Source organism: Leisingera sp. ANG49, assembly GCF_059694505.1.
This window is the reverse complement of sequence record NZ_JCATZN010000005.1, coordinates 1-53,915: the sequence shown is the minus strand read 5'-3', so window position 1 is coordinate 53,915 and position 53,915 is coordinate 1. Positions and strand designations below refer to the sequence as shown.

Sequence of the window (53,915 nt, the reverse complement as noted above, 5' to 3'; positions counted from 1 at the left end):
GCTTCCGGCCTTGGAATGGCGGGCAATTAGCCCGCCGCCCGAAGCCCTTGATCCGCCTCAGGCTTTATGCGCTTCCTGCCAGGCGCGCGGGTCTTTCAGGAATTTTTCCACCTCGGCCAGCGTCTCGTCGCTGAAGCTCTTCTGCGCCTTGGCTTCGGCCAGAACATCCCACCAGGTGCACAGATAGTGCAGCTCAACGCCGTGGTCGCCCAGGCGTTTGGTGGTTTCGGGGAAGATGTCGTAATAAAAGATCACCGCGGTGTGGCCGCAGGAGGCGCCGGTTTCGCGGATCGCATCCACAAAGGACAGTTTGGAGCCGCCGTCGGTGGTCATGTCCTCCACCAGCAGCACCCGCTGATCCTCGGTCATCACCCCTTCGATGCGGGCATTGCGGCCATAGCCCTTGGGTTTTTTCCGCACATAAGTCATCGGCAGCGCCATCCGTTCGGCCACCAGTGCGCCAAAGGGGATGCCGGCCGTCTCCCCGCCCGCAACATTGTCAAACCCCTCGAAACCCGCGTTGCGCATCACGGTCACGGTGAGGAAATCCATCAGCGTGGTGCGGATTCGCGGAAAGGAGATCAGCTTGCGGCAGTCGATGTAGCTGGGCGAGGGCAGGCCGGACGCCAGCGTGTAGGGCTCATCCGTATTGAAGTTCACCGCGCCGATTTCCAGCAGCATCCGAGCCGACAGGCGGGCGATTTCTTCGCGGGAAGGGTAGGAGGAGGGGATCATGTGGCAGCTCCGGAAATTGAATGTCTTTCCCCGTGCGCAGCTGAAAGACTGCGCAGGTGCGCGCCCGCCCCGGGGGCGGGGGCATCTTCGCGACCGCCCTGGGGGGCGGGACGGGCGCGAACCGGACCGCAGGCGGCCCGGGGGATTTCGGCAAGGGTCACGCCTGGACCGACCAGTAAACCGGGAATCCCGGATCAAACACGGTGACAGGCCCGTCGCCGCTTTCGATCTTCTCCGGGAACTGCACGGGTGCTTCGCCCTTGACCAGCGTCAGCGTCTGATCGCTCACCGGCAGGCCGTAGAACGCCGGGCCGTTTTCCGAGGCAAAGCCCGCCAGCTTGTCCAGCGCGCCTTCCTCCTCGAACACATGCGCCAGCAGGGACATGGTGTTGGTGGCGGTGAAACAGCCCGCGCAGCCGCAAGCGCTTTCCTTGTTCGGATCGGTGTGCGGCGCCGAGTCGGTGCCCAGGAAATAACGCGCATCGCCGGAGGTGGCAGCGGCGCGCAGCGCCAGGCGGTGCTCTTCGCGCTTGGCCACCGGCAGGCAGTAGTAATGCGGCTTGATGCCGCCGACCAGGATGTGGTTGCGGTTGATGATCAGGTGGTGCGTGGTGATCGTCGCGCCCAGGTCCTTGTCCTGGCTCGCCACGTACTCGGCGGCGTTTTTGGTGGTGATATGCTCCATCACCACCCGCAGCCCCGGCGTGGCCTTGCGGATCGGGTCCAGAACCCGGTCGATGAACACCGCCTCGCGGTCGAAGATGTCGATGTCGTGGTCGGTCACCTCGCCATGGGTGCACAGCGGCAGGCCGATTTCGGCCATCTTCTCCAGCACCGGGCGCACCTTGTCGAAATCGCGCACGCCGGAGGCGGAATTGGTGGTGGCGCCCGCTGGGTAGAGCTTCACCGCCTTGACCAGGCCGCTGGCATGGGCCGCGGCGACATCTTCCGGATCGGTGTCCTCGGTCAGGTAGAGCGTCATCAGCGGCTCAAACGCCATGCCTTCCGGCAGCGCCGCCAGGATGCGGTCGCGGTAGGCGGCGGCCTGGTCCCCGGTCACCACCGGCGGCACCAGATTCGGCATGATGATGGCACGGCCGAAATGGCGGGCGGTTTCGGGCAGCACGGCCTGCAGCATGGCGCCGTCGCGCAGGTGCAGGTGCCAGTCATCGGGGCGGGGGATGGTCAGCGTCTGGGTCATGCGCGTGCGTTAGCACATGGCGGCGGGGAAACAAAGCGGCTGAATGCGCCCGGCCGCAGCCTGTTCAGCGTTTCTCCGGGATCGTGAATTCGCCGTTTTCGGCGCGTGCTTTCATCTCTTCCAGCCGGCGGCGGAACCGCGGCGCCCGCATCCGCTCCGTCACGTTGCGGCACAGAAGCGCCATCAGCACCCCGCGGTCCTCCCGCTCCAGCCGCCCCAGCAGGTTGCGCAGAAAGAAGGAGTTGTTGCGCCGCGCCCGGAACAGCTTGTAGAAGGCCGCGGCCGACAGCTTGCCGCTGCCCGCCAGCGACAGGATGTGATAGAGCATCTCCATCTCGATCAGCCGGGTCTGCACCGCGCCGCCCATGTTGGCGGACCGCAGCCGGGTGACGTTCTTGCGCGCGAACAGCGCCGCATGCATCGCGTCCAGCCGCTCATAGGGGTCAAAGATCACAAAGGCCTGCCCCGCCGCATCCAGCATGTCCGGGGCATAGCCGTAGCGGTCGGTGAACGACAGCCGGCGCATCTCGGTGAAACGGTCGTCCCATTCGGTCATCCGCGGATCCAGTGTCGCCTGCGGCTGCACCGCCACCACGGTGGCGCCGGGGGAGGCCACCGAATAGGCCGCCGCCGCATAGCCGCAGGGGCCGGCGCCGTAGAACAGCACATTGTCGAATTCGTCAAAGAACCCGTCGTCGATCAGCTGGTCGAAGAAGCCATAGATGCGCTCCTCGCGGAACCAGGTGTCGCCGTCGGAGACCACGCACATATGCGACCAGCCCAGGTTCTTCACCAGATCGAACCCCAAGGGCTGCGCCTGGTCCGACAGGTTGTGGATGCCCTGCATGGTCTCAAAGGTCACCAGCAGCGTGTTGCCCTGGTCGATGAAGGTGGCGAAATGCTTGTCGCCCAGCGGCTGGTACATGCCGTGCTCTTCCGCCAGCGCCGCCATCCGGGCCTTCCACTGGGGCGGTTTCAGACCGGAGAGGTCCTCATCCAGATTTTCGAGTCCATCGTGCATTACAGCCACCTTTGATGCCCCAGGTACGCCTAACGGCGGTTTTGTTAATTTACGGTTAGGTGACAAATAAGGCTAAAATTGGAAAAACTGAGGCCGGTTTACTGTCTGGCCCCGGGCCATCGGCGGGCCTTTGCCCGCCTGAACAGCCGCAGTTCCCCCTCAGCCCTGCGTCCTGCCGCCTTCTGCCGCCAGCCCCAGCATAGCATACCGGCGCATCTCTGCGCCGTCTTCCGCGCTCAGGGCGCGGGCAGGCGGCGTCATCCTGAGCCGGGCGAACAGCGCCCGGTTCTCCTCCGCCAGCATCAGCTCCTTGAACCGCGCCTTTCGCCACTGCACCGAAGCCGTATGCAGCCGGGCCAGCTCCGCATCCGCCATCAGCTCCGCCTGCAGCGCGCCGCGCGGGGCGGCATAGCGGCCGATTGCATGGTCCTCACAGGCGGCATAGTTGCGCTCCACCCAGTAATCCATGCCCAGCCCCGCCTGCCGGTTCACGCGGCCGCGGTCGGCCTTCAGCACATAGCTCTCCATCGCGCCCAAGGGGTAGTGGTTCAGCTGCGCCAGCCGCGTGTTCGCCTGGCCGTAATCGGAAAACAGCCGCTTGGTCTTGAAGTCCCCGCCCAGCTCGCGCCCTTCGCAATCGAACCAGCGGAACGCCTCCAGCCGCGCCTTGTCGCGGATGCTGCGGGGCCGGTGCACGCCGCATTTCCCATAGGTGCCGTCGTTGCGGTAGAGCGTCTTGAACATCACCGCCCGCCAGGGCCAGTGGATCACTTCCGGCGCGCAGCGGGTGAATTGCTCCGTCACCGGGCGGTCCTCGAACGCAACCACGCCGCCATTGCCGAACAGCCGCCAGGTCAGGGTGACGGCATCCGCCTGCGGCAGCGCCGCCAGCAGATCCGCCACGGTGCCATCGCCGGTCTTGATGCAGGGGAACTCGTCGATATCCGCGACCAGCACCCAGTCCGCAGATTTCATCAGCGGATGCTTGCCCGCCATCTTCAGCGCGGTGAACTGAATGCCTTCGCCGCCATACGGCCCGTCGTTGCGCACATGCGCCAGCTGATCCATCATCTCCAGACGGTCCAGCATCGCATCGGTGCCGTCCTGGCAATCATTTGAAAACACCAGGAAATCTGTAAAGCCTGCGGTCCGGTAATGGGCCAGCCATTCCAGCAGGAACGCGCCCTCATTGCGCACGCAGAGGATGGCCAGCACCCGCATCGTCACACCCGCCCGCAGCGCAACGCTGCCGGTTGAAACCGCATCTGGGGTGTGTCGCTCATGCCTCGGCCTTTTACTGCTTTGCCGCCAGTCTTACCCGAAGGCCGCGGCGATACAAACCCTCCAGATCAGGGCGCGCGCGCCGCAGCCGGGCCGCAGCGTCGCGCCCCCCGCGGCTTGACCGCCGCGCCTGCGCATGGCCTGTTGGGCTGGGCAACGGGAGGTCGGGCATGCAGGCACAATCCATCGAACAGGTGCAGGAGCTGCTGTCGCAGCAGGGCTACGTCTGCGGCCGGGCGCTGGCCACGGTGGTGTTCCTGTCGCTGAAACTGGGCCGCCCGCTGTTCCTGGAAGGCGAGGCCGGCACCGGCAAGACCGAGATCGCCAAGGCGCTGGCCGCAGGGCTGGGGCGCCGCCTGATCCGGCTGCAATGCTACGAGGGCCTGGATGCCGCCAGCGCCGTCTATGAATGGAACTTCGCGGCCCAGATGGTGGCAATCCGCACCGCCGAGGCCGCCGGCAGCGCTGATCGTGCCGCGCTGCAGAACGAGCTTTTCTCTGCCGACTACCTGATCGAACGCCCGCTGCTGCAGGCGATGCGCCCTGACGAGCACGGCGCCCCCGTCCTGCTGATCGACGAGCTGGACCGCACCGACGAACCGTTTGAGGCCTTCCTGCTGGAGGCGCTCAGCGATTTCCAGGTGACGATCCCCGAACTCGGCACCATCCACGCGCCGGAGCCGCCGATCGTGATCCTCACCTCCAACCGCACGCGGGAGGTGCACGACGCGCTGAAGCGCCGCTGCCTCTACCACTGGGTCGACTACCCCGACTTCGACCGCGAGGTGGACATTCTCAACGCCCGCGCGCCGGAGGCCAGCCAGCAGCTCAGCCGCGAGATCGTCGCCTTCGTGCAGGCCCTGCGCACCGAGGATCTGTTCAAGAAACCCGGTGTGGCGGAAACCATCGACTGGGCCAACTGCCTGCTGGCGCTCGACGTCATCGCCCTCAGCCCCGAGGTGATCGCCGACACCCTGGGCGCAGTTCTGAAATACCAGGACGACATCGCCCGCCTGCACGGCTCCGAGGCCAAGCGCATTCTCGACCAGGCCAGGGAAAGCCTGGACGCGGCCTGATGCTTCTTCTTTGCGGAAATACTCCGGGGGTATGGGGGCAGCGCCCCCATGATCGGTAATGCCTGACTACCCGCCGCTCCCCCTGCCGGACAACCCCAAGCTGGTCCGCAACATCACCCATTTCGCGCGCGCCCTGCGCAAGGCCGGGCTGCCGATCGGCCCCGGCAGGGTGCTTGACGCGGTGCAGGCAGTGGCCGCTGCGGGCTTCACCAGCCGTCAGGATTTCTATTGGGCGCTGCACGCCTGTTTCGTCACCAAGCCGGAACAGCGCACCGTCTTTGCCCAGGTCTTCCGCCTGTTCTGGCGCGATCCCCGCTACCTGGAGCACATGATGGCCGCGATGCTGCCGGCGATCCGCGGCGTGCAGCAGGAACACCCCGCCAAACCTGCCGAGAAACGCGCGGCAGAGGCTTTGCTGGACGGCATGCTGGAACAGCCTGATGCCCCCGCGGAGGAGCCGGAGGGCACCGGAATCGACATCGACGCCTCCCGCACGACCTCGGCAGAGGAACGCCTGAAGACCCTCGATTTCGAACAGATGAGCACGGCGGAGATTGCTGCCGCCAAGCGCATCCTGGCGCAACTCACCCTGCCGGTGACGCCGATCCAGTCGCGCCGCCTGATGGCGGCGCCGCGCGGGCACCGGGCAGACTGGCGCCGCACCCTGCGCAAGGCCGCCCGGCAGGGCGGCGACCTGCAAACCATCGCCCGCGCCAAGCGCCGCATCCGCTGGCCCAATTTGGTGGTGCTCTGCGACATCTCCGGCTCGATGAGCCAGTACAGCCGCATCATTCTGCATTTCCTGCATGCCGCCGCCAACGCCAAGGGGCAGGGCTGGGTCAGGGTGCATGGCTTCACCTTCGGCACCCGGCTCACCAACATCACCCGCCACCTGGCGCAGCGCGATGTGGACGCGGCGCTGGCCGCGGCGGGGGCCGAGGCGCAGGACTGGGAGGGCGGCACCCGCATCGGCGACTGCCTGCATGCCTTCAACCGCGACTGGTCGCGCCGGGTGATGGGGCAGGGCGCGGTGGTGCTCTTGATCACCGACGGGCTGGACCGCGGCGATCCGGAATGGCTCGCGCGCGAAATGCAGCGCCTGCAACTGTCGTCGCGCCGCCTGATCTGGCTGAACCCGCTGCTGCGCTGGGACGGCTTCGCCCCCAAGGCGCAGGGCATCCGCGCCATGCTGCCCTATGCAGACAGCTTCCGCGCCGGCCATTCCATCGCCTCGCTGCAGGACCTGGCGCAGGTGATCTCCAGCCCCTCCGATGCGGGCGAAAAGGCCCGGCTGATGGCGCTGCTGTGACCCGGCGTAATTGAATTCAAAAAACAGAATGTGACTTGATCTGAATCAATCCGCCCTTTATTGCCCTGTTATATTCTAAAAATAGAATGTAATGTGCGAAAGGAGATCCCATGCCACTCAACTGGAAAGCCGGGGGGCTGCTGCTGGGGCTGGTGTTTTTCCTGGCGGTGCTGCTGGTCAAACCCATCGGGGTGTCCACCCAGTTCGTGATCCTCGACGGCATCATCGCGGACGCCGTGAACCCGCAGCTGGTGACGGAGACCTCCGAGGGCACCACCTCCACCAACGCCTATCTGGCGAAATCGGATGGCAAATACGCGAAATCCATCGCCAATCCGCTGAACTACAGCTTTGTCTTCGTGCTGGCGATGGCGCTGGGCGGGCTGATCTCCGCCAGGCTGCGCGGCGGCATCAGGGGCGCGGAGCGCAGCCTTCCCGCCCTGTGGCGCGCCAATTTCGGGGACAGCCCGGCGAAACGCTATGCCGCGGCCTTCCTCGGCGGCTTCGTCGTGCTGTATGGCGCGCGGCTGGCGGGCGGCTGCACCTCCGGCCACATGATGTCCGGCATGATGCAGACCGCACTGTCGGGCTACATCTTCGCCGCCGCCGCTTTTGCCGCTGCGATCCCCGTCTCGCTGCTGCTGTTCAAGAAGGAGGCCTGAGCCATGACAACCATCATCCTGGCAATCGCGGTCGGCGCCGCCTTCGGTGCGGTGCTGGACCGGATCGGGGCCTCCAACCCGACCTATATCGGCAAGATGCTGAACCTCACCAATGTGAACCTGGCCAAGGCCATCCTGCTGGCAATCGGCACCGGCTCGGTGCTGATGTTCGGCGGTCAGATGGCGGGGCTGGTCGATGCCGGGCACATGTCGGTCAAGGCGGCCTATGCCGGCGTCTTCATCGGCGGGCTGATGCTGGGCGCGGGCTGGGCGCTGGCGGGCTATTGCCCCGGCACCGGTGTGGTCGCTGCCGCCTCGGGCCGCAAGGACGCGCTGTTCTTCATCGCGGGCGGGCTCTTGGGCGCCGCTGCCTATATGGTCACTTACCCGGCGTGGAAGGCCAGCGGCGTGCTGGACAGCATTGCAGGCGGCAAGGTGACGCTGGGCGCGGTGCCGGGCGCCAAATACGAGGGGCTGACCGCGCTGCCCGGCGACCTGCTGGGCATCATACTGGGCCTCGGATTCATCGCTTTGGCCTTTGCCCTGCCAGATCGGCTGGTGCCGCGGAAAGCGGCCGCGCAACCCGCGGAATAAGCCGCGCGCGAGAGGCAACAGGGGAGCGCCCGCCAGGGGGATGGCGGGCGCTTTCCTGTGCCTGGCGGCGGCTTCCGGCTTGAAACTTCCCGTGCCAGCGCCGAGGTTTAAGGGCAAACGCCGCCCAGGCGGCCCGGGGAGAGACACAAGATGCAGCACACCGCCCAATTTGAGCACGCGCCGGAAACTGCGCTGGACTGGCACAAGGCCGGCGCAGGCGCCGCGTTGGCCACCGTGGTGCAGACCTGGGGCTCGGCCCCGCGCCGCACCGGTTCGCAGCTGGTTGTTTCCGGGGACGGCAGGATCGAGGGCTCGGTCTCCGGAGGCTGCGTCGAAGGCGCAGTTGTGGTCGAAGCGCTGGAGGCGCTGGAGGACGGCCAGCACCGGCTGCTGGAGTTCGGCGTCAGCGACGAGGACGCCTTTGCCGTCGGCCTGGCCTGCGGCGGCACCATCAAGGTGCTGGTGGAGCCGGTCGGCGCTGCGCTGCCCGAGGATATGCTGGAGGATCTGGTGCAAGCCCGCGCCAGTCGCACCCCCGTGGCCTATGAGGTGAACCTCACCACCGGCGCCCGGCGTCTGGTGCGGGGTGAATACAAGGACCGTATGCGCATGGACCGCTCTGGGCTGGAGGAGGACGGCGAGACCTTCGTGGCCGTTCACAATCCGCCGCTGCGGCTGGTCTGTGTCGGCGCTGTCCACATCACCCAGGCGCTGGTGCCGATGGCGCGGATTGCCGGCTATGACCCGGTGATCATCGACCCGCGCGCAGCCTTCGCCTCGCCTGAGCGATTTCCGGGGGAGACCCTGAAGGATGACTGGCCGGACGAGGCGGTGGAAAAACTCGGCCTCGACACCCGCACCGCGCTGGTGCTCTTGACCCACGACCCGAAACTGGACGACCCGGCGCTGCAGGCGGGGCTGGCGGCAGACGTGTTTTACATCGGCGCGCTGGGATCCAAGAAAACCCACGCCGCCCGCGTTGCCCGGATGCAGGAGGTCGGCTTCACAGAAGACCAGATCAACCGCATCCACGGCCCCATAGGCCTTGATATCGGCGCCGCCAGCCCGGCCGAAATCGCGGTGTCGATCCTGTCCGAGATGACCGCCGTCCTGCGCGGCAAGCAGTCATGAGGTTCGGTGCAGTTCCCCTGAACGACGCCGAGGGCGCCATCCTCGCGCATTCCCTGCAAGGCGCCAGCCGCAAGGTCGCCAAGGGCACGGTGCTGACCGGTGAGGACCTCGCAGACCTCTCTGCCGCGGGCCATGAAACGCTGACCGTTGCCCGGCTCGATCCCGCCGACATGCATGAAGACGCCGCCGCCGAAGCGCTCGCCCAGGCGCTGGTGCCGGACCCTTCCGCACAGGGCATCCGTATCTCGGGGGCAGGGACCGGCCGGGTGAACCTCTATGCCGCCGGCGCCGGTCTGGTGCGGCTGGACCGGGACAAGCTGGAGGCGGTCAACGCGGTGGATCCGATGATCACCGTCGCCACCGTGCCGGACTACTACCGGGCGGATGCGGACGGCATGCTGGCAACGATCAAGATCATCTCCTACGGGGTTCCCGCCGACGCCGTCCGCCGTGCCAGCGCGGGCGCCGGGGATGCGATCCGGATGCTGCCGCCGGTGGTCTCCTCCGCCACACTGATCGAAACCCGGGTGAGCAAGGAGACGCCCCCGGACAAGGGCCGCGCCGCGATGGCGGGGCGGCTGCACCGGATGGGCATCAGCCTGTCGCCGCGCGTGGTGGTGCCGCACCGCGAGGACGCGCTGGCCGAGGCTATCACCGCCGCCCCGGGGCAGCTGGTGCTGGTGCTGACCGGCTCCGCCACCTCCGACCCGCGCGACGTGGCCCCGCAGGGCCTGCGCAATGCAGGCGGCACGGTGACCCGCTTCGGCATGCCGGTGGACCCCGGCAACCTGCTGTTCCTGGGCGCTTTCCACGACAAGCCGGTGATCGGCCTGCCGGGTTGCGCCCGCTCTCCGGCCCTCAACGGTGCCGACTGGGTTCTGGAGCGGGTGATCTGCGGCATTCCCGTCACCTCCGCCGATATCGCGGCCATGGGTGTCGGCGGGCTGCTGAAGGAGATTCCCACCCGGCCGATGCCGCGCCGCGATGCAGAAGGTTGAATGCGGCGCTGCAGCGCGGGATTTGTGACGCAAGGTCACAACCATGGGTAAGCCCTGCTGACGCGAATTTTACCCTCTGCCCCCCCGTTAAAACGCTTCGCGGATCACGCGGCCCGTGCTTAACTCCCCTCAGCCAGACAAAAACAAGCTAAAGGGAGGGTACTATGGCCAAGGTCTCCATGACCGTGAATGGCAAGGCTGCCAGCGGCGAGGTTGAAGGGCGCACGCTGCTGTCATCGTTTCTTCGCGAAGAACTGGGGCTGACCGGCACCCATGTGGGCTGCGACACCAGCCAGTGCGGCGCCTGCGTCGTGCATGTGGACGGCAAGGCGGTGAAGGCCTGCACCATGCTGGCGCTCGAAGCCGAAGGCGCCGAGGTTGCCACCATCGAAGGGCAGGCCAATGCCGACGGCTCTTTGAACACGATCCAGCAGGCATTCCAGGACCACCACGGGCTGCAATGCGGCTTCTGCACGCCGGGCATGGTGATGTCGGCGGCGGCGCTCCTGAAGGACAACCCCAAGCCCAGCGAGGCGGAGATCCGCGACTACCTGGAGGGCAACCTGTGCCGCTGCACCGGCTACCACAATATCGTCAAGGCGATCATGGCGGCCTCGGGCCAGGATGTCTCCTCCATCGCGGCGGAGTGAAATGACGACCCCAGGCCGGACTGCGGCCTGAGCTGAACAAGGAGAAGTTGACCAAGAGGTGCGCCGGACAGGCAGCACCCTCCAGGGAGGAAGACCAGACATGCCCAAGGATAATCCAAACGGCGGTGGCATCGGCGCCAGCCCCAAGCGGCGCGAGGACGTGCGGTTCCTGACAGGAGCCGGAAACTATACCGACGACATCAACGTGAACGGCCAGGCCTATGTGCATTTCCTGCGCGCGGATGTGGCCCATGCAACCATCGGCTCCATCGACACCAGCGCAGCCGAGGCGATGCCCGGCGTGGTGAAAATCTTCACCGGCGCCGATTTCACCGAGGTCGGCGGCATCCCCTGCGGCTGGGGCGTGACCGACCGCCACGGCAACCCGCAGCAGGAGCCGCGGCATCCGATCATCGCCGATGGCACAATCCGCCATGTGGGCGAGATTGTCGCCGCTGTGGTCGCCGACACGCTGGAACAGGCCCGTGATGCAGCCGAAGCCATCGAGCTGGATCTCAGCGACAAGCCCGCGGTGGTCGACATGGCGGCTGCGCTGGCGGAAGATGCCACCAAGGTGCATGAGGATCTGACCTCAAACCTCTGTTATGACTGGGTGTTCGGCAATCCCGACGACGACGCGGTGCAGGCGGCCTTTGACAGCGCCGCGCATGTCACAACGCTGGAATTGGTCAACAACCGGCTGGTCGCCAACCCGATGGAGCCGCGGGTGGCGATCGGTGACTACAGCCGCTCGACCGACGAATACACGCTGCACACCACCAGCCAGAACCCGCATGTGATCCGCCTCTTGATGTGCGCCTTCGTGCTGGGCCTGCCGGAACACAAGGTGCGGGTGATCGCGCCGGACGTGGGCGGCGGCTTCGGCTCCAAGATCTTCCACTATGCCGAGGAAGCCTTCTGCACCTTTGCCGCCAAGGCCTGCGGCCGGGCGGTGAAATGGACCTCGACCCGGGCGGAGGCCTTCATCTCCGACGCCCATGGTCGCGACCATGTGACCAAGATCGAGCTGGCGCTGGACAGCCACAACAATTTCACCGCGCTGCGCACCAATACGATGGCCAACATGGGCGCTTATCTGTCGACCTTCTCCACCTCGGTACCCAGCTACCTGCACGGCACCCTGATGGCGGGGAACTACAAGACGCCTGTGGTGCAGGTGAACGTCAAGACCGTGTTCACCAACACGGTGCCGGTCGATGCCTACCGCGGCGCCGGCCGGCCGGAGGCGACCTATCAGCTGGAACGCGTCATCGACAAGGCCGCGCGCGAGCTGGGCGCCGACCCGATTGCGCTGCGCCGCCAGAACTTCATCACCGAGTTTCCCTATGAAACCCCGGTGGCGCTGACCTATGACACCGGCGATTACGTGGCGACCATGGACAAGCTGGAGCAGGTCGCCGATGTGGCCGGCTTTGCCGCCCGCCGCGCGGAAAGCGAGAAGAACGGCAAGCTGCGCGGCTTTGGCATCAACTGTTATATCGAGGCCTGCGGGATTGCGCCCTCCAACATCGTCGGCATGCTGGGCGCGCGGGCGGGTCTTTATGACGCCGCCACGGTGCGGGTGAATGCCACCGGCTCCATCAGCGTCTTTGTCGGCGCCCATAGCCACGGGCAGGGGCATGAAACCTCCTTCCCGCAGGTCGTCGCAGACATGATCGGCATTGATGAGAGCATGGTCGATATCGTGCATGGCGACACCGGGCGGGTGCCGTTCGGGATGGGCACCTACGGCTCGCGCTCCATCGCGGTCTGCGGCTCGGCCATGGTGCGGGCGACCGAGAAGATCATCGCCAAGGCCAAGAAGATCGCCGCCCATCTGATGGAGGCCTCCGACGCCGACATCGAGCTGAAGGACGGCCAGTTCACCGTCGCGGGCACCGACAAGTCGGTGGCCTGGGGCGATGTCTGCCTGACGGCTTACGTCCCCCACAATTACCCGCTGGAGGAGCTGGAGCCGGGGCTGGAGGAGACCGCGTTCTACGACCCTGCCAACTTCACCTATCCGGCCGGCGCCTATGCCTGCGAGGTGGAGGTGGACCCCGACACCGGCAAGGTCAGCATCGAGCGGTTCTCGGCGGCGGATGACTTCGGCAATATCATCAACCCGATGATCGTCGACGGCCAGGTCCACGGCGGGCTGGGGCAGGGCATCGGCCAGGCGCTGCTGGAAAACGCCGCCTATGACGAAGACGGCCAGCTGCTGTCGGCCTCCTACATGGATTACGCCATGCCCAGGGCCGATGATGTGCCGTTCTACCAGGTGGATCATTCCTGCCAGACTCCCTGCACCCACAACCCCTTGGGGGTGAAGGGCTGCGGCGAGGCCGGCGCCATCGGCTCGCCGCCGGCGGTGGTTAACGCGGTGATCGACGCGCTGCAGTCGGGCGGCAAGAACGTCACCCATATCGACATGCCGCTGTCGCCCGCGCGGGTCTGGGCGGCGATGAACGGGTAAGGGTTCATGGGGGCGCTGCCCCCATACCCCCGGAGTGTTTTCGGAAAGATGAAAGCCGGTCCGCCGGTTTTCGGAAAGGATACGAAATGTATGAATTCGAGTTCGAGAAACCCTCGACCGTGGCGGAGGCGGTAGCCGCGCTGGCGGAGGAGGACGCGCAGGCGCTGGGCGGCGGGCAGACGCTGATCCCGACCCTGAAGCAGCGGCTGGCGATGCCGTCGAAACTGGTCTCCCTCACCGCCATTCCGCAGCTGAAGGAAATAGGCGACAATGACGGCGTGCTGACCATCGGCGGCGCCGTCACCCATGCCGCGGTGGCAGAGGCCGCGGCGGGCAGCTATCCGGCGCTGGCGGATCTGGCCAGCCATATCGGCGACCCGGCGGTCCGCAACCGCGGCACCATCGGCGGCTCGCTTGCCAACAACGACCCGGCGGCCTGTTATCCGGCGGCGGCGCTGGGCAGCGGCGCCACCATCGTCACCAACAGGCGCGAGATCACCGCCGATGAGTACTTCCGCGGCCTGTTCGAGACGGCGCTGGAGGAGGGCGAGATCATCACCGCGGTGCGTTTCCCGGTGCCGGAAAAAGCCAACTATCAGAAGTTCCTGCAGCCGGCCTCGCGCTTTGCGCTGGTCGGCGTCTTTGCGGCGAAATACGCCGCCGGGGTGCGGGTGGCCGTGACCGGCGCCTCGGAGGAGGGCGTGTTCCGCTGGCACGAGGCCGAGGCGGCGCTGGACGCCAGTTTCGCGCCGGATGCGCTGGACGGGCTCAGCGTCGATGCCGCCGGCATGATCGGCGATCTGCACGGGTCGAAAGAATACCGCGCCCACCTGGTGGCGGTGATGGCCAAGCGGGCGGTGGCCGCGGCGGGCTGATCAGCTGAGTTCAAGCAATTGCGCAGGCACCGGTCTCCGGTGCCTGTATTGCATCAATGCTTCAGATATCCGGACATTTCCTCCAGCAGGGTCTGGGTCTTGCCGGACAGTTCCCGGATCTCGGTGGCGATGACGGCAAACCCCTTGCCCATCTCGCCGATCCGCGCCGCCTCGATCGAGGCGTTGAAGGAAATGAACTTGATGTTCCTGCCGACCCCTTCGGCGTTGGCGATGGTGGCCCGCATCTGCGCGTCGCGTCCCTCTTCGCGCAGCTGCTGCGCCTCGCGCAAGCACTGCACCATGTCCTTGAGGAACCCCGACACTGCGGGCTCCAGCCGGTAGAGGCAGAGGGCGGCCAGATCCGGCACCGCCCGCACCTGCGCCAGCGCCGCGCCATCGGGGCCGGTCACGGCCTGATGCAGCGGTTCCAGCAGCTCCAGGCAGGCGTCGCGCCTGGCCGCCAGTTCAGCGGGCAGGGCGTAGCCGCAGTCCGCCAGCAGCCCGTGCAGCCCGCTGCTGAGCATATCGTGCGCTGCGCAAATGCGCTGCACCGACAGGGCCAGTACATCCTCTGCGCCTTCGTGCTCCGCATCCTCCGGCGCCTGCGCCAGCGCCAGCAGCGACAGGGCGGCGATGCGGCTGGGGCCGATGGCCATGAAGGCGGTGTTCTGAACGTCGGTCAAGCTGGTCATGCGTCTGCCTTCACTAGGGATGGCACAGGTATACCGGGCAGGCGTTAAGGCAGCGCTAACCGAAGCAAACAAAAAAAGCCCCGCAGGCGGCGGGGCCTGCGGGGCTGTACCATGCACCGGCTGTGCGCGGCTTATTTCTTGGCCAGCGGGCCGATCATCATGATCATCTGGCGGCCTTCCATCTTCGGCATGTTCTCGACCTTGCCGATTTCCTTGATGTCCTCGGCAACCCGCTCCAGCAGCTCTCTCCCGAGGTTCTGGTGCGCCATCTCGCGGCCGCGGAAGCGCAGGGTGACCTTCACCTTGTCGCCGTTTTCCAGGAACTTGACCACATTGCGCATTTTCACGTCGTAGTCATGGGTATCCGTGTTGGGACGGAACTTGACCTCTTTGACCTCGATGATCTTCTGCTTCTTGCGGGCTTCGCTCTCGCGCTTCTGCTGTTCGTACTTGAACTTGCCGAAGTCCATGATCTTGCACACGGGCGGGTTGGCGTTGGGCGAGATTTCTACCAGATCAAGTCCGGCCTCTGCCGCCATGTCCATGGCTTTGGCCGGGTGAACAACCCCGACGTTTTCGCCATCGGCGCCGATCAGGCGGATTTCGGAGGCACGGATTTTTTCGTTGACGCGCGGGCCGGTGTCGCGTTGCGGCGGCGCGTTATGAGGTCTGCGGGCTATGACTGCGATCCTTCTGTCATTGCAAAAAGTGCGGGAACGCTACTGCCCCCGCGCGTGTGATTCAAGCGTTATGGGCGGTATGGCGGCAGGAAAGCCGCTTTTCAAGGCCGCATGTTGCAAAAGGCCCGGAAAACAGGTGCGAAACCGGGCCGGGGGCCGGGTGAGGGGCGCGCCGCAACCGCCTGAAAAACCGCGATTGCGGCGGCGTTCCGCCAGTTTGGCGCGGATCGGCGGCGCCGCACCGCCCGTGACGCATATGTGCTAAACTTCCCCCTTGAGCTGTGCCTCCCGCAACGCCATCTGGCACGGCAGATGCCGCATCAGCTGCGGCCCCGGCCCAGGCGGGCCGGCAGGAGTGAGGAGAGAACTATGAGACAGTTGTTGATTGTGCTGGCACTGGGCGCCGCGGCAGTGGCCGCCTATGTGGTCGTGTCCGGCCAGGACGCGCAGGAACCGGCCCCGGCCGAAGCGCCCGCGGTGCAGGAAGAGCAGAGCAGCACCGAGCCGGTAACCTCGGAAGAGCCGGCAGCTGCGGCTGAAGAGGCGGCCCAGGACGCGGCTGAGGCGGTGGAAGAGGCCGTCGAGTCCGGCGCCGAGGCCGCAGGCAGTGCGGTTGAAGCGGCTCAGGACGCGGTGAACGAGGCCGCAGAGGCGGTGACGGAAACCGTGGGTGATGCACTCAACGGCGCCACCGAAGCGGCCGAAGGCACTGCCGACGCGGCGGCCGATGCCGCTGCCGGCGCGGCTGATGCCACGCAGGACGCCGCCAGCGAAGCGCTGGACAGCGCCACCACCACTGCCGAGGAGCTGCTGAACCAGAACGGCGTCACCGGCACCGGGTCCGGCGAAACCGGCGCGGCCGACGAAGCGGCAACCGGCAGCGACTGATACTGCCTGCCAGGGTGCTGAACATCAAAAAGGCGGCCGGGATGTCCCGGCCGCCTTTTTTGTCTGATGATGCCTGCCGTTGTCCGCCCCGGCCGGCAGCAGCACGTCAGTTCGGCCGCGCCTGGGCCTGCTGGGCGAGGCGCGCCATGTGGTCCAGCGGCGCCTGGGCGGCGGGCTGCGCGGCGGGCGTCTGCGGCACCAGGAAGGACAGGAAGCTTTCCCAGCCGCCGCTGGCGCCGCCCTGTTTGCGGGCGCGCTGGATCTGCAGCTGCGCCACCGCGATCAGGTCCAGAGTCTTGCCGCCGTCATACTCCTTGCCGGTGATCCCGGCCAGATGGCTGCGGAAGCGGTCGCCCATCGAATTCAAGAGCAGCATCGGCGCGGTCATCGGGTGGCCTGCCTGCACCAGCGCGTCGAACATCCGGTCGATGTCCTGCGGCGCCATGGCGCGCAGATCGAAACCGGCCTTGATGGCGGCAAGCTTTTCCGGGGTCGACGGCTGCACCTGGTCCGGGCGGTTCTGGAACCCGGTCAGCGCGGCGCGGACGCGGGCCTTGCCTGCCTCGGTTCTGACGGACTGAAAGACGGGCGCCTGCCCGGGGACCGGTTCGTTGTGCATCTGCTGCTGCTCCATTCTGGATCTCAGCAACCGGGATACCGATTCATCCCCAACAAATGATAAACGGGAGGCGGCAGCCTCCCGTCAAAACGGTGTCAAAAATGGGGCCGCGCGCAGGGGCGGCCCGGTGCCGGATCAGTCCAGGAACGCCTTTTCGACCACGAAGTGCGCCGGCTTGGAGTTGGCGCCTTCTTCCAGCCCGTAGGTGTTCTCGAACAGATCCTTGAGCTCCAGGTTGAAGGCCAGGTTGCCGCAGATCATCGCCCGGTCGCTTTCCGGGTTCAGCGGCGGCACGCCCAGATCCTCGAACGCCTCGCCGGAGCGCATCAGGTCGGTGATGCGGCCCATCTTGGGGCTCTCCTCGCGGGTGGTGGTCGGGTAGTACTTGATCTTCTTCCAGAAGCCTTCGCCGATCACTTCGTTCAGCAGTTCGTCGTCCTTCAGGCTCTCGATCAGCTCGCGGCCATAGGTCAGCTCACCGGCTTCGCGGCAGGTGTGGGTGATGATCACCTCGTCGTAGTCCTGATAGGTCTGCGGCTCGCGCAGCAGCGAGGCGAAGGGCGCAAAGCCGGTGCCGGTGGCAAAGAACCAGATCCGCTTGCCCGGCAGCAGCGCGTCATGCACCAGGGTGCCGACGGGCTTCGGGCGCAGGATGATCTCGTCGCCTTCCTTAATGTGCTGCAGCTTGGAGGTCAGCGGGCCGTCCTGCACCTTGATCGAGTAGAATTCCATTTCCTCGTCCCAGGACGGGGAGGCGATGGAATAGGCGCGCAGCAGCGGCTTCTGCTTGCCGGTCTTGGGGTCGGGGTCGCCCATCAGGCCGATCATCACGAACTCGCCGGAGCGGAACCGCAGCGACGCCGGGCGGGTGCAGCGGAAGGAGAACAGCCGGTCGGTCCAGTGTTTCACCTGGGTCACGGTCTGGGCGTCGGGCAGGGCCGGCACGGCCTTGGCCGGTTTCGGTTCGGTTGCGGTGTCGGTCACGGGTGTCATCTCATTCATCGGTTCCACTGCCGGAGGAGTAGCCGGCACCTCTGATTAGTCTTTGATACAGGTCAGGAAAACCCCCTGTTTTGCGAAACCGGCCCCGCGCAGGACGCAACGGAACCGGTCAGGCAAAGGATTTCCCCGGGTTCGGGGCTGGCTCAGCGGGCAGCGGTGCTGCCGCGCAGGCGGGCCTGATAGCTGTGGTCCTTCCAGTTGGCGCGGGCCAGCCACTGGTCCTCGGGCTGGCGGGCGGCGAGGTCGTCGCTCAGCTCCACCTCGTCAAAGCCGGAGCGGCGGGCCATGGCGTACTGGTCGGCAATCACATGGCCGAAGGCGCGCAGGCGGCCCTCAAAGCCCTTCAGCCGCAGCTGGCGGGCCAGGGTAAAGCCGCGGCCGTCGGCAAAGCTGGGGAATTGTACCCGCACCAGCTCCACGCCGTCCAGCGACACGTCGTTCAGATTGGCGTCCGAGGCCAGCTCCAGCACGTTGGCGCCGTCAAAGCCGCCGGTCCAGTCATCAGCGGCAAAGCCGGTGTCGGTCACGATAACAGTCATCTCACTCACGCTCCTGTGCGTACGAATTGGCCGTCCACCACGTGGATGCCGCATTCTTCCTTGTTTTCCCCGCGCCACCGGCCGGCGCGCGGGTCTTCGCCTTCCTTGACCGGGCTGGTGCAGGGCGCGCAGCCGATCGAGGGATAGCCCTTGGCCACCAGCGGATGGCGGGGCAGGCGGTTTTCATCCATATAGGCGCGCACGTCCTCGGGCGCCCAGTGGGCCAGCGGGTTGATCTTGAGCCGGCCGGTGCCGTCTTCGACTTCGAAGAACTCCAGCGCCGCGCGCGATCCCGACTGGAACCGTTTGCGGCCGGTGATCCAGCCGTCATAGTCCGCCAGCGCCTTTTGCAGCGGCACGGTCTTGCGCAGGGTGCAGCAGGCGTCCTTGTCGCTGAACTTCAAGGCCCCGTAGGGGTCCTTCTCGGCGATGTCGTCGGCGCGGATGATGCGCACATTGCGCAGGCCCAGCCGCTCGCTCACTTCCTGCTGATAAATCAGCGTCTCGGTGAACAGCAGTTCGGTGTCCACGAACACAACCGGCGTCATCGGGTCGATGATCGCGGCCATATGCAGGAGCACCACGGATTCCGCGCCGAAAGAGGAGACCAGGGCGATGTGCCCTGCGTCCCGCAATGCGCCCTCCATCACCGAGGTGGCCGAATGGTGGCGGAAGCGCGCGTTGAGCGCCTCCGCCTTGGCGGCCAGCTCCCGGTCCCGGAGAAGCTCGGCTTCCCCGGCGGGCTTGTTTCCGGCTGAATGGAACATCAGATCAAGCGACCTTTTTCTGAGCCTCGGGATACAGTGCTGCCTTGAACGGCTCCATGCCGATCCGGCGGTAGGTTTCGAGGAAGGTTTCCTCGGCGCTTTCACGCTGCGCCATGTAGACCTCGACGATGCGCTCCACGGCGGGAACAATCTCGTCATAGGCAAAGCCGGGGCCGGTGCGGGTGCCGATGGCAGCCGTCTCGGTGGCGTCGCCGCCCAGGGTGATCTGGTAGTTCTCGACGCCGGCGCGGTCCAGGCCCAGGATGCCGATATGGGCAACGTGGTGATGGCCGCAGGCGTTGATGCAGCCCGAGATCTTGATCTGCAGATGGCCGATGTCGTGCTCCATCTTCAGCTCGTCGAAGCGGGTAGCGATCTCCTGCGCGACCGGGATCGAGCGGGCGGTTGCCAGCGCGCAGTAGTCCATGCCCGGGCAGGCGATGATGTCGGAGATCAGGCCGATGTTGGCGGTGGCCAGGCCGTGCGCCTTCAGCGTGGCGTGGATCGCCGGCAGGTCGTTCTTGTGGACATGCGGCAGGATCACGTTCTGCTGGTGGCTGATGCGCAGCTCGCCATAGCCGTACTGCTCGGCCAGGTCGGCCATCACCCGCATCTGCTCAGCGGTCGCGTCGCCCGGGGTCTGGCCATGCGCCTTGATCGAGATGGTGGCGATGGCGTGGCCCTCGGCGCGGTGCGCGTGCAGGTTGGTGTCGGCCCAGGCGCGGAACACCGGGTCGTTTGCATAGGCCGCATCGAACGCATCGGTCGGGGCGGAGCGGAACTCCGGCGCCTGGAAATGCGTCTTGATCTCTTCCAGCAGTTGCTGGTCGGTGCCGTCGTACTGGCCGCGGATCGCCATGAAGGCTTCCTCGGTCATCGCGCGGTAGGTGTCGATGCCGTTCTCGGAAACGGTGATCTTGATGCGCGCCTTGTACTTGTTGTCGCGGCGGCCCAGCACGTTGTAGACGGTCAGAACCGCTTCCAGGTAGGGCAGCAGATCCGCCTGCGGCAGGAACTCACGCAGCACCTGGCCGATCATCGGGGTGCGGCCCAGGCCGCCGCCGACGATGACCTTGAAGCCGATTTTGCCGTCCTGCTCCACGACCTGCAGGCCCACGTCATGCGCCTTGATCACGGCGCGGTCGGCGCTGCTGCCGGTGATGGCGATCTTGAACTTGCGGCCCAGGAATTGGAATTCCGGGTGGTCGGTGGACCACTGGCGGATCAGCTCGGCATAGGGGCGCGGATCGGTCAGCTCATCCGCGGCGGCACCGGCGAAATGGTCGGCGGTGGTGTTGCGGATGGTGTTGCCGGAGGTCTGGATGGCGTGCAGCCCGACTTCACCCAGCGCGTCCAGCATATCCGGCAGGTCGCGCAGTTTGGGCCAGTTGTACTGGATGTTCTGGCGGGTGGTGAAATGGCCGTAGCCCTTGTCCCACTTCTCACCCAGCAGCGCCAGGGTGCGCATCTGGTTCGGGTTCAGGGTGCCATAGGGGATCGCGACCCGCAGCATGTAGGCGTGCAGCTGCAGGTAGACGCCGTTCATCAGGCGCAGCGGCTTGAACTCATCCTCGGTGAGGGAGCCGTCGATGCGGCGCTCGACCTGGGCGCGGAACTGGGCGTTGCGTTCGGCCAGGAAGGCTTCGTCAAACTCGTTGTACTTATACATTGGCTTGCGCCTCCTGCTTGCCATGGAAGTAGTTCGAGGGGCCGGTGCGGCGGAATTCCTCGCGGAAGTGGGTCGGCTCGGGGCCGTTCGGGCCTGCCTTGGCGTCGGCCAGATAGGCGCCGACGATGCGGATGTTCTGCTTCTCCGCCTCGATCAGGCGCAGCTGGGCTTCGGCCTCATCGGTGATCAGCTCGGCCTCGGACAGGTTCCGGGTCCAGGTGTTGTCAGCGGTGAAATAGATCACGTCGCCCTCGAGCAGGTCGTTGGCGGTGATGACTTTGGGCGTAAAGGCGCGGGCCATTATGCAAGCTCCGTTTTGAGATCGTTCAGGGCTGCCGCCGCCTGGCGCGGGGCAAGGCCCAGGAATGTGAGGGCAGGGCCGTCGAAACCAGCCGCATCCAGGTCGGCAGGCAGGCGGTCCAGCGTTGTTTCCAGCACCCGCTGTTCTGGGCGGGAGGCGTTTTCGATGATGGTCACCGGCGTTGCGCGGTCGGCGCCGTGCATGATCAGGCGGCCCTGCACGAAGCGGGCGGATTTCTTGCCCATGTAGACCGCGGCAACCTCGCTTGGGCGCGCCAGTGCGGCCCAGTCGTGATCGGCAAAGCCGGTCATCGCATGGCCGGTCAGGAACCGCACCGCGGTGTTGCGGCCGCGCTGGGTCAGGCTCTGGCCGATGGCGGCGGCGGCTGCGGAGGCGGCGGTGATGCCGGGGATGATGCTGTAGGCGATGCCGGCTTCCTCGCAGGCGGTCAGCTCCTCATCCAGGCGGGCAAAGATCGCCGGGTCGCCGCCCTTGAGGCGCAGCACTTTCCTGCCTTGCTTGGCCAGTTCCACCAGGCGGGCATTGATGTCCTCCTGGCTGACCTGGGCGCCAAAGCCTTCTTTGCCGGCGTCTTCCAGCACTGCCTGCGGGCCTGCCAGCGCCAGGATCTCTGCGCTGACCAGACGGTCGTGCAGGATCACATCGGCGGTCTGCAGGGCGCGCAGGGCTTTCAGGGTCAAGAGCTCTGCATCGCCGGGGCCGGAGCCCGCAAAACACACCTGGCCCGCAACCATACAGTCCATGCTGCCACGGACGTGAGTGGCGGCATTGGCAGCATGTGTCGATGGTGCGGACATTCCTGTACCCTCTGAGTGTGTTTGACTTGGGGTTAGATATAGGAAATATTCCCGGTATTGCGCTATATGGGTGCGGAAATAAGAACATTGGTTTTGCCGCGGCGGGACATCGGGCCGATTGGTCCTCACAAAAGGAGAAAACAGGAATGACGGTGCGGATCGACGGCACGGACCGGAAAATTCTGGCTGAACTGCAGCGCGACGCCAGCCAGTCGCTGGATGAAATAGCCCGCCGGGTGGGGTCTTCCAAGACCCCGGTGTGGAATCGAATCCGCAAGCTGAAGGAGGCGGGAGTGATCGGCCAGCAGACGGTGCTGCTGGACCCGGAGGCGCTGGGGTTCGAGGCTTGTTTCTTCGTTCTCATCCGCACCTCGGAGCATGAGGCGGAATGGCAGGCCAAGTTCCTGAAGGCGCTGCAGGAACGCCCCGAGGTGCAGGAGGCGCACCGGCTGGCGGGCGACATCGACTATATCCTGAAAGTGCGGGTGCAGAACGCGCGCGCCTATGACGTGTTCTACCAGGCGCTGATTTCCGAGGTGAAGGTGCACAACGTGACCGCGCTTTTGTCGATGGAAGAGATCAAGTCGACCACCATGCTGCCGCTGGGCAGCTAGAGGGCAGGGCGGGCGGCTTGCCGCCCCGGCTCTCACAGCGGCGGGCGCAGCAGCAGGTGGCGCCCGTCCTGCAGCCGCCAGGGGGATGTCTCGCCAGAGGCCGCCTCCGGCATCACGCCGATGTCGGCCAGCAGATGCGGAGATGTCTCCGTCAGCCGCTGCAGCTCGTTATACGGCACCTGTACCGCTTCCGGGTATGTCGCACCATAAGGCTCAGCTTTTCTCAGTCCTGTCAGACCTGCAATCCAGCCAAGCACGCTGCGGGCTGGCGAGCCGTGGTGCCGGGCATCCGCTTTCTCACAGTATGCAGTCATGAAATTTCCTCCGTTCTGGCCTCTGAGAGATAGGGGCGGAGGGGGCTTGCGCGCAAACCAGTTAAACTCCACCATGGATCAGGAAAACTGATCCATGGTGAAATGATGCGCCTGCCGCCCCTGAATTCCTTACGTGCCTTTGAGGCCGCTGCCCGCCACCAGGGCTTCATCGCCGCCGCGGAGGAGCTGTTCGTGACCCGCGGCGCCATCAGCCGCCAGGTGAAGATCCTGGAGGAGCACATCGGCGTGCTGCTGTTCCACCGCAATGCCCGCGGGGTGGTGCTGACGGAAGCGGGGCAGCGGCTTTATCCGGTGCTGACAGAGGCTTTTGCGAAGATGCTGCACGAGGTGGAGCGGATCGCGGCGGATGCGTCCGAACTGCGGGTGATCTGCCCGCCGACGCTGTCGCTGCGCTGGCTGCTGCCGCAGCTGGAGCAGTTCCGCGTTGCGCATCCGGGCATCAAGCTGCGGCTGACCACCGATTTCTACGGCAGCAAGGGTTTTGACGGGGCCGAATACGACCTGGGCATTTCCCTGCAGAACCGGCCCGGGCGGCCTCCGGATATCGAGGTTCTGCCGCTGTTCGAAATGATCCTGTCCCCGGCCTGTGCGCCCGCGCTGCTGCCGGCGCTGGCGGCGGGCCCGGCTGCGCTGGCGGGCCAGCGGCTGCTGCATGAAAGCCCGCGGCGCGAGGATTGGGCGACATGGGTGCAGCACTTCGGGGCGGACGGGGTGGACCCAGCCGGCGGGGAGGCTTTCCCGAACCTCGACATGGCAACCCGCGCCGCGGTGATGGGGGCGGGCGTGGTGATGGCGGATCTGGTCCTGTGCCGTGAGGAACTGGAGCGGGGCGATCTGGTGCTGCCGTTCCCGGATATGACCTGCGGCACTCCGGACGGCGCTTATGCGCTGATCGGCCAGCGGCAGAAGTGGCACGATCCCAAAGTGGCCGCGTTCCGGGACTGGCTGGTGAACGGCCCCTGCATGGCCGCTCTGCCGGAGCAGGTTTCCGGCGCGGGCATATAAGGGGGCGCTGCCCCCTCGGCGCCGGGGCGCCTCACCCCCGGAGTATTTCGCCAAAGGTGAAAAAAGAATAAGGGGGGCACCCCGGTGGCTAGTTGCAGGTGACCATCAGCCGGGTCAGGCCATGGAAGTGGTAGGTGTTTGAGTATTCGGGCTCCGCCGCCAGTTTCAAATCCGGGCAGCGCTCGAACAGGACCGGCAGGGCGATCTGCATCTCCAGCCGGGCCAGAGGCGCGCCAACGCAGAAATGCAGGCCGCCGCCGAAGCTCTTGTTCACCTTCGGCGGCCGGGCCGGGTCGAAATGGTGCGGATCGTCCAGCGCCTTGGGGTCGCGGTTGGCGGCGCCCAGCAGCAAGGCCACCTGATCGCCGCGCTGGAAAGTATGGCCGAAGACCTCAGCCTCCTCATAGGCGTAGCGGGTGAACATGTGCAAAGGCGGATCAAAGCGCAGGATTTCCTCCACCAGCCCCTCGATCCCCTCCGGTGCCAGCCACTCCGGCTGCCAGCCCTGCTGCAGCATCGTCTTCACACCGTTGCCCAGCGAATGCACGGTGGCCTCGTGGCCGGCGTTCAGAAGCAGGATGCAGGTGCCGATCAGCTCATCGGTGGAGAGCTTGTCGCCTTCCTCCTCCGCCGCGATCAGCCGGGTGATCAGGTCGTCGCGGGGATCGCTGCGGCGCTGTTCGATGTAGCCGCGCAGAAACTCCGTGAACTCTTGCGAGGCGTTTGCGGCGGCGTGCTCGGTCGCCTTGGTGCGCGCGGCCTGGTACATCGCCACCATCCTGTGCGACCAGCCCACGAGATTGGCGCCCATCTCTTCCGGCACCCCCAGCAGGCGGCAGATGGTGATCACCGGCACCTGGGTGCAATAAGCGTCCAGCAGATCGAAGGGCTGGTCCGGGAAGGCGTCGATCAGCTGGTGGCACAGATCCTTGATGCCGGGCTCCAGCGCCGCGATCTCGCGCGAGGTGAAGGCGCGCAGCACCAGCTTGCGCAGGCGGGTGTGGCGGGGCGGCTCTGCATCGAGCATCGAATGCGCCTCCACCGCCAGGAAGGGGGCGAGATGGGCGGGGCCGTCCGTGCGCAGCTCGTCCGGCACCTCGCGGCCGAAGCGGCGGTCGCGCAGCAGCATATGCACGGCGGCATGGCCGAAGGCAGCAACCATGCCGTAGTCCTGCCAGTGGTGCAGCTGCCCTTCGGCCTGCGCGGCGGCATAGAAGGGATAGGGGTCCTGCACAAAGGCGGGATCGGTGGGGGATTGGGATAAAGTCTTCATATACCGGTTGTTGCCGTTGCATCTGGTCAATGCAAGGGGCGCTTTGATAACGTGCCGCAATGAAAACACAGCACTTCCTTCGCTGGAGCCTGCCTGCCGGGTTCCTTTTGGCCGTGGCGGCATTGGCGCTTGCGGTCTGGTCTTATGGCTACCGCCAGGCGCTGGACAGCCTGGCAGAGCGCAGCGCGGCGGATCTGGCGCTGGCGTCGGACCGCGTCAGCACCCAGCTGCAGGTCTATCAGGAGCTGGCGGTGCTGACCGCAGAGCACCCGGTGCTGGCGGATCTTTCCACGCCCGCAGCACGGGACGGCGCGGCGGCGTTGCTGCGCGCGGTTGCTGACAAGACTGCGGCGCTGGATGTGTTCTTTGCCGCCGCGGACGGCCGGGTGCTGGCGGCCGCCGAAGGGGTGACCGGCGCCAGCGTGGCGCAGGAGGACTATTTCGTCCGGGCAACGCAGGGCGCATTGGGCACCGGCCACGGGGTGCTGCAGCCCGAGGAAAGACGTGCGTATTTCTATGCCGCGCCGGCCTTTGCCCCGGATGGCGGGGTGCGGGGCGCCCTGGTGGTGGTCGCCGACGTGGAGGATGTGGAGCAGACCTGGCGCGGCTCCTTGCCGGCGGTGTTCTTTACCGACGAGGGCGGCGAGGTGTTCATCGCCAACCGGTCGGAGCTGCTGTTCTGGCGGCGCGGCGCTGACGGGCAGAGCCCGCGCGTGACCGGCCGGGAGTATTATGCGAGGCACGAGATCTGGTCCCTGCAGGGCAGCCCCTATCTGCCCGCCCGGGCGCTGCATCTGACGGTCGGACTGCCGGTCATCGGCATGACCGGGGAAATCCTGGTGGATGTGGCGCCGGCCCGGCGGATCGCGCTGTTGCAGGCGGCGGCGCTGGCGGCGGTGTGCCTGGCCTTCGGCGCCATGCTGTTCATCGTGATGGAGCGGCGGCGCACCCTGGCGGAGGCCAACGCGGTGCTGGAAAGCCGGGTCGAGCAGCGCACCCGCGACCTGTCGGCGGCCAACACCCGGCTGCGCCGCGAGGTGCGCGAGCGGGAGGAGGCCGAGGCCGCCCTGAAGCGGGCGCAGCAGGAACTGGTGCAGGCGGGCAAACTGTCGGCGCTGGGCCAGATGTCGGCGGGCATCAGCCATGAGCTGAACCAGCCTTTGATGGCGATCCAGCAATATGCCGAGAACGGCGCCGCCTTCCTGCAGCGCGGCAAGGCGGAGCGCACCGGCGAGAACCTGGGCCGGATCGCCGATATGGCGGCCAGGATGGCGCGGATCATCAAGAACCTGCGCGCCTTTGCCCGCAATGAGAGCGAGCCGATGGGGCAGGTCGATCTGGTGCAGGTGATCGACGCCGCGGTGGAGCTGACGATGCCGCGGCTGAAAGCGGACCGCATCGACCTGCGCTGGAATGCGGCAGCCTGCGGCGGACCGGTCCATGCCTGGGGCGGCGAGGTGCGGCTGACGCAGGTTTTCGTGAACCTGATCAACAACGCGGCGGATGCGATGCAGGGGCAGGTGGAGAAGGTGATCTCGATCTCCATCGATACCGGCCCGCGGCTGCTGGTGCGGGTGCAGGACAGCGGCCCCGGCATCAGGGAGCCGGAGAAGATGTTCGATCCTTTCTATTCGACCAAGGCGGTGGGCAGTTCCGAGGGGATGGGGCTGGGGCTGTCGATCTCCTACGGGCTGGTGCAGAGCTTTGGCGGCAATATCCGCGGCGCCAACACCGGCGGCGGCGCGGTGTTCACGGTGGAGCTGGAGCCGTGGCGCGAGGATGACGAGAAGGGGGATGCCGCATGACCCGCAAGGTGCTCTTGGTGGATGACGACGCGGCGGTGCGGGAGGCGCTGGCGCAGACGCTGGAGCTGAACGACCTCGATGTGGTGGCCTGCGGGTCGTTTGTGGCGGCGAAGGATCACATCACCCCGGCCTTCGAGGGCATTATCGTCTCTGATATCCGGATGCCGGGGCGGGACGGGTTTCATCTGCTGGACTATGCCCGCGGCGCCGACGAGGAACTGCCGGTGGTGCTGCTGACCGGCGAGGGCGACATTCCGATGGCGGTAAAGGCGATGTCGCAGGGGGCGTTTGATTTCCTGGAAAAACCCTGCGCGCCCGCCGATTTCCTGCCGGTGCTGGAGCGCGCCTTGAAAACCCGGGCGCTGGTGCTGGAGAACCGGCGGTTGAAGCATCAGCTGGAAACCGGCGACCCGGCGGCGCGGCTGCTGTTCGGGACCTCGCCGCAGGCCAAGGAAATGCGCCTGCGGGTGCGGGCGGTGGCGCCGACAGGCGCAGAGGTGCTGGTCACCGGCGCGCCCGGCAGCGGTATTTCCAAGGTGGCAGAAGTCATCCATCTGATGTCGCCTGCCGCGCAGGGCCCGTTTGTGAAACGCCCCGCTGCCGGGCTGGCGGCAGAGGCGGTGGCGGAGCTGTGCCAGGAGGCGGCGGGCGGCTCGCTGTTTCTGGATGAGGTGCAGGCGCTGCCGGAAGCCGCTCAATACGCGCTGCTGGCGCAGCTGGAGCAGGGCGGCGGGGTGCGGATCATTGCGGGCTCCAGCGCCGATCTGGCGGAGCTGGCGCAGTCAGGCCGGTTCAGCGCCGATCTGTTTTACCGGCTGGACGTGATGCGGGTGCGGATCCCCTCGCTGGCGGAACGTCCCGGCGACATCCCGGTGCTGTTCCGCCATTACGTGGCGCAGGCGGCGGAGCAGGCGGGGATCGAGCCGCCGGAAATTTCCCAGGAGCATCTGGCAGCGCTGATGGCGCAGGACTGGCCGGGCAATGCGCGGTCATTGATGTCGGCGGCGATGCGGTTTGTGCTGGGGATGCCGGAGGAGGCGGCTGCTGCGGCAGGGCTGGGGCTGGCAGAGCAGATGGCGCAGGTGGAGCGCTCGCTGCTGATCGCGGCGCTGGGCCGTGCCAACGGGCGTGCGGCTGCGGCCGCGGAAGCCCTGAAGCTGCCGCGCAAGACGTTCTACGATAAATTGGCCCGCTATGGCATCCGGCCCGAGGATTACCGCCGCTGAGGACGCTGAGGCCGGGAGCCTTGCGGTTCGTTCTGTCCGGCGCTGAGGCCGGGGTCTTAAGGAGGCGGCGCCGCCGGATAGCCCCTGTGGGGCCATGGACGGAGGGAGGACGGGGGTCGCAAGCCCCCATGTCCGCTGAAGCCTTCGTTGCGGGACGCCCCTGCACCCAATGAAGAGGTGGCCTCGGGGGCCCTGTGGTCTCCTGGTGCTGCGGGTTGTCAGTCCGCACCGGTGTCGCGACGGGATTGAGTATCGCAAGCCCGGGTTAAGGAGCGGCAAGCGGTGCGTACGGCGGGTGCGCAACACCCCGGGCTTGTCTCTGTAGGGTGGGCGTTTCCGCCCACCGTTCGCGGTCACAGTTTGGCGTTGGCTGGTGGGCAGATTGCCCACCCTACGGGAGAGGGCCTCCCGAAACGATTCCCGTAATTCTGTCAGGCGCTAACATTTGTGCGGTTTTCCGCACAAAGCCCGGAAAGCCCTGTGCGGGATTTCGCACAGCTTGCGGCAGGTGTCGCTGAAGCGCTTTTCATGTGCCCCGTAAGCCCATGCAAAGACGTGGAGAATTCCGCGGAATGGTGATTCTCGAATCAATTGTTGAGCGGTTTTCCGCAACTTGGGATGCTCTTGCCAGGCCTCAGCCCTGCGCTGAGTGCACCATCGGATTTACAGACGATTTTTCTGGGAGGAGAAGACCATGAAATTCCTGACCACTACTGCCGCCGCACTGGCTCTGGCTGTGACCGCAGGCGCCGCAAGCGCGGCCTGCGACGACGGCGAGATCGTGGTGAAGTTCAGCCACGTCACCAACACCGACAAGCACCCCAAGGGGATTGCCGCCGCGCTGCTGGAAAAGCGTGTGAACGAGGAGATGAATGGCACCATGTGCCTGGAGGTCTATCCGAATTCCACGCTGTACAACGACAACAAGGTGCTGGAAGCGATGCTGCAGGGCGACGTGCAGCTGGCCGCGCCGTCCCTCTCGAAGTTCGAGAAGTTCACCAAGCAGTTCCGCCTGTTCGACCTGCCGTTCATGTTCAAGAGCATCGAGGCCGTGGATGCCTTCCAGGCCTCCGAGACCGGCCAGGAGATGCTGGACTCGATGCAGCGCCGCGGCCTGCAGGGGCTGGCCTACTGGCACAACGGCATGAAGCAGATGTCGGCGAACAAGCCGCTGGTGGCGCCGGAAGATGCCAACGGGCTGAAGTTCCGCGTGCAGTCCTCTGACGTGCTGGTGGCGCAGATGGAAGCGATTGGCGGCAGCCCGCAGAAAATGGCGTTCTCCGAGGTTTACGGCGCGCTGCAGCAGGGCGTTGTGGACGGGCAGGAGAACACCTGGTCCAACATCTACGGCAAGAAGTTCTTTGAGGTGCAGGACGGCATCACCGAGACCAACCACGGCGCGCTGGATTACCTGGTTGTGACCTCCGTTGACTGGCTGGACAGCCTGGATCCGGCAGTGCGCGACCAGTTCCTGACCATCCTCAACGAGGTGACTGCCACCCGCAACGCTGAGTCGACTAAGGTGAACGGCGAAGCACGCCAGGCGATCATCGACGCAGGCGGCGTGGTGCGCGAGCTGACCCCTGAGCAGCGCGCGGCCTGGGTCGAGGCGATGAAGCCGGTCTGGGAGAAATTCGCAGGCGACGTCGGCCAGGAGAAGATCGACGCGGCGCAAGCCATCAACGCGGGCCTGTAAGACAGGCCTGCCCGGGAGGCCCGCTTGAGGGGCCTCCTGACCGCGGGCGGCGCGGGGATCCGCCGCCTGCACCCCTTTCCGCAAAACTTGGGAGGCAGCCATGGCGGGGTCCAGAACCGGCCCGAGCGGGCTTATCAATTCACTCGAAGAAACCCTGATCGCGCTCCTTCTGGGGCTGATGAAGGCGATTACCTTCGCCAATGTGATCGCGCGCTTCGTGTTCAATTCCAACATTCTATGGGCGCTGGAACTGACCGTGTTCCTGTTTGCCTGGCTGGTGCTCTTGGGCGCGTCTTACGCGGTGAAGACCCATGCGCATCTGGGCGTCGATGCAATTGTCAACATGCTGTCGCCCGGCGCGCGCAAGGCGGTGGGCCTGTTTGCCGCCGGCTGCTGCATCGTGTTTTCGCTGCTCTTGCTGAAGGGCGCCTATGACTACTGGGCGGTCTTTGCCGACCTGCCGCCCACCTCGGGCCGCTGGTTCCCGACCGGGTTCGACATGAAGGCGCGCAGCCAGAGCTTTTATGAGGTGCAGGACGTGCCGATGGTGGCGGTGTTCAAGTTCCTGGAGGACCTGATCAACTACGGCGATGCTTACGAGAAGCTGCCGAAGGTGGTGCCGTATGTGGTGCTGCCGGTGTCGATGCTGCTCCTGGTGTTCCGCTTCATCCAGGCGGCGTTCCAGATAGCCCGCGGTGAGGCCGACCGGCTGGTCGCCAGCCACGAGGTCGAAGACGAAATTGCAGAAGTGCAGGCGCAGCGCGGGGAGCATGACTGATGGAAGTGGTAATCCTCTTTGCGATGGTGATCGGCCTGTTGCTGATCGGGGTGCCGATTGCGGTGTCGCTGGGCCTCAGCTCGACCATCTTTCTGCTGATCTACTCCGACAGCTCGCTGGCCTCTGTCGCAGGCACGCTGTTTGAAGCCTTCGAGGGGCATTTCACCCTGCTGGCGATCCCGTTCTTCATCCTGGCCTCCAGTTTCATGACGACCGGCGGCGTGGCGCGGCGGATCATCCGCTTCTCCATCGCCTGTGTCGGCCATTTGCCGGGCGGTCTGGCGATTGCGGGTGTCTTTGCCTGTATGCTGTTTGCCGCGCTGTCCGGGTCGTCGCCTGCAACCGTGGTGGCGATTGGTTCCATCGTGATCGCAGGCATGCGGCAGGTGGGCTACACCAAGGAGTTCGCAGCCGGTGTGATCTGTAACGCAGGCACCCTGGGCATTCTGATCCCGCCGTCGATTGTGATGGTGGTCTATGCGGCGGCTGTGGAAGTCTCTGTCGGGCGGATGTTCCTGGCGGGTGTCATTCCGGGCCTGCTGGCCGGTCTGTTCCTGATGGTCACCATTTATGTGATGGCCAAGGTCAAGAACCTGCCCAAGGGCGAGTGGAAGGGCTGGGGCGAGATCATCACCTCTGGCCGTGAAGCCGGCTGGGGGCTGTTCCTGATCGTGATCATCCTGGGCGGCATCTATGGCGGCATCTTCACTCCGACCGAAGCGGCGGCGGTGGCGGCGGTCTATGCCTTCCTGATCGCGAGCTTCGTCTACAAGGACATGGGGCCGCTGTCGAACGGCGAGGGCGAGGCCAAGACGCCGCTGATCAAGAAGCCTTATGCGCTGGTCACGGCCTTCTTCCACAGCGATACCAAGCACACGCTGTTCGAGGCGGGCAAGCTGACCGTGACGCTGCTGTTCGTGATCGCCAACGCGCTGATCCTGAAGCATGTGCTGACCGATGAGCAGGTGCCGCAGCATATCGCCAATGCGATGCTGTCGGCGGGTTTCGGGCCGGTGATGTTCCTGATTGTCGTCAACGTGATCCTGCTGATCGGCGGCCAGTTCATGGAGCCCTCGGGCCTGCTGGTCATCGTGGCGCCCTTGGTGTTCCCGATTGCCATCGAGCTGGGCATAGACCCGATCCACCTGGGCATCATCATGGTGGTGAACATGGAGATCGGCATGATCACCCCGCCGGTGGGCCTGAACCTGTTCGTGACCTCGGGTGTTGCGGGGATGCCGATGATGGGGGTGGTGCGCGCGGCGCTGCCGTTCCTGGCGGTGCTGTTCGTGTTCCTGATCCTGATCACCTATGTGCCCTGGCTGTCCACCGTGCTGCCAAACGCGGTGATGGGGCCGGAGATCATAACGAAGTAGCTTTGAGCGAAAAGAAAACGCCCCGGGAAACCGGGGCATTTTTCGTTTCAGGGCAGTGGCGCTGCCCCGCAGGTTTGATTGTCAGAGGGGCGCTGCCCCTCTTGGCCCTTGGCCAATTCACCCCGGAGTATTTAGGCAAAGAAGAAAACTGATTGGCTTCATCTTTCCGGAAAATACTCAAATCCGAATCCCGCGCCGCAGCGCGCCGGTCAGCTGGTTTCCAGCGCGGCGATGATCGGGGAGAAATCCGCGGCCTTGAGGCTGGCGCCACCCACAAGCGCGCCGTCGACGTTGGAGACGGCGAAGATTTCCGCGGCGTTGGACGGCTTGACCGAGCCGCCGTAGAGCAGGCGGATGCTGTCCGCGGTCTCAGCGCCGAAACGGCTGGTGAGCTCGGCGCGCAGGAAATCGTGGACCTCGGCGATCTGCTCCAGTGTCGGCACCTTGCCGGTGCCAATGGCCCAGACCGGCTCATAGGCGATCACGGTATTTTCGCCCGTGGCATAGGCCGGGACGGAGCCGGCAAGCTGGGTGCCTGCAACCTTGAGGGTGTCGCCGGCTTCGCGTTCCGCCAGGGTTTCGCCGATGCAGATCACGGCGGTGAGGCCTTCTGCGATGGCGGCTTCGGCCTTGGCGCAGACCTGGGCGTCGGTTTCGCCGTGGTCGGCGCGGCGTTCGGAGTGGCCGAGGATCACGGCAGAGGCGCCTGCGTCCTTGAGCATGGCGGCCGACAGATCGCCGGTGTGGGCGCCGGAGGCGTTTGCGTGGCAGTCCTGGCCGCCGATGGCGACGGCGCTGCCCCGGGCGGTGTCCGCGGCGCGCGACAGCAGGGTGGCGGGCGGGCAGATCAGGATATCGGCGGCGGGGGCGCGGTGGCTTTCAGCCAGGGCCGCCAGTTCAGCGAGGTTTTCGCCGGTGCCGTTCATCTTCCAATTGCCTGCTGCCAGTTTCCGCCGCATGGGGAGTGCCTCCGAATGTCCTGTTTGGGCGTGACTGGTAGCACCGGCGGCGGGGCGGCGCAATTCGCTTGCGCGCCGGTCAGAAATGCAAAAGGGCGGGAAAAGCCCCGCCCGGTGTTATCTTCGCTGAAGCCCCCGCTTAGGTGCCGGGCGCTTCCTTGAAGGAAATCGACTCGCCGCAGCCGCAGGCCTCGGCGACGTTGGGGTTGTTGAACTTGAAGCCGCTTTCCAGGAGCGTCACCTCATAGTCGATCTCAGTCCCGAACAGGAACATCTGCGCCATCGGCGCGATCAGGATGCGGGCGCCGTCCTGTTCCACCACCTCGTCATTGGGGTCGGCCTGGTCGACGTATTCCATGGTGTATTCCATGCCCGCGCAGCCGCCCTTCTTGACGCCGATGCGCAGGCCGGCGCGGCCGTCCTTTTCCATCAGCCTGGCGATCTGGGCCGCAGCCTTGGGCGTCATGGTCACCGCCTGTTTGCCGGGAATGCCGAACATGTATGTCTCCTTGCGCTTCCCCTGTTATCTAGGATGGGTGCGGGGGCGGCTCAACCCCGGATGCGACGGGGAAGCATAAGATATAACCGATATGCAGAATTAAAAGAGGCCGCCTCCTGGGCAGGGAGGCGGCCGGTGATGGGGTCCGTCATAGGGGGGACGGTGGTCAGAGCCCCATGCAGTTCGCGTAATAGGTGGTGGTGGCGGGCCAGTCGGAGAACACGCCCTGAACCCCCACATCCTGGGCCAACACATCCAGGAGCTGGTAATACATGCTGTCGTCCGTGGTGAGGTCCGCAACCGACTGGAAGTACCAGCCGCCGCCGGAAGCCAGCGGGCCGGAGCGTTCCAGGGTCCAGGTAATCAGCTTGAGGCCGGCTGCCTTGGCGGCCTTGGCGTAGGCGGAGGGGACGATCCTGCCGTTTTCAGAGGTGACCAGCATCCACATCGGCGGCGCGATGTAGTTGACGCCTTTGGCGTGCAGCGCGGCAAAGTCATGCGGGAAGGTGTCCGGGTTATTGTGGTCGAAGCCTTCGAGGTCGTAGCTGGCATCGAGGAACACTGCCTGCTTGCCGAATTCCGGTTCGTTTTCAATCCAGTAGAGCACGTCGTCCAGGTTGAAGCTTTGCGCCCAGACGTCCGAGGCGGGGATGCCGGCGGCCTTGTATTCGTCGATCAGCTTTTGCGCGTAATCAGCTTGGGAGAAGCCGTTGAAGGGCATCTCCACTGCAGGGGACTTCAGCTCCGGTGTGAATTTGGCGCCAAGGGATTTGAACAGCTCGATCGATTCCGAGTGGGTCATGCTGATCGCGTCGCTGGCAAACAGGGTGGAGCGCCAGTCCGCGGTGCCGCCCTGATAGGCCGCGGCGGTCAGGGCCGTCTTGTTGGCGCTGTCCATCTTGGGCTGCAGGGTGCGGAACTCAGCCAGGGTGATTTCAGAGGTGCGGCATTCGGCGTTGGCGGGCGTCTCTCCGTCCGCCGGGGTGAACGGGGTGACGCAGGTGTCTGCCAGATGTGAGGTCAGGATGTTGGTGGTGGTGTGCAGGTCGTTCTGGGCGTGGCGGCAGACCAGCTCCAGATCCTTGGTGAAGGTGACGTCGCATTCCAGGATGCCTGCGCCCATCTGGGCGGCGGCGATGTTGGATTCGACGGTGTGCTCCGGGAACATCAGCGGCGCGCCGCGGTGGCCGATGGAGAAATCCGTGCGCTGCGGCGTCTGGCCCAGGCAGGACTGCAGCTTCTCCTTCAGCGCGCCCTCGGGCAGCTTGGAGATCAGATAAGCGGGGCGGGGGCCGTAGCTGAGGCCCGCATCCGCCGCAGCCGGGGGATTGCCGGCAAAGGCGGCGGTGGACACAAGCAGGGCAGCTGCCGCGGGCAGAGCAAGGCGCATTGGAAAATTCTCCGGTTGGTCAAAATTTGCGCCGAGATAACCGCGCGAATGTAACAGCCGGATTGCGCCCGTATGACGGGCGCATCAAATTCCCATGACAACTGGTGCGGTGCTTAGGGTTAGGACCCTACATGAAGCCCAGTTCGAGGCGCGCCTCGTCGGACATCATTTCCATCCCCCAGGGCGGCTCCCAGGTGAGTTCGACATCGACGCTCTTGACGCCCGGCACCGGAGACACCGCATCGACCAGCCAGCCCGGCATCTCGCCTGCCACCGGGCAGCCCGGCGCGGTCAGGGTCATGATGATCTTCACGTCGTTCTCGTCATTGATGTCGATGGTGTAGACCAGGCCCAGCTCGTAAATGTTCACCGGGATTTCCGGGTCATAGACGGTGCGGCAGGCATCGGTCACAGCTTCGTACAGCGGGTGGCTGACGGAGGAGGGCGCGATCAGCGGGGCGCCTTCGAGCGGTTCGGCAGGGTTGGTCATGAGGATCCCGGTTCTATTATCCGACGATTTATATAGGAAATAAGCGCCCCGGCGTCCAGAGGCGGCGGGCGCTAAGGCGCCGAAGATATGCCTGTTCTGCAATGTCAATATTTGATTTGCGCCCGGATTCGCGCTAAGTTGTGGTTTCCCCATAATGTTTTTGTGAAGGCTGCCAGGCTGCAGCGGACCGGTATCCAATTGCCGGCCGAGGAGAGGTCTGGGCGGGTCCGGGGAGGAGCCATGCCTGAGCTGACTGCAGTCCATCGCGCTTTCGCACGCATTTTGCTGGCGGCCGCTGCGGTTTTGACACCCGCCGCGCCGACCGGCGCCCAGGACAACTGGCAGTGGCAGCTGACACCCTTTGTCCTTGCCCCCTCGATCGACAGCACCACCGAACTGGGCCTCGCCGGCGGCGATGTCGAGATCGATGCCGGCGATGCCTTCGACCAGCTGCGTGCAGGGGGGATGCTGCAGTTCGAGGGGTTTCACAGCAGCAATTTCGGGTTCCGGCTGCGGTATTCGATACTGGATGCCGATGCCGACGGGGCAGCCGATACGGGACCGGCTTCCGTGCGCTATGACCAGAACCTGGGCGAGGCGGTGGTGGCCTACCGGTTCGGCCAGGGGCGCAACCGGTTCGAGGTGTTCGGGGGGCTGCGCCACTGGGATGTGGATGTGACCGCCGCCTTGACCGGCGCCACCCTGCGGCGCGGCGCCGACTGGACCGACCCGGTTGCGGGCTTCCGCTGGGAGCGCCGCCTGTCGGATGACATCAGCCTGGCGCTGGAGGCAGACATCGGCCTGGGCGGCGATTCCGATGAGAGCTGGTCGGCAATGGGCGGGGTGATCTATGACCGCTGGGAGCGGGCCTCGATCTACGTCATGTACCGCGGACTGGGGGTGGAGTACGAGGAGGGCACCCGCGGCACCGCCAGTTTCTTCCGCCATGATGCGGTGACGCATAGTTTGCTGGCGGGGGTGGGGTTCCGGTTCTGAGGCGGGGCGCAGGGCCTAGTGTTGTCTGCAGGCCGGATTGCCCTCAGCCGCCGTTCCTTTCATCCTTCAGGCCATCTGTGCAGCCCGCGTTTTCCGTCTCGCCCCGGCTCGTTCGGATTGCTGGAGAAAAGCGCGATCTTGTTGCCTTGCGGGTCGCGAAGGTAGCCAACATAGAACCGGGGCCCGTAAGCGGCGCGAAATCCGGGCGGGCCCTCACAGGAGCCGCCGGCGGCAAGCGCGGCGGCGTGAAGGGTGCGAACCTGTTTCTGATTGCGCGCCTCGAAGGCGACCATAGAGCCATTGCCGGCCGAGGCCGCGTGTCCGTCAAAGGTTGGCTTGACGTAGAAGTCAGGTGAAACGGGAGACTGGCCGGGTGCGGCCGACAGTGCGTAGCTTAACCCTTCAGGCCCTTCCTCCAGTCCGTAACCGAGGGCGGGCAGGATGGCGGAGTAAAATTCCTTTGCACGCGCGATGTCATCCGCTCCGACCGTGACATAGGCAATCATCCTGCGAGTTCCCTTCCAATGGTCCGGTCATTCAAACGGGATTGCTGCGCTGGTGCAAGCCGTCCTGGATTTCAGCGTTTCAGGCGGCCCGGTGCGGTCCCAAGGGCCTCCACCGGAGCGGAGGCAGCGAATGCCGGGTTTGCTGCGCAAGCATACCCGGCATGGAAGGCGGCAGGATCAATCGTTGATGTCGTGGTTGAAGGTCTTCACCTGGCCTTTGGGCAGGGCGAAGAACTTGCGCATGACCAGCCAGGCCGCCAGTGACAGCGCCGCGAAGATCAGCAGCAGCGGCGGCAGGCTGATGCCGGCGCCGGCCAGCAGCAGCAGGGCCACCACCGCGGCGCCGATGGCAAAGCCGAGGAACACGAAGCCCGGCACCAGCACCTCGAGGATCGCCAGCGCCAGCGCGCCGGCGCCCCAAACCCACCAGAGAGCCCAGAAGGGGGTGTCCATCACTTGCCTCCTTTCAGCAGGTTGAAGGCATTGCCGAAGGCCTCCAGCGCGTGGGCGGGAACGACGATGGTCTGCTTGCCGTCGCCGTTGCCGAGCGCATTGAGTGATTCCACCTGTTTCAGCGCCACCTGGTACTGCGCCGCCTCAAGCCCGTTTTCGGCAATTGCCTTGGCCACCACCTGGGTCGCATAGGCCTCGGCCTCGGCCTGGATGCGGCGGGCCTTGGCGGTCTGCTCAGCCGCATAAAGCTCTGCATCGGCCTGCAGCTCGACCGCGCGTTTCTGGCCCTCGGCCTTGGTGACCTCCGCCCGGCGGGCGCGTTCGGCATTGAGCTGCTGCAGCATCGCGTCGCGGGTGGCCTGGTCCAGGTTCACGTCCAGGATTTCGGCGCGGGTCACCTCGATGCCCCAGTCGTCCACCGCGGTCTCAACCGCTTCCTGGATGCGGGTGATCAGCTGGGCCCGGTTCGACTGCACCTCATCCAGGTCCATCTTGCCGATCTCGGCGCGCACGATGCCGGCCACGGTGGTGGCAATGGCGCCATCGACGTCGCGGATCCGGTAGACGGTCTTTTCCGGCTCAAGGATGCGGTAGAACACCGAGGTGTCGATCTGCACCAGCACGTTGTCCTTGGTGATGGCGTCCTGGGTGGCGTTCGGCAGCTGGCGCTCCAGGATCGAGATCTTGTGGCGGGCCACGTCGAGGAAAGGCACGATGAAGTTGATGCCCGGCCCCAGCACCGAATGCAGGCGGCCAAAGCGTTCGACCACGTATTTCTCCGACTGCGGCACGATCTTGATCCCCTTCAGGATCACGATGATCAGCAGCACGGCCCCCAGCAAATAAAGGATATTGCCGGACAGGAGGTCGAGGATCAGGTCTTCGGTCATGTAAATTTCCTTTGGTTGTTCAGCGGGGGCCGCAGCGGCGGCGGGCGCAGCCTGGACGCCCGGATCCGGCGGCCCGCCGGACGGGGGCTGTGCGCCAGGTGTCTTGGCCTTGTTCAATGATAGGCCCCGTTGTGTGCAATGGTATACAAATGAGTTCCGGCAGCGGCGGTTTCAAGATGTTACGGGTGTATATGACGCCCGGAAAAGCAGGCTGGCAAGCCCGGATGGGCCTGCTGTGTGCCGTCAGCTGCTGGTGGGTTTCAGCCGACGCAGCGGCGCCGGGCGCACCCGGTTCTCGATCTCGGCATAGATCAGGCCAGCAATGTTCTTGGACGAGGTTTTCTCGATCCCTTCCAGCCCGGGGGAGGAGTTCACCTCCAGCACCTTGGGGCCGGTTTCCGAGCGCAAGAGATCGACGCCCGCCACATTGAGGCCGAAGGCCTTGGCGGCGCGCACCGCGGTGGCGCGTTCCTCCTTGGTGATGCGGACCGCCTCGGCGCTGCCGCCAAGGTGCAGGTTGGAGCGGAAGTCGCCCTCTGCGCCGGAACGTTTCATCGAGGCGACCACCTTGGAGCCGACCACGAAGCAGCGGATGTCCTCGCCTGCGGCTTCCTTGACGAACTGCTGCACCAGGAAGTTTGCCTTGAGGCCGCGGAAGGCGGTGATGACGCTTTCCGCGGCTTTCTTGGTTTCGGCCAGCACCACGCCCTTGCCCTGGGTGCTTTCCAGCAGCTTCACGATCAGGGGCGCGCCGCCGACGATCTGGATCAGGCTGCCGGTGTCCTTGGGCGAGGCGGCAAAGGCGGTGGCGGGCATGCCGATCTTGTGGCGCGCCAGGATCTGATGCGCGTGCAGCTTGTCGCGGCTGGCGGTGATGCCCTCGGAGCCGTTGACGCAGAAAGTGCCCAGCGTTTCGAACTGGCGCAGCAGCGCGGTGCCGTACTGGGTGACAGAGGCGCCGATGCGCGGGATCACCGCGTCGTAGCGGGGCAGGCGCTTGCCGTCATAATGGATTTCCGGCGCCAGCGCGTTCAGCGCCATGTAGCAGCGGGTGGTGTTGATCACCTCCACCGTGTGGCCGTGGCTTTCGCCTTCTTCCACCAGGCGGCGGGTGGAATAATTGTCCTCACGGCTGAGGACGGCGATGCGCAGGGCGCGTTTGGGGGCGGACTTGCGGATGTTGGCAGAGGCATAGACGGAATAATCCAGCTCCGGCTGGCACATACGCTCGCCGGGCACCACGGTCACGTTCTCGGTCAGCGCTTGGCGGCCCAGCAGCATGTGCTTGGCCATGCCGCGCCGGTCAGTCAGCGTCAGTTCCACCGGCCAGGATTGGCCGCCGATCTCAATCGGCGTTTCGATCACGTAGCGCATCTCGCTTTCGCCGTTGGACGACGTCACCTCGCGGCGGTCCTTGATCACCGCGGAGCAGGGGATTTCCAGGTCGTACTGACCCGGAATCGGGTGCACCATGAAGCGCACCTTGGGCGCCTTTTGCGGCCCGAAGGTTTCGATCCCGGTGGCGTGCAGCGACGAGGTGCGGGCGCCGGTGTCGACCTTGACCCGCAGCGCAGGCAGCCCCAGGTCCGGCAGGCTGACCCATTCTTCCCAGCCGAGTTTCAATTGCGGTGCAGGGTCGGCTGTGGACATACGCGGGGCTCCTTGGCATTAGGGGGAATCGCCGCGGCGGATTTGCGGCAGAGAAGCGCAGGAATACGATATGGCTACCCTTTTCAACTTCGAAATGAAAGCAACGGACGGGAAAGCGCGCACCGGCGTCATCCATACGCCGCGCGGCGACATCCGCACCCCTGCCTTCATGCCGGTTGGGACGGCCGCAACGGTCAAGGCGATGATGCCGGAAAGCGTGCGCGCCACCGGGGCCGACATCCTGCTGGGCAATACCTACCACCTGATGCTGCGCCCGACGGCGGAGCGGATCGACCGGCTGGGCGGCCTGCACAAGTTCATGAACTGGGAGCGCCCGATCCTGACCGACAGCGGCGGCTTCCAGGTGATGTCGCTGGCGGGGCTCAGGAAGCTCACCGAGAAGGGTGTGACCTTCAAGAGCCACGTCGACGGTTCCAAGCATGAGCTGACGCCGGAACGGTCGATGGAGATCCAGCGGCTGCTGGGCAGTGATATCGTGATGTGTTTCGACGAATGCCCGGCGCTGCCTGCGGAGCGCGACCGGATTGCCGAGTCGATGCGGCTGTCGATGCGCTGGGCGGAGCGGAGCCGCGAGGCGTTCGGCGACCGGCCCGGCCATGCGCTGTTCGGCATCATGCAGGGCGGGCTGGAGCAGGACCTGCGCGAGGAAAGCGCCGAGGCGCTGAAGAAGATCGGGTTCGAGGGCTACGCGGTGGGCGGCCTGGCAGTGGGCGAGGGACAGCAGGCGATGTTCGACTGCCTGGATTACGCCCCCGGTTTCCTGCCGGAGGACAAGCCGCGCTATCTGATGGGGGTGGGCAAGCCCGACGACATCGTCGGCGCCGTGGCCCGCGGTATCGACATGATGGACTGCGTGCTGCCGTCGCGGTCCGGCCGCACCGGGCAGGCGTTCACCCGCTACGGCGTCGTGAACATCAAGAACGCCCGCCACCAGGACGACCCGCGGCCGCTGGATGAGCATTGCAGCTGCCCGGCGTGCTCGAACTACTCCCGCGCTTATCTGCACCATGTGTTCCGCTCGAACGAGATGATCTCGGGGATGCTGCTGACCTGGCACAACCTGCACTATTTCCAGGAGATTATGCAGGGCATGCGGGATGCGATTGCCGCCGGGACATTCGAGGCCTGGCAGAAGGACTTCCACGACACCCGCGCGCAGGGCGATATCGAGCGGTTGTGACCTTTGCAGGCCAGCGGCTGGCGCACATCTTTTTGTGAACGATGCATGGGCCGCCCTTTGGGGCGGCCTTTTAACATCCTGACTGCGCAGGATTTTTTGCCGGTTTCCGGGGGCGTCAGCTGCACGGGCCGGGGAAAAATCCGCCCGCAGTCAACATTCCTGAGACTGGAGGGTTGAAAGGCGGCGGCGGGATGCACAGCTCCTTTCGGGCAACATTCCTGTTGCTGGAAACTTTGACCGGAGGGATATCCCCGTGAGCCAAGAATTGTTTTCCGCCAGCACTGCTGGTGCAATCGAGCTGAAAAACCGCATCGTCATGGCGCCGCTGACCCGCAACCGGGCTGACGACCAGACAGGCGAAGTGCTGGACCGGCATGCGGAATACTATGCCCAGCGGGCGGGCGCCGGCCTGATCATCACCGAAGGCAGCCAGATCAGCCCCGAGGGCAAGGGCTATATCCAGACCCCGGGCATCCACACCGCGGCGCAGGCCGCGGCCTGGCGCAAGGTCACCGATGCGGTCCATGCAAAGGGCGGCAAGATTGTCATTCAGCTGTGGCATGTCGGGAGGATCACGCATGACTCGCTTCTGCCCGAGGGCACTGCGGCGGTGTCCTCCACCGATGCCGCGGCAGAGGCCCAGACCTTCACCCATGAAGGCTTTGTGCCGACCGCCAAGCCGCAGGCGCTGAGCGCAGAAGGCATTCAGCGGGTGGTCGCCGACTATGTTCAGGCCGCGAAATACGCCAAGGACGCGGGGTTTGACGGTGTCGAGCTGCATGCGGCCAACGGCTATCTGCTGGAGCAGTTCCTGAAGGACGGGGTGAACACCCGTACCGATGCCTATGGCGGATCGCCGGAAAACCGCGCCCGGATCGTTTTCGAAATTCTCGACGGGCTGCTGACGGTTTGGGAAGCCGGCCGTGTTGGCCTGCGCCTGTCGCCCTTTGCCACTTTCAATGATGTCTCGGACAGCGATCCCGCGGGGCTTTACACGCGGCTCATCCAGCGTCTGAACAGCTATGGCCTGGCCTATCTGCACATGGTCGAAGGGGAGACCGGCGGCGCCCGTGACGGTGACTTCGAGGCGCTGCGCAAGCTCTATACAGGCACCTACATGGCCAACAATGGCTATGACCGTGAAACCGCGCTGGCGCGGACGGCATCCGGCGAGGCGGACCTCGTGGCCTTCGGCCGGCCCTTCATCGCCAACCCGGATCTGGTGGACCGGCTGGCAGCAGACGCGCCGCTGAACGAAGGCAATCCGGAAACCTTCTATGGCGGCGGAGATGAGGGCTATACCGATTACCCGGCGCTGGAGCAGGTGGCGGCCGAGTAACCCGCTTCCATTCTGACCAGGGGGCGGCGGCCGGGCAGCACACGCCCGGCCGCCGATGCCAATGCGGCGGGCCATGCGGCCCGTTCACCTGTTATGAAGACCTGGTCCGCTATCCTCGCGCCAAAACCCGGAGGACCGCGATGATCTGGAGACGTGCATTGGCAGTTGCGGTCCTGCTGGGCGCCGCTCCGCTGGCGCTGGCGCAGACCGCGCCGGGCTCGCTGGCGGAGGCTTCAAGCTTTTTCAAGGCACCGCCGCTGGATGGCTGCCGGATTTCCCTGGATGAACTGATCAAGGGCGGCTCAGCGGCCTTGCGCGGGCAGTGGGTCGTGCAGAAGGGGCCGGGGGAAATCGCGCAGACCGCCGGCGGGCGCATCGAGATGGTGCCGTTGCCGCAGCGCACCGGCGAAGTGCTGCTGCTGGGATTCCGCAACGGGCGGCTGGTGGCGGATTCAGCCGCCTTGGGGTTTCTGCCCATCGGGGTCGAGGACCGGGCGCCGGTGAAGCCCGGTACGGGACTTCGGGCCGAAAGCGTCGGCCGCGGCGATCTGGCCGACGGCACGGAGGTTTTTCTGGATGAGCTGGCACTGGGGGCGCTGCCCTGCGGCGCGGATCAGCTGCTGCGGCTGAACCTGCTGGCGGAGCGCGATTCCGGCACCGGCGAGACGCTGCGGCAGGACATCCGCCTGTTCCTGGTTGACCAGTCCCGGATGAGCGGAACCTACCGTGAAACCGGGCCGGGCGGGCGGCTGGAGCGCGGCCTGATCACGCTGCTGCGGCGTTGATCGGTGCGGCGGAGTTATCCACAGGACCACCCCGGCGCGGCCTTCATTATTTGCTCACCCTTCCTGCATTTGCGCCCTTGTGGTCCCGGCGCGCAGCGGGCAAGGTGAGCCCCAGCCTTGAGGTGCCGCGGTTGAAAACCCAGAGCCGCCCCACCAAGTAAAGACATCCAATGAGGAGACGGGCCAAAGCTGCCAATACCGGGGCCGGGCCGTCTTGCCTAACCAAAGGACCGAGTATGCAAGAGCCACTCAATTCCTCCTACCCAGTCCTGCCGCTGCGCGACATCGTGGTGTTCCCCCACATGATCGTGCCGCTGTTCGTGGGCCGGGAAAAATCGGTGCGCGCCCTGGAAGAGGTGATGGCGGACGACAAGCAGATCCTGCTGTCGAGCCAGATCGACCCCTCCGAGGACGATCCCGAAACCGATAGCATCTACAGCGTCGGCGTGCTGGCCAATGTGCTGCAGCTGCTGAAACTGCCCGACGGCACCGTCAAGGTGCTGGTCGAGGGCCAGAGCCGGGTGAAGATCACCGAGTTCCTGGAGAACGACAACTTCTTCGAGGCGAAGGCCGAAGAGCTGGGCGAGATGCCGGGCGACGTCACCACCACCGAGGCGCTGGTGCGCACCGTCGGCGATGAGTTCGAGCGCTATGCCAAAGTGCGCAAGAACATCCCCGAAGAGGCGCTGTCTGCCGTCGGTGAAACCGCCGAACCGGCCAAGCTGGCCGACCTGGTTGCCGGCCACCTGGGCATCGAGGTGGACCGCAAGCAGGAACTGCTGGAGACGCTCTCCGTCAGCGAGCGGCTGGAGAAGGTCTATGGCCTGATGCAGGGTGAAATGTCGGTCCTGCAGGTCGAGAAGAAGATCAAGACCCGCGTCAAATCCCAGATGGAGAAGACCCAGCGCGAGTACTACCTGAATGAGCAGATGAAGGCCATTCAGAAGGAGCTGGGCGACGGCGAGGAAGGCGCAGGCGAAATCGCCGAGCTGGAAGAGAAGATCGCCGCCACCAAGCTGTCGAAAGAGGCGCGCGAAAAGGCGGATGCGGAGCTGAAGAAGCTCAAGAACATGTCGCCGATGTCGGCGGAAGCCACCGTCGTGCGCAACTACCTTGACTGGATGCTGTCGATCCCGTGGGGCAACAAGTCCCGCGTCAAGAAAGACCTGAACAAGGCGCAGGAGATCCTGGATGCGGATCACTATGGCCTGGAGAAGGTCAAGGAGCGGATCGTCGAGTATCTGGCGGTGCAGCAGCGCTCGGCCAAGCTGAAGGGGCCGATCCTCTGCCTCGTCGGCCCGCCGGGCGTGGGTAAGACCAGCTTGGGCAAATCGGTTGCCAAGGCGACCGGCCGCGAGTTCATCCGCATCTCGCTGGGCGGCGTGCGCGACGAGTCCGAGATCCGCGGCCACCGACGCACCTACATCGGCTCGATGCCCGGTAAAATCATCCAGGCGCTGAAAAAGGCGAAGACCACCAACCCGCTGATCCTGCTCGATGAAATCGACAAGATGGGCCAGGATTTCCGCGGCGACCCGGCCTCGGCAATGCTGGAGGTGCTGGATCCGGAACAGAACAACACCTTCATGGATCACTACCTGGAGGTGGAATACGACCTGTCGAACGTGATGTTCCTGACCACCTCGAACAGCTACAACATGCCCGGGCCGCTGCTGGACCGGATGGAGATCATCCCGCTGTCCGGCTACACCGAGGACGAGAAGCGCGAGATCGCCAAGCAGCACCTGATTTCCAAGCAGGTGAAGAACCACGGCCTGAAGGCCAAGGAGTTCGAGCTGACCGAGGCGGCGGTGACCGAGATGATCCGCACCTACACCCGCGAGGCGGGCGTGCGGAACCTGGAGCGCGAGATCGCCAAGGTGGCACGGAAGTCGCTGACCAAGATCGTCAAGAAAGAGGCCGACAGCGTGACCGTCACGCCGGACAACCTCGACGAGTTCCTGGGCGTGCCCAAGTTCCGCTTCGGCCTGGCCGAGAAGGAGGACCAGGTGGGTGTTGTCACCGGACTGGCCTATACCTCTGTCGGCGGCGAGCTGTTGTCGATCGAGGCGCTGCGGCTGCCCGGCAAGGGCCGGATGAAGACCACCGGCAAGCTGGGCGACGTGATGAAGGAATCGATCGAGGCGGCGTCCAGCTATGTGCGCTCGGTCTCGCCGAAACTGGGCATCAAGCCGCCGAAGTTCGACCATTGGGACATCCACGTGCACGTGCCGGAAGGCGCGACGCCCAAGGACGGCCCCTCGGCTGGCCTGGCGATGGTCACCTCCATCGTTTCGGTGCTGACCCAGATCCCGGTGCGCAAGGACATTGCGATGACCGGCGAGGTCACCCTGCGCGGCAACGCGCTGGCGATCGGCGGGCTGAAGGAGAAGCTGCTGGCGGCCCTGCGCGGCGGCATCAAGACGGTGCTGATCCCGCAGGAGAACGAAAAGGACCTGCCGGAAATTCCGGACAACGTGAAGGAGGGGCTGGAAATCATCCCCGTCAGCCATGTCTCCGAGGTTCTGGAGCACGCGCTGGTGTCCAAGCCCGAACCCATCGAATGGGATGAGGCGGCGGAAGAAGCCGCAGCAGCCAAGTCGGCGCTGAAAGGCTCCGGCGAGGGCGCAAGCGCCACCGCGCACTGATCCGCTGATCAGGAAGGAAGACAAAGGGAAAGGGCGGTCCGAGGGGGCCGCCCTTTTCAGTTCTCTCTTCCGTTCTCGCCCTTCTTTCCGGGGCGTGTGTTCCTGTTTGGCTGCGAGTGCGGGCACAGGTTCTCCCGCCCGCTGCTGGCAGCGCTTTCAGCACCGCCGCTGCGGTTGGGCATGGCGCCGCACCTGCGGTGCGGCGCGGGGGGGGGGAAGGGAGGCCGCCGGGCCCAAAATCCGGATGGGGCCCGGCCGCAGGCCGGGCGCCGTGCGGGTGCGGGAGGCCCCCGCAGCCCTGCAGGCGGGAAGGGTCAGGCAGCCTTGCTGGCGCCCGCCATCTTCGCCTGCACGGTGGCGATCGCCATTTCTGCCGGGCTGACATCCGCCGCCTTGGCCTGGCTCAGGATCGCTGCCATGGTTTCATCCAGCGCCTGCAGCTTGTCGGCGACAAAGCCTTCGCGGTCCTTGATCTTCTGGATCTCGGTCGCGACGTTGATGATGCCGCCGCCGTTGGCGACGAAATCGGGCGCGTAGAGGATGCCGCGGGCATGCAGCGCGGCGCTGTCCGCGGCGGTGGCCAGCTGGTTGTTGGCGCCGCCCGCGACGATATCCGCCTTCAGCTGCGGAATGGTCCCGGCGTTCAGGATGCCGCCGATGGCGCAGGGGGCAAAGACGTCAGCTTCGGCGCCGTAGATATCCGCCAGCGGCACCGCCTGGGCACCGAATTCGGCAATCGCCTGCTCCACGCGGCTTTCGTCGATGTCGGTGACCACCAGCTTGGCGCCGGCCTCGTGCAGGAACTGGCAGAGATACCAGCCGACATGGCCCAGGCCCTGCACCGACACGGTGACGCCGCCCAGATCGCGGCTGCCGTGCTTGTGGGCGCGGGCGGTGCGGATTGCGTTGAAGATGCCGCGGGCGGTGATCGGCGAGGGGTCGCCGCTGGCGAACTCGCCGTCGGCGAGGCCGGCCACGAACCGGGTTTCCTCGGCCAGGACGGCCATGTCGGCGGGGCTCATGCCCATGTCCTCGGCGGTGATGTAACGGCCGTCCAGGCTCTCGATGGCGCGGGCAAAGGCGCGCAGCAGCTCCGGCGATTTGTCCTTGGCCGGATCCCCGATGATCACCGCCTTGCCGCCGCCCAGGGTCAGCCCTGCGGCCGCATTCTTGTAGGTCATGCCCTCGCTGAGGCGCTTGACGTCGGTCAGGGCTTCGTCTTCGCTGGCGTAGGGGCGCATGCGCAGGCCGCCGGCCGCCGGGCCGAGCTGGGTGGAATGCACGGCAATGAAGCCGAGGAGACCCGCAGAGGGCTCCTCGACGCGGTAGATCTCTTCATGGGTGGCAGAGGCCACGGCGGTCACTGTCATCTGGATAGCTCCTCCAAAACTTTATCCGATAATACCAGCGCGCAAACGCCGGTTTTCACCAAAAAGGCCTGCCGGGGCGGAGGAGTTTGGTGATAAACTGCCCTGAAATCCGCCTGACTTAGGGGAAAGCTCCATGGATTCGATTGACCGCAAGATTGTCGCCGCGCTTCAGCGCAACGGGCGGCTGAAGATTTCCGAATTGTCGGAGATGGTCGGTCTCTCGGCCACCCCTTGCGCGCGCCGGGTTGCCAACCTGGAGGAAAGCGGGGTGATCAGCGGTTATTCGGCGCGGGTGGACCAGGCCAAGCTGGGGCTGCCGGTGACGATCTTTGTGGCGGTGGAACTGGAGCGGCAATCCACCGACGCGCTGCAAGCCTTTGAAAAGGCGGTGCGCAAGTTCGACCAGGTGATGGAGTGCTATCTGATGACCGGCACCCGCGATATCCTGCTGCGGGTGGTGGCGGAGGACCTGCCGGATTTCGACCGTTTTCTGGAGGACCGGCTGATGCGGGTTCCGGGCATCCGCAACACCCGCTCCAGCTTTACCCTGCGCACGATGATTCGCCGTGACGCGCTGCCGTCCTGCTGAACGGTTCACGGGCGCCGGGAGCCTGTGCTAGGCTGATTGCACAGGACAAGCCCGTCCGCGCGGTTTCCGGTCCCCGGGAGGACTGAAGGCGCAGGATCAGGGCGGGCAGAAAAACCAGCAAAAGGGGCAGAGAATGGCACGGGCAACCAGCAAAAGCAGAACATCCGGGCGCACATCCGGCACACGCAAACCGGCGGCACGCAAGACGGGCACGCTGCCGGCAGGGGCCGCGAAGGCGTCTGCCGCAAAGTCGGCGGCGGCGAAGCCGCATCCCCGCAAGGCTGCAGCAGTCGCGGCGGCGGCACCTGCCGCCCAGGAACCGGTTGTCGTTGCGGCCGCCGCACCGGTGGTGCCGGCACCGGAACTGGCCAAGAAGGAACTGGTCGAACGGGCCGTCGAACGGTCCGGCGTCAAGAAGAAGGACGCCAAACCGGTGGTCGAGGCGGTTCTGGCGCTGCTGGGCGAGGCGGTGGCCGAGGGGCGCGAGCTGAACCTGAAACCCTTTGGCAAGCTGCGCATCAACCGCAGCCAGGAACGCAGCAACGGCACCGTGTTTGTCTGCAAGCTGCGCCAGCCGCCGGCCGCCGCCGGTGCAGCAAATAACGCCGCCGGAGAAAATGCGGGCGAAGAGCAAAAATCTTCCAGTGACCCTCTTGCGGAGCCCGCACCGGACAGTTAAAAGCCTGCCTCACGGGTGATTAGCTCAGTGGTAGAGCGCTTCGTTCACATCGAAGATGTCAGGAGTTCAAATCTCTTATCACCCACCATCAATTCCGGAAGGCGCTCCCTGAAAAGGTCGAGCGCCTTTTGCTTTTCCGGGGTTCCTCCCGCGGTCCTGCGGCGTTACCACTTTGCCTGAGGAACCGGGCAGGGGGGCACATTATGCAATTTCCGAAAATCTGGCTGCTGCGGCACGGGCAGACCGAATGGAATGCAGAGCGCCGCATCCAGGGACAGCTGGAATCGCCGCTGACGCCCCTGGGGGTGGAGCACGCCCGCCGCCAGGCCGTGCTGATGGCGCCGGTCATGGCGCAAGGCCCGGATTGCTTTGCCTCGCCCCTGGGCCGGGCGCAGCAGACCGCGGATATTGCCCTGGGCGGTGCGCCTTTCGTGACCGACCCGCGTCTGGCTGAGGCCTATGCCGGGGCGTTTCAGGGCATGACGCTGGAGGAGGTGGCAGCAGGGTATCCGGGCATCTACGGGGCCAACCCGCGTAATCTGGACCTGTTCTGCGAAGCGCCGGGCGGCGAGGGGTACGGCAGTTTCCATGCCCGCATCCTTGATTTCATGCAATCGCTGACCGGCCCGTCGGTGGTGGTGGCGCATGGGCTCTTGGGGCAGGTGATGCGCGGCATCGTTTGCGGCCTGAGCCGCGACCGGATGGCAGCGCTGCCGAACGGGCAGGGCTGCGTCTATGTGCTGGAAAACGGGGTGGAGACGGTCCTGGAGTAGCGCGGGCCGCCTGGCTGCGGCCCGGGCAGGGTCAGAGGCCGGGCAGTTTGTTCACCAGGCCGCGGCGGCCAAAGGTGGTGCCGCGGTTGGCGCCAAAGTCCCACCTGAAGCCGATGCCGGCAAAGACCTCGTTGCCGGACAGGTTCTGTGCTTCGGCATTCAATGAGCCAAGTTCGCCGTAGAACCTGGCGCCTTTGCCAACGTCATACTGCGCGCTGGCGGCGATCCTGGTGAGCTCGATATTGCCCAGATCCAAGTGGTCGAGGCCTGCGCCGACGGTGAACTGGCTGTTGACCTCCCTGCGGAAAGCAACACCGGCGATGGTGCCGGAAATCGCGCCGTCGTCGCCTTCGCCCAGGTAGAACTCCGCGTCGGCAAACCCGAATTCATGCCCGGCTTCGATACCATAGAAGTCATATTCATCCCTGCCGGTTTCCTCGATGCCGTAGAACAGGCCCAGCGAGGTGGTGTTGCTGACATGGGTGATGCCGTGCAGGGTGGCATTTGCCCCTTCCAGGTCCGTCAGGTTGAAATCGGCATAAAACAAGTCGAGCTGGGTGGAGAAGCTGCGGGAGAAGCCCAGTTCCACGCCGCCGCCAACGGCAGTGCGGGCATAGTCAGTGTCATCGGCAAAGGCTGAGGCGGACAGTTCAAAACTGCCGCCGGTGATTTCCGCAGCTTGCAGGCTGCCGGCCAGGGCTGCGGCTGCGCAGGCTGCGCTGAAAAGGCGTTTCATAGATACTGCTCCGGTCGTGTAAGCGCTTCCGGCCTCTGCTGTTTCCGGGCCGGTTGCGCAGATTGCTATCCCTTCGCGGCGCAGCTTGGCAAATGGCTTGAACCTGCCGCCCTTTGGCAGCGGCCAAGTGTTGCCCGGCTGCCCTGCATCGTCCGGGACAGGTGGCGCCGGAAAGTGAAAAAACTTCTGCCCGCCCCCTTGCGCAGTCCGGCGCCATTGTCTAAATCCCCGCTCATCGGGTCGTTAGCTCAGTTGGTAGAGCGCTTCGTTTACACCGAAGATGTCGGGAGTTCGAGCCTCTCACGACCCACCATCCCCCCTCAGGTAAGATAGTCTAAGCAGCGGGCGCGCGGCAGCGTGAACGGCGCGTTTTTGGTTCTGTTTCAGTGTGTTATCCGGCGCTTGTCATTTTTTTCCGGGAAAGTCCGGAAAAAGGCAAAACACCGCTTGACGGTGCCGGGGGCGGAGAATATTACAGCCCAACATTCAGCAGCGATGCCGGATGTGCAGCGGGCGGTTGTAGCTCAGTTGGTTAGAGTACCGGCCTGTCACGCCGGGGGTCGCGGGTTCGAGCCCCGTCAACCGCGCCACTGCTGCGCCCCGTCCCGGGGCTGAAGAGGGACCGCCCCGGAGGGGAACTGGATCGGAGACGGTCCGCCGCAAGGCGAAAATGCGGTTGTAGCTCAGTTGGTTAGAGTACCGGCCTGTCACGCCGGGGGTCGCGGGTTCGAGCCCCGTCAACCGCGCCACTTTCGCCCGCCGCCCTGGCGCTTCAGGGACCGCCCCGGACGGGGACCATAGCCGAAAGGCCCATGCGCGGTTGTAGCTCAGTTGGTTAGAGTACCGGCCTGTCACGCCGGGGGTCGCGGGTTCGAGCCCCGTCAACCGCGCCACTTTCTCCTAGCATTCTCAGAAATCCTCATCGCCCAGGCCCGCCTGTGATACCCTCGCTCTGCGGCGGCTGGCGGCTGCCTGCGTATTGTTGTGTGTATTTTAGAGAAGGGGGCAGGCGATGGGTGTCGACGTGAAGGTCAAGCTGCCGAAGCCATCTAAAAAACCTTACAAGGTTTCAGCCACCGACATTGACGGGTTGCGGGACATTCTGGACGGGAAGGATGCCTGGGGCACCTACGATCCGGCGCCGGTCTTCGTGCCCAAATTCGCCAAGGACAAATCGGTGAGCCAGATCACCGTGACCTGCAAGCCGGTGGCAACGCAGCCGTCCTGGGCGGAATACGGCAAGACCACCAAGAACCGGCAGGCCGAATGGGACCGGATGATAAAGGCGCTGGAGAAGTATCTGACCGCGCTGCACAATCTGGCGCTGGAAGCGGCGGCGAAGTTTGCGGCCAAGATGCAGGCGCGTGAAGAACCGCTGCAGAAGGATGAACTGAAAGCACTGTTCAAGGAGGCCAAGGCGGCGATGCTGTCGGCGGTTGAAGGCTATGCGTCGAAGACGACCGGCGGCCATACCGTGGGGGTCAAACTGGACGACGTGCCGCCGGATCCGGCGGTGTTCAAAAAGACCGTCCCGAAGCCCAAGGATGTGTCCTATTCGGTCAGCGGCAAGACCATCGCAGCGGTGTTCAAGGCGCTGAATAAACGCAGTTTCTGGGGGCGCTACCGGTCCAATGCCAGCTATTCGGCGACCTTCCAGCTGGACGGCCACGTGAAGGAGTTCAAGCTGACCAGCAAGCCGGTCATCACGATGCCCAAGTGGAAGGAATACAGCAAGGGCAACAAGGGGCAGAAGGGCAGCTGGGACACCATGTGGAAGAAGCTTTATGCCCATGAGAACAACCATCACAAGATTTTCACCGATTGCGTGGCGGCGCTGGAAGCCAGCCTGGCGTCGGAGAATGTACTGAAAGCGGATCTCAAGAGTTTCTGGGAGGGCGAGACGAAGGAGTGGCAGAAGAAGCAGGACGCCTATGACAGCAAGACGGACCACGGGGTGAAGGAGGGGGTCGAACTGGATGCCTCGCACGATCCCTGAGGCCTGGCTCCTTGCGGCCTGTCAGGCGGTTGGGGTGTCCTGGCTGAAGGAGTTGAGCCAGCCGTCTGCGCGCTTCTCCCAGAGCGAGGAGATCAGCATCTCCTTCCATTCCCGGCTGCCGGCCGGGCAGTAGGCGGCGCGGTAGGAGAGCAAGACCGCGCCATCGGAAATGACGCGCAGCTGCGCATCGCTGAGGCGGTAGTCCGCCATCACCGGCCCGTCCTGCAGCTGTTCGCAATGGCCTGCCTTGTCCGAGAAACCGCTGGGGTAGACGCCCAGGAAGTCCTCGGTCAGCATCCGCCCGTCGGCCTCGGGATCGCCAGCGATCAACGCCTCCCAGACCTTGGTTTCCAGGGCAAGGAATGCGGCCAGCCGCGGGCCGTCTGTCAGAATCGCTTGGGTCATGACGCCAGCCTGACTGCCGGAAACGGGTCAGGCAAGCGGTATGGCGGCTGCAGCGGGGCGGTCAGAGAACCGGCGGGTTCGGTGCCGCCTCGGTGTCGTGGCGCCAGTCGGTCAGCTCTGCGTCCACCCATTTCTTGAGCCGGTCCAGGTCGGGCTTGGGGTTGGATTCCAGGTAGCGCAGCAGCACCCTTGTACCGTGCTGATAACCGGCGCGGTAGCTTTCCTCCGGGTCGGTCTGGTTGCCCTCGAACCCCGGCGGGCGTTTGAACCTGCTTTGTGACATCTCTGCCTCCGTCTGCCTATTGCTGCGCGTTGCCGTAACGTTAGCGCAAGAGCGATAAGCAAGTCTTAACCGGGTGCGTAAAACGAACGTCAAGCCGAGCTGACGGGCGGCAGCGGGGTGAGGAATGCGAGCAGCGCGGCGGCGGTTTCGGCCGGGGCGCTGTCGATGAAGAAATGCCCGCCCGGCACGGCTTGCGCGGTCATGTTATGCAGGCGCGGCGCCCAGGTGGCGGCGACGTCATAGGCCCGCGCCATGGCGCCATCTGCGCCATAGAGAACCAGCGCCGGGCATTGGACCTGCCGGCTGAGGTCGCGGGCGTCGTCGTGAAAGTCCGCCTCGATTGCGGCGCGGTAGTCGTTGCACATGGCATGGACGCAGGCCGGATCCGCCCAGGCGCGGCGGTAGGCGGACAAGGCTGCGGGCGGGAAGTCCGCCATTGAGGTGCCGCCCCAGCCCAGCAGGCAGCTTTCGAAATAGGCCTGCGGATCGGCGCCGATCATGCGTTCCGGCAGCGGGGCGGGCTGGGCCAGGAAGAACCAGTGGTAGTAGGCGCGGGCGACCTGCCGGGTCAGCTGATCCAGCAGCAGGTGGGTCGGGATGATGTCCATCACGGAGAGGCTGGCCACCGCATCCGGCGCGTCCAGCGCCAGCCGGTGGGCGGTGCGGCCGCCGCGGTCGTGGCCGGCTAGGTGGAAACGGGGAAACCCCAGTGACCGCATCAGCGCCAGCTGGTCGGCGGCCATATTGCGGAAGCTCATGGCGTCCACGCCCTCGGGTTTGGAGCTGGCGCCATAGCCGCGCAGGTCCGCCGTCACCACGGTGAAATGCCGGGCGAGGGCGGGGATGGTGTCCTCCCACATTTCCTTGGTCTGCGGAAAGCCGTGCAGCAAGAGAAGCGGCGGCCCTTCGCCGCGCCGGGTATAGGCGATCTCCTGGCTGTTCACCTGCAGGGTGCCGGTCTCGATGGCGGCTGGCATGGTCTTCTCCCGTTGCGGCGGCGCGTTTTGAGGATTGGACCCTGAGGGCAGCATGGGATCAAGTGTGCCGCTGCGTTTGCGCGTCGAGGGGAGGGGCTCCCGCGCCTTTGCAAAGCATCAAAGATGCCCCGCAAAGCCTTGGGCCCGGGGGGGGGGGGGGGGGGGGGGGGGGGGGGGGGGGGGGGGGGGGGGGGGGGGGGGGGGGGGGG

At 65.5% G+C, this 53,915-nt stretch carries 54 protein-coding genes and 5 tRNA genes; 31 read left to right on the top strand and 28 right to left on the bottom strand.

Going from position 1 to position 53,915, the window contains the following annotated elements; all coding sequences use genetic code 11:
• Window positions 1-57: 57 nt before the first annotated feature.
• From AC58NV_RS17130 to AC58NV_RS17115, 4 genes are all read right to left on the bottom strand, one after another.
• On the bottom strand, window positions 58-735 hold the full coding sequence (locus AC58NV_RS17130; protein WP_497228200.1) for an orotate phosphoribosyltransferase: 678 nt from the start codon (window positions 733-735) through the stop codon (window positions 58-60).
• A 157-nt stretch (window positions 736-892) separates the two neighbouring features.
• Window positions 893-1,936 carry a dihydroorotase gene (gene pyrC, locus AC58NV_RS17125; protein WP_497228199.1) on the bottom strand — a complete coding sequence of 348 codons (1,044 nt, stop codon included), beginning with the start codon at window positions 1,934-1,936 and terminating at the stop codon, window positions 893-895.
• Between the two features lie 64 nt (window positions 1,937-2,000).
• Entirely contained in the window at window positions 2,001-2,957 is a 957-nt protein-coding gene (locus AC58NV_RS17120) for a phosphoadenosine phosphosulfate reductase (protein ID WP_497228198.1), read from the bottom strand.
• A 159-nt stretch (window positions 2,958-3,116) separates the two neighbouring features.
• Window positions 3,117-4,178 (bottom strand): glycosyltransferase family 2 protein, encoded by a 1,062-nt coding sequence (locus tag AC58NV_RS17115; protein ID WP_497228197.1) that lies wholly within the window; start codon window positions 4,176-4,178, stop codon window positions 3,117-3,119.
• Between the two features lie 230 nt (window positions 4,179-4,408).
• Here AC58NV_RS17115 and AC58NV_RS17110 point away from each other — a divergent pair, with 230 nt between their 5' ends.
• From AC58NV_RS17110 to AC58NV_RS17070, 9 genes are all read left to right on the top strand, one after another.
• Entirely contained in the window at window positions 4,409-5,314 is a 906-nt protein-coding gene (locus AC58NV_RS17110) for an AAA family ATPase (RefSeq protein ID WP_366659857.1), read from the top strand.
• 58 nt (window positions 5,315-5,372) lie between these two features.
• Complete coding sequence (locus tag AC58NV_RS17105; protein ID WP_497228196.1) at window positions 5,373-6,623, top strand: vWA domain-containing protein; 1,251 nt, start codon at window positions 5,373-5,375, stop codon at window positions 6,621-6,623.
• 110 nt (window positions 6,624-6,733) lie between these two features.
• The gene (locus tag AC58NV_RS17100) at window positions 6,734-7,285 is read left to right on the top strand and encodes a YeeE/YedE thiosulfate transporter family protein (RefSeq protein WP_497228195.1); all 552 of its coding nucleotides are present in this window, start codon (window positions 6,734-6,736) and stop codon (window positions 7,283-7,285) included.
• 3 nt (window positions 7,286-7,288) lie between these two features.
• On the top strand, window positions 7,289-7,879 hold the full coding sequence (locus AC58NV_RS17095; RefSeq protein WP_497228194.1) for a DUF6691 family protein: 591 nt from the start codon (window positions 7,289-7,291) through the stop codon (window positions 7,877-7,879).
• 150 nt (window positions 7,880-8,029) lie between these two features.
• Complete coding sequence (locus AC58NV_RS17090) at window positions 8,030-9,010, top strand: XdhC family protein (RefSeq protein WP_497228193.1); 981 nt, start codon at window positions 8,030-8,032, stop codon at window positions 9,008-9,010.
• Entirely contained in the window at window positions 9,007-10,008 is a 1,002-nt protein-coding gene (locus AC58NV_RS17085; RefSeq protein ID WP_497228192.1) for a molybdopterin-binding protein, read from the top strand. Before AC58NV_RS17090 ends, AC58NV_RS17085 begins: the two co-directional genes overlap by 4 nt.
• Before the next feature lie 164 nt (window positions 10,009-10,172).
• Complete coding sequence (locus AC58NV_RS17080) at window positions 10,173-10,658, top strand: (2Fe-2S)-binding protein (RefSeq protein ID WP_366659850.1); 486 nt, start codon at window positions 10,173-10,175, stop codon at window positions 10,656-10,658.
• Window positions 10,659-10,758: 100 nt separating this feature from the next.
• Window positions 10,759-13,134, top strand: coding sequence for a xanthine dehydrogenase family protein molybdopterin-binding subunit (locus AC58NV_RS17075; protein ID WP_497228191.1), 2,376 nt, complete (start codon window positions 10,759-10,761; stop codon window positions 13,132-13,134).
• 86 nt (window positions 13,135-13,220) lie between these two features.
• A complete protein-coding gene (locus AC58NV_RS17070; protein ID WP_497228190.1) occupies window positions 13,221-14,009 on the top strand; it encodes an FAD binding domain-containing protein in 789 nt (262 codons plus the stop codon).
• A 53-nt stretch (window positions 14,010-14,062) separates the two neighbouring features.
• Here AC58NV_RS17070 and AC58NV_RS17065 read toward each other — a convergent pair whose 3' ends face one another.
• Together AC58NV_RS17065 and infC are read right to left on the bottom strand one after the other, a co-directional pair.
• Window positions 14,063-14,701 (bottom strand): methyl-accepting chemotaxis protein, encoded by a 639-nt coding sequence (locus AC58NV_RS17065; RefSeq protein ID WP_497228189.1) that lies wholly within the window; start codon window positions 14,699-14,701, stop codon window positions 14,063-14,065.
• Between the two features lie 131 nt (window positions 14,702-14,832).
• On the bottom strand, window positions 14,833-15,294 hold the full coding sequence (infC, locus tag AC58NV_RS17060; RefSeq protein ID WP_497228401.1) for a translation initiation factor IF-3: 462 nt from the start codon (window positions 15,292-15,294) through the stop codon (window positions 14,833-14,835).
• A gap of 456 nt (window positions 15,295-15,750) precedes the next feature.
• Between infC and AC58NV_RS17055 the strand changes: the two genes are divergently transcribed.
• The gene (locus AC58NV_RS17055; RefSeq protein ID WP_366659843.1) at window positions 15,751-16,269 is read left to right on the top strand and encodes a hypothetical protein; all 519 of its coding nucleotides are present in this window, start codon (window positions 15,751-15,753) and stop codon (window positions 16,267-16,269) included.
• A gap of 106 nt (window positions 16,270-16,375) precedes the next feature.
• Here AC58NV_RS17055 and AC58NV_RS17050 read toward each other — a convergent pair whose 3' ends face one another.
• The 7 genes from AC58NV_RS17050 to cobA all read right to left on the bottom strand — a co-directional run bounded on the left by AC58NV_RS17050 (window position 16,376) and on the right by cobA (window position 21,921).
• Window positions 16,376-16,903, bottom strand: a complete 528-nt coding sequence (locus AC58NV_RS17050) for a hypothetical protein (RefSeq protein ID WP_497228188.1) — start codon at window positions 16,901-16,903, stop codon at window positions 16,376-16,378.
• 120 nt (window positions 16,904-17,023) lie between these two features.
• Complete coding sequence (locus AC58NV_RS17045; RefSeq protein WP_497228187.1) at window positions 17,024-17,890, bottom strand: ferredoxin--NADP reductase; 867 nt, start codon at window positions 17,888-17,890, stop codon at window positions 17,024-17,026.
• Between the two features lie 143 nt (window positions 17,891-18,033).
• Window positions 18,034-18,429: a DUF934 domain-containing protein gene (locus tag AC58NV_RS17040; protein WP_366659838.1), complete on the bottom strand. Its 396-nt coding sequence runs from the start codon at window positions 18,427-18,429 to the stop codon at window positions 18,034-18,036.
• 5 nt (window positions 18,430-18,434) lie between these two features.
• Window positions 18,435-19,196, bottom strand: a complete 762-nt coding sequence (locus AC58NV_RS17035) for a phosphoadenylyl-sulfate reductase (protein WP_366659837.1) — start codon at window positions 19,194-19,196, stop codon at window positions 18,435-18,437.
• 4 nt (window positions 19,197-19,200) lie between these two features.
• Window positions 19,201-20,865, bottom strand: a complete 1,665-nt coding sequence (locus AC58NV_RS17030) for a nitrite/sulfite reductase (RefSeq protein WP_497228186.1) — start codon at window positions 20,863-20,865, stop codon at window positions 19,201-19,203.
• Entirely contained in the window at window positions 20,858-21,166 is a 309-nt protein-coding gene (locus AC58NV_RS17025) for a DUF2849 domain-containing protein (RefSeq protein ID WP_366659834.1), read from the bottom strand. The genes AC58NV_RS17030 and AC58NV_RS17025 overlap by 8 nt, the downstream gene beginning before the upstream one ends.
• Window positions 21,166-21,921, bottom strand: coding sequence for a uroporphyrinogen-III C-methyltransferase (gene cobA, locus AC58NV_RS17020; RefSeq protein WP_497228400.1), 756 nt, complete (start codon window positions 21,919-21,921; stop codon window positions 21,166-21,168). The genes AC58NV_RS17025 and cobA overlap by 1 nt, the downstream gene beginning before the upstream one ends.
• A 209-nt stretch (window positions 21,922-22,130) precedes the next feature.
• On the opposite strand from cobA, the gene AC58NV_RS17015 reads away from it, so the two are divergent.
• Window positions 22,131-22,598 carry an Lrp/AsnC family transcriptional regulator gene (locus AC58NV_RS17015; RefSeq protein ID WP_174144948.1) on the top strand — a complete coding sequence of 156 codons (468 nt, stop codon included), beginning with the start codon at window positions 22,131-22,133 and terminating at the stop codon, window positions 22,596-22,598.
• Window positions 22,599-22,630: 32 nt separating this feature from the next.
• Here AC58NV_RS17015 and AC58NV_RS17010 read toward each other — a convergent pair whose 3' ends face one another.
• Window positions 22,631-22,912 (bottom strand): hypothetical protein, encoded by a 282-nt coding sequence (locus AC58NV_RS17010; RefSeq protein ID WP_497228185.1) that lies wholly within the window; start codon window positions 22,910-22,912, stop codon window positions 22,631-22,633.
• 105 nt (window positions 22,913-23,017) lie between these two features.
• On the opposite strand from AC58NV_RS17010, the gene AC58NV_RS17005 reads away from it, so the two are divergent.
• Window positions 23,018-23,938: a LysR substrate-binding domain-containing protein gene (locus AC58NV_RS17005; RefSeq protein ID WP_497228184.1), complete on the top strand. Its 921-nt coding sequence runs from the start codon at window positions 23,018-23,020 to the stop codon at window positions 23,936-23,938.
• An 88-nt stretch (window positions 23,939-24,026) separates the two neighbouring features.
• Here AC58NV_RS17005 and AC58NV_RS17000 read toward each other — a convergent pair whose 3' ends face one another.
• The gene (locus AC58NV_RS17000) at window positions 24,027-25,211 is read right to left on the bottom strand and encodes a cytochrome P450 (RefSeq protein ID WP_497228183.1); all 1,185 of its coding nucleotides are present in this window, start codon (window positions 25,209-25,211) and stop codon (window positions 24,027-24,029) included.
• A gap of 59 nt (window positions 25,212-25,270) precedes the next feature.
• Here AC58NV_RS17000 and AC58NV_RS16995 point away from each other — a divergent pair, with 59 nt between their 5' ends.
• The 5 genes from AC58NV_RS16995 to AC58NV_RS16975 all read left to right on the top strand — a co-directional run bounded on the left by AC58NV_RS16995 (window position 25,271) and on the right by AC58NV_RS16975 (window position 32,092).
• Window positions 25,271-27,016: a sensor histidine kinase gene (locus AC58NV_RS16995; protein WP_497228182.1), complete on the top strand. Its 1,746-nt coding sequence runs from the start codon at window positions 25,271-25,273 to the stop codon at window positions 27,014-27,016.
• A complete protein-coding gene (locus AC58NV_RS16990; RefSeq protein ID WP_497228181.1) occupies window positions 27,013-28,242 on the top strand; it encodes a sigma-54-dependent transcriptional regulator in 1,230 nt (409 codons plus the stop codon). The genes AC58NV_RS16995 and AC58NV_RS16990 overlap by 4 nt, the downstream gene beginning before the upstream one ends.
• A 694-nt stretch (window positions 28,243-28,936) precedes the next feature.
• Entirely contained in the window at window positions 28,937-29,938 is a 1,002-nt protein-coding gene (locus tag AC58NV_RS16985; RefSeq protein ID WP_497228180.1) for a DctP family TRAP transporter solute-binding subunit, read from the top strand.
• A gap of 100 nt (window positions 29,939-30,038) precedes the next feature.
• Entirely contained in the window at window positions 30,039-30,716 is a 678-nt protein-coding gene (locus AC58NV_RS16980; protein WP_497228179.1) for a TRAP transporter small permease, read from the top strand.
• The gene (locus tag AC58NV_RS16975; protein ID WP_497228178.1) at window positions 30,716-32,092 is read left to right on the top strand and encodes a TRAP transporter large permease; all 1,377 of its coding nucleotides are present in this window, start codon (window positions 30,716-30,718) and stop codon (window positions 32,090-32,092) included. The genes AC58NV_RS16980 and AC58NV_RS16975 overlap by 1 nt, the downstream gene beginning before the upstream one ends.
• A gap of 209 nt (window positions 32,093-32,301) precedes the next feature.
• Here AC58NV_RS16975 and tpiA read toward each other — a convergent pair whose 3' ends face one another.
• The 4 genes from tpiA to AC58NV_RS16955 form a co-directional block, all read right to left on the bottom strand.
• Window positions 32,302-33,051 carry a triose-phosphate isomerase gene (gene tpiA / locus AC58NV_RS16970; RefSeq protein WP_497228177.1) on the bottom strand — a complete coding sequence of 250 codons (750 nt, stop codon included), beginning with the start codon at window positions 33,049-33,051 and terminating at the stop codon, window positions 32,302-32,304.
• Window positions 33,052-33,190: 139 nt separating this feature from the next.
• A complete protein-coding gene (locus tag AC58NV_RS16965) occupies window positions 33,191-33,550 on the bottom strand; it encodes a HesB/IscA family protein (protein WP_174144938.1) in 360 nt (119 codons plus the stop codon).
• 166 nt (window positions 33,551-33,716) lie between these two features.
• Window positions 33,717-34,940, bottom strand: a complete 1,224-nt coding sequence (locus AC58NV_RS16960; protein ID WP_497228176.1) for a glycerophosphodiester phosphodiesterase family protein — start codon at window positions 34,938-34,940, stop codon at window positions 33,717-33,719.
• Between the two features lie 127 nt (window positions 34,941-35,067).
• Entirely contained in the window at window positions 35,068-35,430 is a 363-nt protein-coding gene (locus AC58NV_RS16955) for an SUF system Fe-S cluster assembly protein (RefSeq protein WP_174144936.1), read from the bottom strand.
• A gap of 240 nt (window positions 35,431-35,670) precedes the next feature.
• On the opposite strand from AC58NV_RS16955, the gene AC58NV_RS16950 reads away from it, so the two are divergent.
• Window positions 35,671-36,426 (top strand): outer membrane protein, encoded by a 756-nt coding sequence (locus AC58NV_RS16950; protein WP_497228175.1) that lies wholly within the window; start codon window positions 35,671-35,673, stop codon window positions 36,424-36,426.
• Between the two features lie 59 nt (window positions 36,427-36,485).
• On the opposite strand, the gene AC58NV_RS16945 is transcribed toward AC58NV_RS16950, so the two are convergent.
• The 4 genes from AC58NV_RS16945 to rimK form a co-directional block, all read right to left on the bottom strand.
• Complete coding sequence (locus AC58NV_RS16945) at window positions 36,486-36,932, bottom strand: VOC family protein (RefSeq protein ID WP_497228174.1); 447 nt, start codon at window positions 36,930-36,932, stop codon at window positions 36,486-36,488.
• A 177-nt stretch (window positions 36,933-37,109) separates the two neighbouring features.
• The gene (locus AC58NV_RS16940; RefSeq protein WP_497228173.1) at window positions 37,110-37,385 is read right to left on the bottom strand and encodes an NfeD family protein; all 276 of its coding nucleotides are present in this window, start codon (window positions 37,383-37,385) and stop codon (window positions 37,110-37,112) included.
• Window positions 37,385-38,275 carry an SPFH domain-containing protein gene (locus tag AC58NV_RS16935; RefSeq protein WP_366659813.1) on the bottom strand — a complete coding sequence of 297 codons (891 nt, stop codon included), beginning with the start codon at window positions 38,273-38,275 and terminating at the stop codon, window positions 37,385-37,387. Before AC58NV_RS16935 ends, AC58NV_RS16940 begins: the two co-directional genes overlap by 1 nt.
• Window positions 38,276-38,518: 243 nt before the next feature.
• Window positions 38,519-39,925, bottom strand: coding sequence for a 30S ribosomal protein S6--L-glutamate ligase (gene rimK, locus AC58NV_RS16930; protein ID WP_497228172.1), 1,407 nt, complete (start codon window positions 39,923-39,925; stop codon window positions 38,519-38,521).
• A 70-nt stretch (window positions 39,926-39,995) separates the two neighbouring features.
• On the opposite strand from rimK, the gene tgt reads away from it, so the two are divergent.
• From tgt to lon, 4 genes are all read left to right on the top strand, one after another.
• Window positions 39,996-41,126 (top strand): tRNA guanosine(34) transglycosylase Tgt, encoded by a 1,131-nt coding sequence (tgt, locus tag AC58NV_RS16925; protein WP_497228171.1) that lies wholly within the window; start codon window positions 39,996-39,998, stop codon window positions 41,124-41,126.
• 253 nt (window positions 41,127-41,379) lie between these two features.
• Window positions 41,380-42,465 carry an alkene reductase gene (locus AC58NV_RS16920; RefSeq protein WP_497228170.1) on the top strand — a complete coding sequence of 362 codons (1,086 nt, stop codon included), beginning with the start codon at window positions 41,380-41,382 and terminating at the stop codon, window positions 42,463-42,465.
• 140 nt (window positions 42,466-42,605) lie between these two features.
• Window positions 42,606-43,250 (top strand): hypothetical protein, encoded by a 645-nt coding sequence (locus tag AC58NV_RS16915; RefSeq protein ID WP_497228169.1) that lies wholly within the window; start codon window positions 42,606-42,608, stop codon window positions 43,248-43,250.
• Between the two features lie 236 nt (window positions 43,251-43,486).
• A complete protein-coding gene (gene lon, locus AC58NV_RS16910) occupies window positions 43,487-45,898 on the top strand; it encodes an endopeptidase La (RefSeq protein WP_497228168.1) in 2,412 nt (803 codons plus the stop codon).
• A gap of 314 nt (window positions 45,899-46,212) precedes the next feature.
• Here lon and AC58NV_RS16905 read toward each other — a convergent pair whose 3' ends face one another.
• Entirely contained in the window at window positions 46,213-47,268 is a 1,056-nt protein-coding gene (locus tag AC58NV_RS16905) for a Glu/Leu/Phe/Val family dehydrogenase (RefSeq protein WP_497228167.1), read from the bottom strand.
• Between the two features lie 133 nt (window positions 47,269-47,401).
• Here AC58NV_RS16905 and AC58NV_RS16900 point away from each other — a divergent pair, with 133 nt between their 5' ends.
• The 4 genes from AC58NV_RS16900 (at window position 47,402) to AC58NV_RS16885 (ending at window position 49,309) form a co-directional block, all read left to right on the top strand.
• Complete coding sequence (locus tag AC58NV_RS16900; RefSeq protein WP_174144924.1) at window positions 47,402-47,857, top strand: Lrp/AsnC family transcriptional regulator; 456 nt, start codon at window positions 47,402-47,404, stop codon at window positions 47,855-47,857.
• A gap of 133 nt (window positions 47,858-47,990) precedes the next feature.
• A complete protein-coding gene (locus AC58NV_RS16895; protein ID WP_497228166.1) occupies window positions 47,991-48,536 on the top strand; it encodes an HU family DNA-binding protein in 546 nt (181 codons plus the stop codon).
• A 13-nt stretch (window positions 48,537-48,549) separates the two neighbouring features.
• Window positions 48,550-48,624, top strand: a tRNA-Val gene (locus AC58NV_RS16890).
• Window positions 48,625-48,739: 115 nt separating this feature from the next.
• Window positions 48,740-49,309 (top strand): histidine phosphatase family protein, encoded by a 570-nt coding sequence (locus AC58NV_RS16885; protein WP_497228165.1) that lies wholly within the window; start codon window positions 48,740-48,742, stop codon window positions 49,307-49,309.
• Window positions 49,310-49,340: 31 nt separating this feature from the next.
• Here the strand turns inward: AC58NV_RS16885 and AC58NV_RS16880 are convergent, their stop codons facing one another.
• A complete protein-coding gene (locus AC58NV_RS16880) occupies window positions 49,341-50,045 on the bottom strand; it encodes a hypothetical protein (protein WP_497228164.1) in 705 nt (234 codons plus the stop codon).
• Between the two features lie 237 nt (window positions 50,046-50,282).
• Between AC58NV_RS16880 and AC58NV_RS16875 the strand changes: the two genes are divergently transcribed.
• From AC58NV_RS16875 to AC58NV_RS16855, 5 genes are all read left to right on the top strand, one after another.
• A tRNA-Val gene (locus tag AC58NV_RS16875) sits at window positions 50,283-50,358 on the top strand.
• 200 nt (window positions 50,359-50,558) lie between these two features.
• Window positions 50,559-50,635 (top strand) — tRNA-Asp (locus tag AC58NV_RS16870).
• Window positions 50,636-50,717: 82 nt separating this feature from the next.
• Window positions 50,718-50,794, top strand: a tRNA-Asp gene (locus AC58NV_RS16865).
• A 67-nt stretch (window positions 50,795-50,861) separates the two neighbouring features.
• Window positions 50,862-50,938: transfer RNA gene (locus AC58NV_RS16860), tRNA-Asp, on the top strand.
• 119 nt (window positions 50,939-51,057) lie between these two features.
• The gene (locus AC58NV_RS16855; protein WP_497228163.1) at window positions 51,058-52,041 is read left to right on the top strand and encodes a DUF922 domain-containing protein; all 984 of its coding nucleotides are present in this window, start codon (window positions 51,058-51,060) and stop codon (window positions 52,039-52,041) included.
• A 21-nt stretch (window positions 52,042-52,062) separates the two neighbouring features.
• Here the strand turns inward: AC58NV_RS16855 and AC58NV_RS16850 are convergent, their stop codons facing one another.
• From AC58NV_RS16850 to AC58NV_RS16840, 3 genes are all read right to left on the bottom strand, one after another.
• Window positions 52,063-52,446: a DUF4440 domain-containing protein gene (locus AC58NV_RS16850; RefSeq protein ID WP_497228162.1), complete on the bottom strand. Its 384-nt coding sequence runs from the start codon at window positions 52,444-52,446 to the stop codon at window positions 52,063-52,065.
• A 61-nt stretch (window positions 52,447-52,507) separates the two neighbouring features.
• Complete coding sequence (locus tag AC58NV_RS16845; RefSeq protein WP_497228161.1) at window positions 52,508-52,729, bottom strand: hypothetical protein; 222 nt, start codon at window positions 52,727-52,729, stop codon at window positions 52,508-52,510.
• Window positions 52,730-52,818: 89 nt separating this feature from the next.
• A complete protein-coding gene (locus AC58NV_RS16840; RefSeq protein ID WP_497228160.1) occupies window positions 52,819-53,706 on the bottom strand; it encodes an alpha/beta fold hydrolase in 888 nt (295 codons plus the stop codon).
• Between the last annotated feature and the right edge of the window lie 209 nt (window positions 53,707-53,915).

What these genes read in the sequence shown, in the direction of transcription:
- AC58NV_RS17130 (WP_497228200.1), bottom strand. Translation starts at nt 735, where the DNA reads ATGATCCCCTCCTCCTACCCTTCCCGCGAAGAAATCGCCCGCCTGTCG.
- pyrC (WP_497228199.1), bottom strand. Translation starts at nt 1,936, where the DNA reads ATGACCCAGACGCTGACCATCCCCCGCCCCGATGACTGGCACCTGCAC.
- AC58NV_RS17120 (WP_497228198.1), bottom strand. Translation starts at nt 2,957, where the DNA reads ATGCACGATGGACTCGAAAATCTGGATGAGGACCTCTCCGGTCTGAAA.
- AC58NV_RS17115 (WP_497228197.1), bottom strand. Translation starts at nt 4,178, where the DNA reads ATGCGGGTGCTGGCCATCCTCTGCGTGCGCAATGAGGGCGCGTTCCTG.
- AC58NV_RS17110 (WP_366659857.1), top strand. Translation starts at nt 4,409, where the DNA reads ATGCAGGCACAATCCATCGAACAGGTGCAGGAGCTGCTGTCGCAGCAG.
- AC58NV_RS17105 (WP_497228196.1), top strand. Translation starts at nt 5,373, where the DNA reads ATGCCTGACTACCCGCCGCTCCCCCTGCCGGACAACCCCAAGCTGGTC.
- AC58NV_RS17100 (WP_497228195.1), top strand. Translation starts at nt 6,734, where the DNA reads ATGCCACTCAACTGGAAAGCCGGGGGGCTGCTGCTGGGGCTGGTGTTT.
- AC58NV_RS17095 (WP_497228194.1), top strand. Translation starts at nt 7,289, where the DNA reads ATGACAACCATCATCCTGGCAATCGCGGTCGGCGCCGCCTTCGGTGCG.
- AC58NV_RS17090 (WP_497228193.1), top strand. Translation starts at nt 8,030, where the DNA reads ATGCAGCACACCGCCCAATTTGAGCACGCGCCGGAAACTGCGCTGGAC.
- AC58NV_RS17085 (WP_497228192.1), top strand. Translation starts at nt 9,007, where the DNA reads ATGAGGTTCGGTGCAGTTCCCCTGAACGACGCCGAGGGCGCCATCCTC.
- AC58NV_RS17080 (WP_366659850.1), top strand. Translation starts at nt 10,173, where the DNA reads ATGGCCAAGGTCTCCATGACCGTGAATGGCAAGGCTGCCAGCGGCGAG.
- AC58NV_RS17075 (WP_497228191.1), top strand. Translation starts at nt 10,759, where the DNA reads ATGCCCAAGGATAATCCAAACGGCGGTGGCATCGGCGCCAGCCCCAAG.
- AC58NV_RS17070 (WP_497228190.1), top strand. Translation starts at nt 13,221, where the DNA reads ATGTATGAATTCGAGTTCGAGAAACCCTCGACCGTGGCGGAGGCGGTA.
- AC58NV_RS17065 (WP_497228189.1), bottom strand. Translation starts at nt 14,701, where the DNA reads ATGACCAGCTTGACCGACGTTCAGAACACCGCCTTCATGGCCATCGGC.
- AC58NV_RS17055 (WP_366659843.1), top strand. Translation starts at nt 15,751, where the DNA reads ATGAGACAGTTGTTGATTGTGCTGGCACTGGGCGCCGCGGCAGTGGCC.
- AC58NV_RS17050 (WP_497228188.1), bottom strand. Translation starts at nt 16,903, where the DNA reads ATGGAGCAGCAGCAGATGCACAACGAACCGGTCCCCGGGCAGGCGCCC.
- AC58NV_RS17045 (WP_497228187.1), bottom strand. Translation starts at nt 17,890, where the DNA reads ATGAATGAGATGACACCCGTGACCGACACCGCAACCGAACCGAAACCG.
- AC58NV_RS17040 (WP_366659838.1), bottom strand. Translation starts at nt 18,429, where the DNA reads ATGACTGTTATCGTGACCGACACCGGCTTTGCCGCTGATGACTGGACC.
- AC58NV_RS17035 (WP_366659837.1), bottom strand. Translation starts at nt 19,196, where the DNA reads ATGTTCCATTCAGCCGGAAACAAGCCCGCCGGGGAAGCCGAGCTTCTC.
- AC58NV_RS17030 (WP_497228186.1), bottom strand. Translation starts at nt 20,865, where the DNA reads ATGTATAAGTACAACGAGTTTGACGAAGCCTTCCTGGCCGAACGCAAC.
- AC58NV_RS17025 (WP_366659834.1), bottom strand. Translation starts at nt 21,166, where the DNA reads ATGGCCCGCGCCTTTACGCCCAAAGTCATCACCGCCAACGACCTGCTC.
- cobA (WP_497228400.1), bottom strand. Translation starts at nt 21,921, where the DNA reads ATGGTTGCGGGCCAGGTGTGTTTTGCGGGCTCCGGCCCCGGCGATGCA.
- AC58NV_RS17015 (WP_174144948.1), top strand. Translation starts at nt 22,131, where the DNA reads ATGACGGTGCGGATCGACGGCACGGACCGGAAAATTCTGGCTGAACTG.
- AC58NV_RS17010 (WP_497228185.1), bottom strand. Translation starts at nt 22,912, where the DNA reads ATGACTGCATACTGTGAGAAAGCGGATGCCCGGCACCACGGCTCGCCA.
- AC58NV_RS17005 (WP_497228184.1), top strand. Translation starts at nt 23,018, where the DNA reads ATGCGCCTGCCGCCCCTGAATTCCTTACGTGCCTTTGAGGCCGCTGCC.
- AC58NV_RS17000 (WP_497228183.1), bottom strand. Translation starts at nt 25,211, where the DNA reads ATGAAGACTTTATCCCAATCCCCCACCGATCCCGCCTTTGTGCAGGAC.
- AC58NV_RS16995 (WP_497228182.1), top strand. Translation starts at nt 25,271, where the DNA reads ATGAAAACACAGCACTTCCTTCGCTGGAGCCTGCCTGCCGGGTTCCTT.
- AC58NV_RS16990 (WP_497228181.1), top strand. Translation starts at nt 27,013, where the DNA reads ATGACCCGCAAGGTGCTCTTGGTGGATGACGACGCGGCGGTGCGGGAG.
- AC58NV_RS16985 (WP_497228180.1), top strand. Translation starts at nt 28,937, where the DNA reads ATGAAATTCCTGACCACTACTGCCGCCGCACTGGCTCTGGCTGTGACC.
- AC58NV_RS16980 (WP_497228179.1), top strand. Translation starts at nt 30,039, where the DNA reads ATGGCGGGGTCCAGAACCGGCCCGAGCGGGCTTATCAATTCACTCGAA.
- AC58NV_RS16975 (WP_497228178.1), top strand. Translation starts at nt 30,716, where the DNA reads ATGGAAGTGGTAATCCTCTTTGCGATGGTGATCGGCCTGTTGCTGATC.
- tpiA (WP_497228177.1), bottom strand. Translation starts at nt 33,051, where the DNA reads ATGCGGCGGAAACTGGCAGCAGGCAATTGGAAGATGAACGGCACCGGC.
- AC58NV_RS16965 (WP_174144938.1), bottom strand. Translation starts at nt 33,550, where the DNA reads ATGTTCGGCATTCCCGGCAAACAGGCGGTGACCATGACGCCCAAGGCT.
- AC58NV_RS16960 (WP_497228176.1), bottom strand. Translation starts at nt 34,940, where the DNA reads ATGCGCCTTGCTCTGCCCGCGGCAGCTGCCCTGCTTGTGTCCACCGCC.
- AC58NV_RS16955 (WP_174144936.1), bottom strand. Translation starts at nt 35,430, where the DNA reads ATGACCAACCCTGCCGAACCGCTCGAAGGCGCCCCGCTGATCGCGCCC.
- AC58NV_RS16950 (WP_497228175.1), top strand. Translation starts at nt 35,671, where the DNA reads ATGCCTGAGCTGACTGCAGTCCATCGCGCTTTCGCACGCATTTTGCTG.
- AC58NV_RS16945 (WP_497228174.1), bottom strand. Translation starts at nt 36,932, where the DNA reads ATGATTGCCTATGTCACGGTCGGAGCGGATGACATCGCGCGTGCAAAG.
- AC58NV_RS16940 (WP_497228173.1), bottom strand. Translation starts at nt 37,385, where the DNA reads ATGGACACCCCCTTCTGGGCTCTCTGGTGGGTTTGGGGCGCCGGCGCG.
- AC58NV_RS16935 (WP_366659813.1), bottom strand. Translation starts at nt 38,275, where the DNA reads ATGACCGAAGACCTGATCCTCGACCTCCTGTCCGGCAATATCCTTTAT.
- rimK (WP_497228172.1), bottom strand. Translation starts at nt 39,925, where the DNA reads ATGTCCACAGCCGACCCTGCACCGCAATTGAAACTCGGCTGGGAAGAA.
- tgt (WP_497228171.1), top strand. Translation starts at nt 39,996, where the DNA reads ATGGCTACCCTTTTCAACTTCGAAATGAAAGCAACGGACGGGAAAGCG.
- AC58NV_RS16915 (WP_497228169.1), top strand. Translation starts at nt 42,606, where the DNA reads ATGATCTGGAGACGTGCATTGGCAGTTGCGGTCCTGCTGGGCGCCGCT.
- lon (WP_497228168.1), top strand. Translation starts at nt 43,487, where the DNA reads ATGCAAGAGCCACTCAATTCCTCCTACCCAGTCCTGCCGCTGCGCGAC.
- AC58NV_RS16905 (WP_497228167.1), bottom strand. Translation starts at nt 47,268, where the DNA reads ATGACAGTGACCGCCGTGGCCTCTGCCACCCATGAAGAGATCTACCGC.
- AC58NV_RS16900 (WP_174144924.1), top strand. Translation starts at nt 47,402, where the DNA reads ATGGATTCGATTGACCGCAAGATTGTCGCCGCGCTTCAGCGCAACGGG.
- AC58NV_RS16895 (WP_497228166.1), top strand. Translation starts at nt 47,991, where the DNA reads ATGGCACGGGCAACCAGCAAAAGCAGAACATCCGGGCGCACATCCGGC.
- AC58NV_RS16885 (WP_497228165.1), top strand. Translation starts at nt 48,740, where the DNA reads ATGCAATTTCCGAAAATCTGGCTGCTGCGGCACGGGCAGACCGAATGG.
- AC58NV_RS16880 (WP_497228164.1), bottom strand. Translation starts at nt 50,045, where the DNA reads ATGAAACGCCTTTTCAGCGCAGCCTGCGCAGCCGCAGCCCTGGCCGGC.
- AC58NV_RS16855 (WP_497228163.1), top strand. Translation starts at nt 51,058, where the DNA reads ATGGGTGTCGACGTGAAGGTCAAGCTGCCGAAGCCATCTAAAAAACCT.
- AC58NV_RS16850 (WP_497228162.1), bottom strand. Translation starts at nt 52,446, where the DNA reads ATGACCCAAGCGATTCTGACAGACGGCCCGCGGCTGGCCGCATTCCTT.
- AC58NV_RS16845 (WP_497228161.1), bottom strand. Translation starts at nt 52,729, where the DNA reads ATGTCACAAAGCAGGTTCAAACGCCCGCCGGGGTTCGAGGGCAACCAG.
- AC58NV_RS16840 (WP_497228160.1), bottom strand. Translation starts at nt 53,706, where the DNA reads ATGCCAGCCGCCATCGAGACCGGCACCCTGCAGGTGAACAGCCAGGAG.